Consider the following 57,671-nt stretch of genomic DNA (forward strand, 5'->3'; position numbering starts at 1 on the left):
TCGTGATATAGTCTTCGGCGAGAAGGTTGATCATGTTGTTACGCATGTTAACTAGGAAGCCACCAATTTGAACGATGGTTGCACAGAATAGAGGTAGTACAGCGTGGTAACCCACGTTCTTGATGAACTCCCAGCTTGTCCAATCAGGAATAGTACCTGGCGTGTAAGCATAGCCAGATGGGAACCATTTCAGGCCAATCGCAAAGGTAAACAGCGCTAACATTGCGATAACCATTTGTGGAATAGCTTGAATGATCAATGTGCCAGGCGTTACGAATGCATCGTACTTACTACCGCGCTTCCAGGCGGCAAAAATACCAAGGACAGAAGCGATGGAGAAAGAAAGTACAACCGCAGTACCAGCTAGAAATAGTGACCAGCCAAATGCACTACCTAGTAAAGAATTAACTGAAAGTGGGTAGAACTGGATTGAGGTGCCCAATTCCCAACTTAGAATGTTTTTAATGTACGAGAAGTACTGAATGTAAATTGGCCCATCAACGAAACCGAGCAGTTCTTTCATTGCTGCGATTCGTTCTGGAGTCACCTGTACTGAAGCATTAGCAAACATCATGGTAACTGGGTCACCAGGCATTGCTCGCGGAATAATAAAGTTTAACGTCGCTGCAACTAAGAGCGCGACAAGATAGAACGACAAACGTCTTAAAAAATAACCCATAACTCACACCTTACTCACCCAGATTTTTCCCTGTTTCTGGTTTCAGGTCGCTCCTAGCGAAATTTAGAGCGAAAAATCCCCTGACGACGAGCGCCACATATTGGTTTCGTTAACAAGGGATTTTTATAGGCGGCACACGGGATGTATGCCGCTTGAAATGAACTTCTACTTATTTAACTGGTTTTAGGTCCAGTACGTGAAGTAGACGCTCTGGGATACCTGCCCAAATGTTTGGACGGCCCTTAGGGTTTTCTTCGTTCCACCAACCAGTGAAGCGAGTTGTGTTGTATTGGTACATGTACGCGCCAGATAGCACAGGAATAGTTACTTGGTCCTGAGCAATGATCTTCTGAATGCCATGAGCGATCTCTAGCTGTTCTTGCTTATCTGCTGTCTTGTAGAAGCTGTTAAGAAGACCGTCTAGCTTATCGTTCTTGTAGAAGTGCATTGCAAAGCGAGGCATGCCGTCACCAGCTTGTAGCTTCGAGTTGTAGCCACTATCCCAGTACAAGTGTGGATCTGCACCGTGGAAGTAGTTGGTGTAAGCAACGTCGTAAGTACCTTCTAGCATTGCTTGGTTGTATACCGAGAAGTCCGGTGTACGAGCACGAGCTTTAATGCCCACTTCTGCTAGTTGCTCAACGGCTAGTTGTACTGTGTTGTTGAAGTCAGTCCAACCGTTTGGTGATTGAATTAGAAGCTCGAAAGACTTGCCAGATGGTGTATCCACAAAGCCATCTTTGTTTACATCTTTGAAGCCAGCTTTAGCTAGAAGCTTTTTCGCACCTTCCGCGTTGTATGTGTTGTAGCCTTTGTACTTGTTGTGCGTCTCTTCATCAGACCAAGCTTCGAATGCGTAGCCAAGGCCAGATGCGAAGTCGTTCACTGTACCGCCGCCGTAGAAAGCGATATCAATGATAGTTTGACGGTCTAGCGCCATAGAGAACGCACGACGGAAGTCAACGTTAGTTAGTGCTTCGTTTTTCGCAGCGTCTGGGTTTTTGAAGTTCACTACAAATGCTTGAGTACCCGCTGGTGGGTACCAGTAGTGGTGATTCGGACTTGCTGCAGCGTACGTACGGTCGATGTCTGGTACGAATGAAGACGTCCAGTCCATTTCTCCGTTAACGATTTTGCCCAAGAATTGGTCGTTGTTCGCGATTTGTGGCACACGCAGACAATCTACATCTAGGTTGTCAGCATCCCAATAATTCGGGTTCTCACACTGGATATATAGCTGCGGTGTGAAAGTGTCGATTTCAGTAAATGGACCACTGCCTACTGGATTTTCGTTTGTGAATGTTGCTGGATCTTTTACTTTGCTCCATACGTGCTTAGGTACGACGGGTACTTTCGCAATTTCGTAAGGAACGTTTGAGTTTGCTTCGCTTAGACGGAATTTAACTTGGTAGTCGTTAACTTTTTCTACGCCAGTCACCCAAGAGTTGATACCAGATTGGTCTAGCTCTGGCTTCTCTTTAACTAGGTTGAAAGAGTAAACAACATCATCAGCGGTAAACGCTTTGCCATCAGACCATTTTACGCCCTTACGGATATCGAAGGTTACGCTCATCAGGTCATCAGCCATGGTAAAGTTTTCTGCTAGACGAAATACAGGCGTATTACCGTGCATTTCGTTAAAAACAACGAGCGGCTCGTAAATAAAGTCGGTTGTTGTGTGCAGGTTAGTTGCACCCAAGAAAGGGTTAAAGTTACGAACGAAAGTTGTAAACTCTTTAGGGTGGATAGTCAGTTCACTGCGTTCAGCCGCAGTAGCTACCGATGCAAAACCTGTAGTAGCCGTTGCAATAATTGCTGTTGCTAGTGCTGTTTTTTTAATATTGGCAAGCATAGCTGTTCCTTACTATTTGCTTTCATTTCACTAAATGGAATTGAATGTCATCAATTGATAAACACTCTCTAAGACCTACCTCTTGTACATGCCTTACTCATTACAACATTGAGTTTCGCCAAGAGTGGCCTGTAGGCCTTAGGCAGGAGTAAGAAAACACCTTATCCATAAAATAATCAAACTTGATTCCCGTTAAAAACGTTAAAATCTCTGAGCTCTCCGTTATAAACGTTATTTTGGCTAATTTTAACCAGCATTGGGCCAAAAAATAAACGTTGATATGCGTCGCAGTTTATATCCTTGTTAATAATGAATGTTGGTGATTACTAACCTTTTGGTCCTTTTTAAATATACGTTTCTTGCTTGGTTTCTAGGTTCGGAGATCTCGCTCACATGCAGAAATGGTGTTAATTAATCAGCTAAAAATTAATCTGCCGTTCTGTTGTGATTAAGTTCGCAATCTCTATCAATAGTTCGTCAAAATCCGCTTGTTATCTGAAAAATGGCCTTTTTTATCGACAGTTTTCTTCCGTTTGTTGTCCTTTTTTTATTGTATGAATGAAGTTTTTCGGTTGCTCGAACTTACCTAGTTAAGACAAGTTAAATGGATAAGGTCGTACGTTTTGAAGACCAACAATAGATAGCGTTGTCTAACCAAATGTTCGTTATTGGAAATATGTTAACGGGGTAGGAAGAGGCGGTCTCTTTTATCTCTAGGAAGGGAATACTCGAATAACAAAAAAGCCCAGCATGCACGCTGGGCTAGTTTTTTGATAAATATTAGCTGGTCAATAGTCGCTGTAGTTTATCTCGTTGTGCTTCTATGTATGCTCTCTCGGGGCTCTGTTCTTTGCAGTGTTCGAGAATGAACTCTATCGAGCTTAGCACCGTTCTCCAACGTGGTGTTTTGGGTAATGTTTCTATACGCATGTATTTATCTAAAGTGCGTGTTTGCAAAGTACTACGGTCTAGATAAACGCGCCACAAGCCACTTTGCTCTGCAAATGCGAACTTACTTTCACCCGTTACAGATTCCCAATACTCTAAAGCATGTGTCATTGCGTCTACTAGAACTTCTCGCATAAGTTCTTGCTTGTCTTTTTTATTACCGAGCGCTTTGTCTGCAAGGCGCGTAAATTCTCCGCCAAGCTCTTTTAGCTTTTGTAATTGGTCTTTGTCACCATCAAATGCATAACTTGAAAGCACTTCTACGGCGGTTTCTAGATTATGTATGCGAGCGGCACTGGCTCCACCGCCGACATTAAAGATGTACATGATATCTAACCCTGAACCTTCAGGGAGCTTAAGAATGTCTGCTTCGATGTTCTGACGAATATCTTCAATATAGATATCAATCTTGCCACAGTAATGAGGTTGTTTGACGGTTAGATATTTAGGGGCAATCAGCTCATCAGCAGATGAGCGCTTTAGCTGTTCTAAGCTGCGCTTGAATAGCTTACAAGCAGCTTCGTTAGCAAAGCGAATACGCTTGTCTTCACGTAGACAGATGATAGCTTCAGGAGCCGATTCTAGCTGTTCCAACAGACGACCTTGAGTCTCAAGTAAGCTTGCTTCAACGACTGCTCGCTGTCTAAGTTCAGACTCTAGCACTTTGTTTTCCATATGGCGCATTTCTGCTTTACTTGCCGTTAAATGCGCTTGGATACGTGCCGCCAACTCTTGTTTATTAAATGGTTTCGATAAATAGTCGTTGGCTCCTGCTTCAAAACCTCTTACACGATCTTCTGTTTGACTGAGTGCGGTGAGCATAATGATTGGCAACTCGGCATGATCATAGGTTTCACGTAGTTCACTACAAACTTGGTAGCCGCTCATGCCTGGCATCATGATATCCAATAACAGAAGTTCCGGCTTCTCTTGCTCGACGAGCGCTAACGTTTCTGGCCCATCGGAGACGGTACGCACACGATAGCCCTCTAAACGTAAAAAGCTTTCAAGCACGCGTAAGTTTACTGGTTCATCGTCAGCAACATACAGTAACGGGCCGTCTGGGTTCTCTGGAAGTGATAAGTCTTCGCTGTTCTCTACATTAACTTCAGGAATTTGGAAGTGCCCGTGCGCAGCTAGAGTCTGGGTTGCTTGGATTTCTTCTTCACTGGCGAGCGGTAAAGTGAAACTGAAGGTAGTTCCGACCATTGGTTGGCTACTGACGTATAACGAGCCTCCCATTAATTCGATCAATTGCCGGCTAATGGAGAGCCCAAGCCCTGCACCTTGACGATAACGGCTCGCGTCTTGCCCTGCTTGGATAAGTGGTTCAAAAATATGCTCAAGTTGTTCTGCGGGAATTCCTTGTCCAGTATCCACGACTTGTACGCGTACATGATCATCTACCACATTAGCGGAGATAACAATTTTACCTTCTGAGGTGTATTTAATCGCATTGCCAATCAGGTTATATAGCACTTGTTCAAGGCGTTGCGGGTCAGCTGACACTGCTTTTAAATCCGCTGGGACTTGGTTGATGATGCGGATGGTTTTACTTCCAAGTAAATGGCTAGAAAGCTCTAAAACCAATCGTGTTGCACTGCCCAAACTCACTGCTGATTTCTGGATATCCATGCTTCCATAACGCATTTTATGATAATCCAACAAGTCATCGACTAGATTAGCGAGACGCTGACCACTTTTAATGATGATATCAAGCTGATATTTCTGGCTAGCGGGGATCGCGCCATTGGCGCCGGACGCTAAGGTTTCAGCAATCCCGACCATGCCGTGTAACGGTGTACGAAGTTCATGAGAAGTCGTGGCTAAGAATTCATCTTTTAATTTATCGGCCAATTGCAGTTCTTCATTCTGTTTTTGAATGATCTGTATGTTGCTTTCTAGTTCTTCATTTTGCTTCTTAATGGTTTGAATCTTCTCTCGAATAGAGCGTTGCATTCGTTCAAAGCTTAACGCAAGCCGACCAATTTCATCTTTACGAACAGTATTAAAAGACGTGTCATCAAGATCACCTGCAGAGACCTTTTCGGCAACCCAAGTCAATTTCAGCAACGGAGAAGTGATAAAGTTTGATAAATAGTGAGAAGCGATCACCACAAGGATAATGGCGATCAACATAGCGATAACGAATAGTTTTTCGAGTTGATGGATACGAGCGAAAGCTTCGTTTTCTGGTAACTGTACGACGAGCGCCCAAATCACACCACGAGTTTCAATCGGTGCATAAGCCGCGATGATCTCTTCACCTAAACCGTTTGTGTAAGTGCCGACACCAAATGCACCAGAGAGTGCTTTATCGATCACTTCTAAACTGTTCTTAATATCGTCTTGTTTCGTGTTAATTGTGCGAGGTTGGTGATCATTTCCAACCAGCAAGGTGTTAATTGATGACTCTCGGTTGGCGTCTGCGGCTAACTTAGTGATGCCATTATTTGGCAAGCGGAACATGGCATAGCTGTGTAGATAACCTTGCTGAACAATTGGTGCACCTAGCCAAGCGACTGATTTCCCCCCTTCCAGCTCGAAGTCAGACACAATCACAGGAGTGTAGTCTTCGTTTACTTTTCGACGTTCAGTCACATCATCGGCGAGACGCTTGAAAGTTTTGCCAAGTGCCGAGTCTTTGTAGGGGCCTGATAACAAGTTCGTTCCGTAGTTATCGTCTTTGTTGATCGAGTAGGTGACGTTACCATTGATGTCGACCAGCAAAATGTCATTAAAATCAGAGCGCTTGAGGAGCTCTAAGTAGGCCCAATGATAGCGTTTATGTAAAAGCCGGTAACGTTCACTTCCTACATAGTTGGATGACTCGGGTAACGTTGAGGTTTTGATTTGGTCTCCGCTGCCCTCGATGTAGCGCTGTTGGGCGTTTTTACGAGACTCTTCAATATCATTGCCTAAACGACTAAAAGCATTGACGAGACCGTAGAATCGGCCACCACTGGCGTAAGCCAACTCTGAGCGCACAAAGCCCATGACTTCGGTTTCTCGTGCCTCAAAGTAGTCGATGATTTGCTGCTGTTTTGTATCTCGAACAGACAGTAAGTGCGAGGTGCTTTGTTCTTGCAGATCTTTACTGTGGGACTGCAAGAAAAAGATCGCAGTAATGGTAAGAGGTGTGATACTGAGCACTAGAAATGCGGTCATCAGTGTACTCTGAAGGCGCTTAAATTTCTGTTTTTTGTAGAATTTAAACATGGATAAGATTACAACTCATAATGGGCAGTTCTAAAACATACTTCGCTGCCGAGGTTCTCGTTAAAAACGGATAAGATGTTCAACTAGATAGAATTAACAAAATTAACGAGTTTTTTTTCTTTGACAAGAAAGTTAGTTGTAAAGCGTGCAGGGTGACGCAGTTTTTCTTATGAGTGTTGAATTTATGAGAAAAAATCGCGCAGGTTTGTGCCCGCGCGGGGGAAGTTATGATTTTTTCGCGTAGTAGATAGAAAATTTATTGGTCTTATTTAGCGTCTCGCAATTATTAAACGCCCGCTCGATAATTGGTGGGTATTTTAAGAAACTATTCGCGACAATCACCATTTCGCCGTCTTTGGTTAAATATTGTGGTGCCTGACCCAACAAGGTTTCCGCTGCGTTGTAATTTGTGTCTAGACCACTGTGGAATGGCGGGTTGCTGACGATAAAGCGGTAGTCTTTTGCGGTATCCGAGTATATATCTGATGCAAATACGCGTCCGGATAAACCATTCGCTTCTAATGTGGCTTGGCTAGAAGTGATCGCATAAGCATTAATGTCACACATCTCAATCGCGATCTCTGGATTCGCTTTCGCCATAAACGCACCGAGTACACCTGCACCACAACCAAAGTCGAGCACTTTGCCCGACAGCTTAGGTAAGGCTTCAAGCAGCAATCGGCTACCTAAGTCGAACTCGCCATGGCTGAATACGCCAGGTAGGCTCTTAACCGCTAGCGACTGCTCACCGAGTGTAACAGTGTAAGACTTAAACCAATCTGCTTGGTTGAAAGGTTTTGGTTCATTGAGGCAATTACCCCAGTAAAATGAGCAGCGACGAGCAGAGTCGTACTTGTTCACAGGGCCGTATTCTTGGAACATCTTCTCGATGCTCTTGATGCCGGAGCGGTTTTCACCAACGATGACGATTTCGGTGTTAATGCCCAGTTTCGCCATCAACATCGCCAGCAAGTATTCTGCTTCGGCTTTTGCTTTTGGCCAGTATAAAAGGACCATGTCTGCTTTTGTTTCAACATCAAACACAGAGCCAAAATGACTTTTCACTTTGTCAGAGGTTTGAATTTGGCGGTAGTAGCTATAGTTGGAAGTAAACACTTCAACAGACTCACAATGAGCTACTAACTCAAGAGGAAATAGGTCTTCAACTTCACCAGCGACTAAAACGTGTTTTCCGTTGAAGTATTCAAGTTGGCGCTGAGCTATTTGGCTAGGAGCGATATAAGCAGACATAAATTTGGTTCATCAGAAATAATTTGGGGCAGATTTTCGCACAATCTGCCCCAAGCTTGAAGTGATTAAGCGGTGACTAGCTGTTGTCTTGTTGGTTAAGGAAGTCTTTGAATTCTTCCTCGTAGATATTAAACAGTACCATGGTCACGGCAAAAATAAGTGGGCCGTAGATAAGACCAATCAAACCAAACAGATGCAGACCACCCAGTAATGAGAAGAAAATCATAAGGGTATTCATGCCGGCGCTGCCTTGCATTAGCAACGGGCGCAATAGGTTATCTATAGAGCCAACGACAACTACACTCCACACCGTCAAAAAGATAGCCCAAGTCATATCGCCTGTTAAGAACAAGTACGCTGCTGCAGGAATCCAGATTAGCGCGGTTCCTACCACTGGAATGAATGATGCAAAGCCCATCATCGTTCCCCAAAATAGCCCAGGGAAGCCGGCGAGCCACATACCGATGCCGCCAGCCAAACCTTGAGCAATCGCCGTCATGAATGAGCCCATTACGGCTGATTTAGAAACTTGCTCTATCTCTGTCAATATTCGGTCTTCTTGGCTACGTGAAAGTGGCAGAATATGACGAATCGCAGAGATAATTTTGTCGTGGTCACGAAGCAGAAAAAACAACACAAACAGCATTAGGAAGAAGTTCATTAGGAAGTTGGTTGCGTCTCCTAAAATCTTTGCGCTAATAGCAACTAAGTTAGAGCCAAACGATGTGGCAAATTGCCCAATTTTCTCAGCGATGGCTTTGGGCTCGATTTTATCAAAAGGTAAGTACTCATTAACAATCGCTAAGCCTTTGATAACGAAAGGATGTTGGAATATATCTTGGATACCACCATTGGTAACCCAATTATATGTATTTTGTGAGAAAACAGAGCCTTGCTGAACAATGGCGGCAAACACAAATAAAAGCGGGATAACAATAATAAACGTCAAGACGACACATGACAGCAGTGCCGCCATATTGGGGTGCTTGGGAATTTTCTGCTCAAACCATTCGTGTATCGGAAACATGAGCAAAGAAATGATAAAAGCCATCACAATGGAATTGATATATGGCTCAACCAATAAGTAGCAAGCAAAAGCAGCGGCGAGTAAAGCAACCATTAGTACTCGGTGACTCGACGTTATTTTTACATTATTTGGCATGGTATTAGTCCAACTTACAGGTGACGTTTACGGTTTATGCCTTCAATGATGGCGTGTAACCTTTATTACTTTGCACTCTTAACTCTTTCAAGCTTATGACAATGCCGAATTAGAGCAGGGCGATGTACCTTGCTATAATGACTACAAATCAGTCGGTTATCAATCAAGAGATGAGCTATGGGTTGTTGCAACGGTGATAAAAAGTGTCAAACCGAGAAAAAAGCTAAGCGAATACCGTGGTTTGGCATTGTCGTTGGGGTATTAGCGATATTGGTTATTTTGAATTGGCAATAAAAAAGGACCGTTACGGTCCTTTTCTAAATGCGTTATCGCCGTTTTTAGCGATTATTTCGCTTCTTCTGCAAGAACAGCAAAACAGCGGTCAGCCGCTTCTAGTGTGGCATCAATCTCTTTTGAACCATGAGCGAGTGAAGTAAAGCTCGCTTCAAACGCAGATGGCGCAAGGTAGACACCGTGTTTTAGCATTAAGTGGAAGAAACGCTTGAAGCGTTCTACATCGCACTTCGTTACGTCTTCGTAGCAAGTTACTTTTTCTTGGTCAGTGAAGAAGAAGCCGAACATACCGCCCACTTGGTTAACAACTAGCGGAATACCGTGTTTTTCTGCTAGAGACTTAAAACCTTCAGCAAGTTGTTTCGTTTTAGAAGCTAGGCGCTTTTCGTTGCCTTCTTCTTTTAGAAGGTTCAAACATGCGTAGCCTGCTGCCATTGCGACAGGGTTACCGGAAAGGGTACCAGCTTGGTAAACTGGGCCTGTAGGTGCAACGTATTGCATCACTTCTTTACGGCCACCGAAAGCACCTACTGGCATACCGCCACCAATCACTTTACCCAGTGTCGTTAGGTCGGGTTTGATGTTGTAGTGTGCTTGCGCGCCGCCTAGAGCAACACGGAAGCCTGTCATTACTTCATCAAAAATTAGTAGCGCGCCCTCTTGATCACAGATTTCACGTAGCCCTTCGTGGAAGCCTTCCACTGGTGGAATACAGTTCATGTTGCCAGCTACTGGCTCAACGATGATACAAGCAATTTCGCCTTTGTTAGCAGCAAATAGCTCGCGTACAGAATCTAGGTCGTTGAATGTTGCTGTTAGCGTGTGCTTAGCAAAATCTGCAGGAACGCCAGGAGAGCTTGGTTGACCTAGTGTTAGTGCACCAGAACCTGCTTTTACTAGCAAGCTGTCAGCATGGCCGTGGTAACAACCTTCAAATTTCATGATCTTGTCGCGACCGGTGAAGCCACGTGCAAGGCGAATCGCGCTCATCGTAGCTTCAGTACCAGAACTTACCATGCGGATTTGCTCCATTGATGGAACAAGCTCAGAAACTAATTCTGCCATCGCGATTTCAAGTTCTGTTGGCGCACCGAAGCTAAGACCGCGTTGCGCTGCATCAATTACTGCCTCGCGGATAACCGCGTGGTTGTGGCCAAGAATCATTGGACCCCAAGAGCCAACGTAATCAATATACGCTTTACCATCGGCATCAAAAATCAGTGGACCGTCTGCTCGTTCGATAAATAGCGGAGAGCCGCCAACGCCGTTGAATGCACGAACTGGTGAATTGACACCGCCAGGGATGGTTTGCTGAGCTTTTTGATACAGCTCTGATGATTTGGTCATGGGGTTATCCTCTTTTGATTGCTCGGACCAAGTGGAGCGCATTGTACCTAGCTATAATCAAGTTAGAAACGTTTTGCTTAATTTATGTGTTGTTTCGCAGTGTAATCTTATATATCCGCATCTGTTATAAAGAATCGGCGGCGAATACTTGAACGAGTTTGTCAGGTATTGGATAATCGTCTCAATTAGCACAAATTTGACGTCTTGCTTCAGGCTTGACGCATTACACGAGTGAGAGAGGTCTTCGTGAGCGAAGTAAACGTACCATTATCTTTTTCTGACGCAGCAGCATCTCGCGTTAAAGCATTGATTGCTGAAGAAGAAAACCCAGCATTGAAACTGCGCGTATACATTACTGGCGGCGGCTGCAGCGGCTTCCAATACGGCTTTACTTTTGATGAAAATGTAAACGAAGGCGATACGACAATCGTAAACAGTGGTGTAACACTGGTTGTAGACCCTATGAGTCTGCAATATCTCGTTGGCGGTATTGTTGACTACACAGAAGGGTTGGAAGGAGCGCGCTTCTTCGTAAATAATCCAAATGCAACGACAACATGTGGTTGTGGTGCATCGTTCAGTGTGTAATTAACACCTAACAGGCAGCTAATGGCTGCCTGTGCTTTATGTAGAAGGATGTCACGTAAAGCGCACGCTCGCAGATATGCAGAGAAATAATAAAAAGGACTTTATATGTCTGGACTTTCTTTTGGACGCCGAATTGTCGAGCGCCCTTGGCTAGTATCTCTTATCCTCGTCTTACTTCTTGTTGCATGGCTAACCATCGGCCAACTCAAAGCACAAGATGATCATCCTAACTCTTCAACATCCACGAACACGACACCACTTGCAAAGGTGATGTTTGATACTTTTCTTGCCGAACCTACTAGTAAAACCATTGAATTGTATGGACGAACAGCGCCCAATCGTCAAGCGCGTCTTGGCGCTGAAGTTGCCGGTAAAATAGTCAGTCTTAACATAAAGAAAGGCCAAGCGGTCAAACAGGGACAAGTGATCGCAAACATCGATAAGCGCGACCTTGGCATTCAACTTAAACGAGCCCAGGCGATGCTGTTGGTTAAAGAAAAAGAGTTTAATGCAGCTAAATCGCTAAAAAGTCGAGGACTGCAAGGTGAGGTTGCATTTGCGACAGCGCAAGCAGCGTTGGTAGATGCACGTGCGAATTTGAGTAACGTGCAAACGGCTTTAAGAAATACTGAAGTTAAAGCGCCATTTGATGGCATCGTAGATCACCACTTTGTTGAGTTAGGTGATTTTGTCGGGATTGGCGACCCTATTGCGACGGTCATTGATTTGGATACTTTAGTGATTGAAGCCGATGTCAGTGAACGGCATATACAATACCTTAAGGAAGGCCTAGAAGCCGACGTAAGAACCATTAACCAACAGCATCATCAAGGTCGTGTGCGCTACATTGGACGTGTTTCTTCTGCTTCTACTAATACATTTCCAATTGAAATCGAAATTGATAATCAAGACGCAAGAATTCCTGCCGGTATGAGCGCAGAAGTACAGCTGCCGTTGAGTGAAGTGTTGGCAGTAAAGATTACGGCTGCCATGTTAGCACTAGATGAAGAAGGTAACTTAGGTGTCAAGACACTGCGTAATGAGCATGTTGAGTTTGTTCCAATTCAACTCGTTAAGGCCGAGGATGATGGTGTGTGGCTCTCTGGGTTAGGAGAGCGTGTAGACATTATCGTGCTGGGACAAGGTTTTGTGCGAGATGGTGATCAAGTACTGGCCAATAAAGTTGATGACGTAGTTATTGAAGCGGCTAATGAGCAGTAAGGAGCACCTATGTACACTCTGATTGATGCTGCGTTATCTCGTGCTCGCACTATGCTGACATTGTTGGTGATGATATTAATTGCAGGTGTCATTACTTACGTCACAATCCCCAAGGAATCGAGCCCTGATATTACCATTCCTATTATCTACGTTTCTGTTGGGCATCAAGGCATTTCTCCTGTCGATGCCGAGCGTTTATTGGTTCGTCCAATAGAGCAAGAGCTGCGTTCAATTGAAGGCGTAAAAGAGATGACCTCTGTGGCATCAGAAGGTCATGCTTCGGTGACGCTGGAATTTAGTGTCGGAGTGGATCTTGATAAAGCGATGGCAGATGTGCGTGATGCAGTTGATCTTGCGAAGCCAAAGTTACCAGAGGACAGTGATGAGCCGACGGTAAACGAAGTCACGTTTGCATCTGAAGAGCCTGTTTTGACCGTTGTGCTCTATGGCACCGTACCAGAGCGAACCATTGTTCAGATTGCCAGAACGTTACGTGATCGTTTGGAAAGTTTCCGTCAGGTTCTTGAGGTTGAAATCGCAGGAGATCGCGAAGACATCGTGGAGATAGTTGTCGATCCGCTATTGATGGAAAGCTACGGTCTCGATCAAGCGGACATCTATAATTTAATTGCCTTGAATAACCGAGTTGTGGCTGCGGGGTTTGTCGATACTGGGTATGGACGCTTTTCGGTAGAAGTCCCATCGGTTTTTGATTCACTGAAAGATGTGCTTGAACTACCGATCAAGGTGAATGGCAAAGAGGTGATCACTTTTGGCGATGTGGCGACAGTACGACGTGCATTTCGCGATCCTGAAAGTTTTGCTCGTTTAGATGGCGAATCTGCCATCGTTTTGGACGTAAAAAAACGGGCAGGGGAAAACATCATTGAAACGGTTGAGCTGGTAAAAGAAGTACTGGCTCTGGGACAGAAGCGCGCCGAGTGGCCCGACAATTTGCAAGTTAAATATACTTGGGATCAATCCGACGATGTCAAATTGATGCTCAGTGATCTACAAAACAATATCTTATCCGCAATTATCCTCGTAGTTATCGTCATTATTGCCATATTGGGGGTTAGGACCGCGCTTCTCGTGGGGATTTCTATTCCAGGATCGTTCTTGACTGGGTTGTTGGTGTTATCGGTATTTGGGCTGACGGTCAATATCGTCGTACTGTTTGCTTTAATTATGGCGGTAGGCATGTTGGTGGATGGTGCCATTGTGGTGACAGAGTTTGCAGATCGGCGCATGCAAGAAGGAACGCCACGTAAAGAAGCCTATCGAGATGCAGCAAAGCGAATGGCCTGGCCTATTACCGCATCCACAGCAACCACATTGGCTGCGTTTGCTCCGTTACTTTTCTGGCCAGACATCACTGGTGAGTTCATGAAGTACTTACCACTTACTTTAATTGCTACCTTGGCCGCTTCGCTGATGATGGCTTTATTGTTCGTTCCTGTCATCGGTGGGATCATTGGCAAGCCTCAAGTAGTCAATCAGAAAGCTCAGCGAGAAATGGTGGAGCTGCATAACGGCAACTTTGAAAAAGCGACAGGCATTACCAAGCTTTATTACCAGACTCTGTCGGTAGCGATTCGTCATCCATGGAAAGTCTTACTCAGCGCGATACTGCTAGCGGCAGGTGTCGGCTTCACTTACAACAAAGCTGGCTTGGGTGCAGAGTTTTTCCCTGAGGTGGACCCTGCCTTTTTTACCGTTAAAGTTCGTTCTTATGGTGACCTGTCTATTCACGAAAAAGATGTTGTTATGCGCGAAATCGAGAAGGTGATGCTCGGTCATGACGAGTTTGAAAGTGTCTACACGCGCACAGGATCGAGCGATAATGGGGACGAGATTGGCCAGATTCAAATAACGCCTGTGGATTGGCAGTATCGACGCAAAGTGAAAACCATTATTGAGGAACTAAAAGAGACGACAGACCGCTTTTATGGTGTTGAACTTGAGTATAAATTCCCGGACGCAGGACCGCCTGTCGAGCATGATCTCGTGATTGAAGTGTCATCACGAAATTTGAGTGTTAGTGCGTTAGATGAAGCAGCCAAAAAAGTACGACATTGGGCTGATGGTAATCCTGCACTGACCAACTTGAGTGATACCACTAATAAGGAAGGGATTGATTGGCAAATTGATATCCAGCGAGATGACGCCTCTCGCTTTGCAGCGGATGCTACTTTAGTCGGGAATACCGTCCAGTTTGTTACGAACGGCTTGAAAATAGGCGATTATTTGCCCGATGATGCGGATGAAGAAGTCGATATTTTGGTGCGCTATCCGCAAGATAAGCGCGACATAGGTCGATTTGATCAACTGAGAGTGAAAACGGCAGCTGGTCTGGTTCCGATTACGAATTTTGCTCAAATCAAACCAGATCATAAGCAAGACACTATTCGTCGGGTCGACGGTCATCGAGTTATCAATATTAAAGCGGATATGGTGGAAGGTTACAATTTGGCGCTTGAGTTACCTAAGATTGCCGCTGGAATGGAACAGCTCGACTTACCAGAAGGCATTGAATATAAGATTCGGGGTCAAAATGAAGAGCAGGAAAACTCATCAGCATTCTTGCAAAATGCTTTTATTGTCGCGCTTGGTGTGATGGCTTTGATTTTAATTACGCAGTTTAATAGCTTTTATCAAGCTTTCTTAATCCTTAGTGCAGTGCTGTTTTCTACCGTTGGTGTCTTCGCTGGGTTACTTATTTTCCAAAAGCCATTTGGCATCATTATGTCGGGAATTGGAGTGATTGCGTTGGCTGGTATCGTGGTAAACAACAATATTGTTTTAATCGATACTTATAATCAGATGCGTAAACGTGGCTTAGAAAAATCTGAGGCTATTTTGCGTACGGGTGTGCAGCGTTTAAGACCCGTTTTACTCACGACGGTGACCACCATATTAGGCTTATTGCCAATGGTGTTAGAAATGAACATCGACTTAGTTAATCAGAAAGTGGAGTTTGGCGCACCAAGCACTCAATGGTGGTCTCAGCTTGCGACCGCTGTCGCGGGTGGTTTGGCATTTGCGACTTTGCTAACGTTAGTTCTGACACCGTGTTTGCTTATGCTCGGGAGAGAGCATCACTCTGAACAGTAAGCTTTATCGTGATGATATCGACAAAACAAAAAGGGCAGCGAAGCTGCCCTTTTCAATACCTTGCCTTACTTCATTGCTAACAGTTTGCTGTAGCGTTCAAGCTTGTCCATGCTAACTTTCGCGTTTGCCATGAAAGTTTGTCTCGCTTTGCCTGTCAGGGATTTAGATTGTGGCAAATTCACCGTGCGTGGGTTTTTATGGACACCATTCACAAGGAACTCATAGTGCAAGTGGGGGCCTGTTACACGGCCAGTTCCGCCAAGCGTACCAATGGTTTGGCCTTGCTTAACGCGTTGACCAGCTCGTACAGTACGTTTGGTTAAGTGCAGGTACTTGGTAATGTAAGTATTACTATGTTTAATGAAAACGTAGTTACCATTAAATTTGTTGTAAGACGATTTTTGAACGACACCATCACCAGCCGCCCAAATCGGGGTGCCCACTGGTGCTGCATAGTCCGTGCCTCTATGAGGACGAACGCGTCCCGTCACTGGATGTAAGCGGCGTGGGTTGAAGTTAGACGAAACTCGACGGAAATCCAACGGCGCGCGTAAGAATGCTTTTTTCATTGCACGCCCATTTTCGTCGTAATACTTGCCACTTTTCTGATCCAATATTGCGGTAAAGGTATCGCCTTGGTTTTTAAAGATCGCAGCAATGATTTTTCCACGGCCGATTACTTCTCCTTCTACCACTTCCTCTTGGTAAAGTACTCGGAAGCTATCGTTTTTACGAATATCTAAAGCAAAGTCGATGTCCCAACCAAATATGCCAGCCAGTTCCATGATTTGGTTACCATTTAATCCAGAAGATATTCCTGCATTCCAAAAGTTTGATTTGATGGTGGCTTCTGCGTAGTTGTACTGGAAGTCGACTTCTTTCTTATCAACTTCAGAAACGTACTTGCCGTCTTTTAATGTGATACGAAAAGTCTCGAACGCGCTTAGTGTCCTTCTTAGCTGCACCAAGTCGTTATTTTCGTCAAAGCCAAATTGCAATCGGTCACCAGGTCGAAGCCGAGTTAACTGTTTTTCTACTTCTTTGTCTGATGACACCAGTTCATGTAATAGACGAGCAGAAAGCCCTACGCGACTAAATAAGATGGCAGCACTCTCGCCATTTTTTACCTTGTATGTCTCCCAGCGCAGCACGGCGGGAACCGCAGGCGATGAACTATTTAGTGCACTGAGTTCGAGGGAAACTGGCACAGGATAATGTTGACCAACTTTTAATCGGCTCTGCTGCGGGTCTAGGTCTTGCGGATCAGGTAAAAAGAAGAGCGCGAAGATAATCAACGCACTAAAAAAACCGATCAATACTTTGTGCAAGAGTGGAAGTCGGACAAAAATCGAATGCATGAGGTACTTGATTGCTAAATTAAACGGAAAAAGTGACAACTACCTAGTCTAACGTGTTTCAAAATGCATCGCTATTCAAGTAATATGTTCAGCTATTATATTTTTGCCAAATCTGTGGGAGTGAACAAGAATGGCGAGCATTGAAGCTGCACTAGCCGAGATTAAGCGCGGTGTTGAAGAGCTGATTCCAGAAGAAGAGTTAATCGCAAAACTAAAAGAAGACCGTCCTCTACGTATTAAATTGGGCGCTGATCCAACAGCACCTGACATTCACCTAGGCCATACGGTTATTTTCAATAAGCTTCGCTTGTTCCAAGAACTAGGTCATGAAGTGACGTTCCTAATCGGTGACTTCACTGCAATGGTTGGTGACCCAACAGGTAAAAACACAACTCGTCCACCGCTAAGTCGCGAAGACGTATTGCGTAACGCTGAAACGTACAAAGAGCAAGTGTTCAAAATTCTCGATCCTGCAAAGACTAAAATTCAGTTTAACTCTGAGTGGCTGTCTGAACTGGGCGCAGAAGGTATGATTCGCCTTGCGGCAAACCAAACCGTTGCTCGTATGCTAGAGCGTGACGACTTTAAAAAGCGTTACGCGGGTGGTCAGCCAATTGCTATTCATGAGTTCATGTACCCACTTCTACAAGGCTGGGACTCAGTAGCAATGGAAACGGATGTTGAATTAGGTGGTACAGACCAGAAGTTCAACCTTCTAATGGGTCGTGAACTGCAAAAGTCTCACGGTCAAAAACCTCAGGTTGTACTGATGATGCCGCTTCTAGTGGGCCTTGATGGCGAGAAGAAGATGTCTAAGTCAGCAAACAACTACATCGGTATCAGCGAAGCGCCAAGCGAAATGTTTGGTAAAATCATGTCTATTTCTGATGACCTAATGTGGAGCTACTACGAGCTGCTCTCTTTCCGTCCTCTGGAAGAGATTGCTCAATTCAAAGCTGATGTAGAAGCGGGCAAAAACCCTCGTGACATCAAAGTATTGCTAGCAAAAGAAATTATTGCTCGTTTCCACAGTGAAGCCGATGCCGATGCAGCAGAGCAAGAATTCGTAAACCGTTTTGCGAAGAACCAAATTCCTGATGAAATGCCAGAGTTTGACTTTGACGCAGGTCGCCCAGTGAGTAATCTGTTGAAAGAAGCAGGTTTATGTCCATCATCGTCAGATGCGATGCGCATGGTTAAGCAGGGCGCTGTGAAGATTGATGGTGAAAAAATTGCGGACAGCAAATTTGCTCCAGAAGCGGGTACTTACGTGTTCCAAGTAGGTAAACGTAAATTTGCTCGTATTACTATTCAGTAATCCATAATGACTGCAAATGAAAGCGTCCGAAGGGCGCTTTTTTTGTATGAAAATTTAGCAAAAACGGCAAAGTAAAACTTCCATACCTGATGAACTTTGCTACTATACTTGCGCTGCCAATAATGGCAGCGCTATCGGAGATTTACATGAACAATACCGACCATCCTCCCAGTCGTTGGGTGAGTAAGATTAAGGGAGCGAAATAACCCGCTTCGGTATTGGCGATCTCCGCCTTACCTAAGTGGTGAGGCATCTTTTCTAATTTTTTCTCGTTATTTCCTTCATACATTCTGAATAGACAGTGCATTCGCATTGGTTTTCTCTGTGCATCTTATTTGTTGTCTGACTTTTAGCGTGCGAGAGTGGCTTTTTCATGCTTTGTCGATGGTCGTTACCAATGCCAATCGGGAGATTCGCCATGACGGTAATGAACAACACTTTTATTGAAACAACACCAAACTTTTCTGAAGTAGAAATTGGTGCAGCTCGCAATGCATTCTTGCAGTATGAGCAAGAGCAACAAGTCCATTTGCTTACGGTTATGCCGATTGATGAGGCTGTAGGTATTTTACAGCATTGCTCTGTCGGCTATGTGAATAGTCTTATTGCTCAACTTGAGCAAGCAGGTCATGACAAACGCGCACGTCATTATGCTCACCAACTGGGTCTGCATATGTCTGAAGTTGATACACCCGATGGTTATTTATCAACTAGTGTTTTAGGGCATGTAAAACAGCGTATTGGATGGATCATTGCGCTGGCTCTTTTAGGGATAGTGTCAGGCTTGATCATCGCTCAGTATGAGGACACCCTTAGTCAGCTTGTTTTACTTGCAGTGTACATGCCAGTGATTGCAGCTGCTGGTGGTAACACAGGAACACAAGCAGCAACTTTGGTGATTCGTGCTCTTGCTACTGGAGAGTTAAAAAAACGCCAATGGTTAGAAGTTTTGTGGAAAGAGAGCCGAGTCGCTCTATTTATTGCGCTAGCAATCGCTATCGTGATGATTGGACGCATTATGTTATTTAGTGCAGGACAATCAACAGGAGGCTTTGAACTGACCGATATCGCTCTGGCAATAGCAGTTGCGCTGTTCATTCAAGTCACCATTTCTACAACATTGGGCGGGCTGTTGCCAATTATTGCACGAGCTTGCAAGTTGGACCCTGCCGTATTGGTGAGTCCAGTTCTTGCGTCTATCGTCGATATTTCAGGAATGTGGATTTACTTTAACGTGGTGAACTATTTCTTAGGTATTGCCTGACTAAAGTTCACAATGTCATTGTAAAAAAGCTGCTCAAAATGTGTAATCGGGGCGATGACAGGAGTGTTGTCGTCCCGTTTTTCTGGGAAGTAGTCTGAAACAAACTGAACAAAAATGGTGTTAGGTTGACCATTTTTATCCAAGCCATATCCAGCCATATTGTAAGTCCCGTAGATAGAGCCACTTTTCGCTATCAGCTGTCCTTTAATTGGAAGTTTTCGCATACTTTGTCGGTACTTTAATGTGCCGGATTCACCTGATTTCGGCATGATGGCAATCAATTTGAGTTCGTTTTCATGCTTCCAAATATAGCGCAGCATTTCAGCCATCTTGGTCGCGGAGATCCGGTTATTTCGCGAAAGTCCTGAGCCGTCTTCTAGGCGCGCATTACGAATATCAATACCAGTGTTGGCGAAAATGATCTGCTTGATCGCTTCTGTCCCGTTAGTAAAACTGCCTGGCTGAACGAAAAATTTAGCGCCAAGTGTTTTGGTTAATGTGTCGGCAATCAAGTTGTCAGAGTTTTTGAGCATATCTTCAAGAATGTCTGGTAAGGCCTTTGATTGATGCATTGCGATGAGCTTTCGCTGCTTTTCTGGCGCCGTACCGACCCTAATCTTTCCTGATACCCCAATGTTGAGCTCCTTGAGCAAAGTCGCCAACCTTTGACTGGTGTAACGCTCAGGGTCTTGAACCGCAAATTTCAGTGGCAATGGTTTGTCTCTTTCAACCAAGCACCCTGTTAGCTTGTAGTTGTTATCGGGATTTGCAACTAAACCTAAGTCACAATGACGACTTTTCTTAATGGTTTTAGAAACTGTTTCTACGGTACTTGTGACACGAATAGGTTGATGCTCTGGTACGTAGACCCGCGTTCCACCATCTTTTTGTGTATAGATAGAGGCTTGTACACAGTTGTTATTGAGTGTGATGGTCGATGCCGGAGCGCTGTAGCAAACTCCCAAGATATCCCACGGCCAGCCCACCGCACGGTTATAACCAGTGAATGCGCTGTTATCGAGCCATAGGTCACCGTTAATCCGTTTTAAGCCATTTTTCTTAGCTAGAGTGAGAAGTGATTTTAAGTCGTTGGTTTGGAGTGTTGGGTCGCCGACAAAGTAAATCACTGCATCTGAGTTCGACGTTTCCAGCTTGGTTCGAAACCGGAAATTATCACCCAGTTCTAGCTTTGCGGCTAATGCGGTGACGATTTTTAATGTACTCGCTGGTGGGAACAGTTGTTCGGTAGGATGAACACCGTCAAGCTCAGCATTTTCACTGAGTTTTTCCGCAACTAAACTGATGCGGGCGCCTTCAGGCAACACCTCTTGATGAGGGTACGCTTGTGAAAAAGCAGAAAGTAATGAAGAGAATATGAGCAAGGGCCAACGTAAACGCATAATGGTACTTTCTAAGGTGAGTTATGTGATTGAGTATACGCAAGTCCTTTCAATATGCTAGGTAACTAAAGAAATGCTTCAAATGTCTTCATGAATGAGACACGAGAGAAAGGCGCGCTGCTTAAAATGAAGTATAAAAAATGCCCGCTTAAAGCGGGCATTCGATATTCTAGTCAAAGACCGGAATTAGAAGTCGTAACGTAGACCTAGAGCTAGCTCGTCTTCAGCATCGATCTTAGTTGCAACTGTTTTGCTAGTGTCAGTTGAACCAAACTTGTCACCTGCATCAATCAGGTTGAAGTTGTAAGAAATGTAACCACGGAAGTTAGGCTTGAAGTAGTAAGAAGCATCAACAGCGAAGTTGTTTGCAGAAGTTTCGTTGTTAGTTTCTGCATTGTTGTATGATGTTGTAAATACTGTTTGGCCTAGAGTGTAAGCACCCGCTAGCTCGTAACCAGTGTAATCAACTGTGTTACTGTTGTTTGAATCTTCCATTTTCTCGCCGTCAGTGAATACACCAGCGAAGTAAAGATCAGACATTGTGTAAGATGCAGCTAGCATGTACTCGTTAGCTTTGTCTTGATCTGCGTAACCAGCACCTAGCTCAAGACCAGTGTCAGCTAGAGCGTAGATTGCAGATAGAGAGTAACCGTCTTGTTTGTTGTCGTAGTACTCACCAGTGTTTTTGTTTTCCATACGATCAGCGAAGCGGTAGCTTGCTTTTACGCTTAGGTTTTCAAACTGGCCTTTGTAAGCCATCATGTTGTCTGTACGGTCTGATACAGCTAGTTTGTCTGCTGCAGAGTTACCGTGGTAAGCCATGATATCTGTGAAGTCAGTGATAACGCCTAGTGCACCTTCAGTTTTACCGTATGCGAACTCACCGTAAGCACCGCCAAGACCAGCGTAAGCAAGACGAGTTTCTAGATCGCTCTTGTCGTCGCCGTCTACAGTACCGTTTTGAGCAGTCTCAAATTCACCTTCCCAGAAACCAACACCGTATAGGTTGTCATTGATTTCTTGTTTACCAAGGAAGTTTAGACGGATGCGAGATTTGTCTTGAGCGTCGCCATCTTTCATAGATAGACGTGCTTCAGCACGGCCGCCCATTTCTAGAGAAGTACCGTCTTGGTTGTAAAGTTCAGCTGCGTTTACGCCAGTTGCCATAGCTGCTGCAGATACAGAAAGAGCAATTAGAGTCTTTTTCATCTTATTTGTCCTAGTTAGCTGTCCATAATCATTGTTGTATGGGGGAGAGGTGATCTCTCACAAGTTGTTGGTCCAAAATTGGCTAATTGAGCGATATAGTTCGCACTTGTAAGCCATTGATCTAACAACTCGCTGGACATGTTTTACTGCTAAAGTTTCCGTATGAGTTAGTAAAATGATATAAATCCCAATGATGAACACTGTTCAATTGTGCGTTGTTTTTATTTAAATTACTGTTTTTGATTGAAATTATTGGCAATGACATTGGCCTGACATTGATTAGTTTTTATCTTTTTTGAGGTTTTTGGTGTAATGAACAGTGTTGTTTTTCAATAAATTGAGAAGGTGATTCGCCCTAGAGCCGCTCTAAAAGTGAGTTATATCATTATGCCGAAAAGGCATAGTCTTGCTGTCTTTCGAATTAAGATGATTTCGTCCGGGAGTTTGTTTACACTAAACGAAATACATCTTTAAGCGCACTACCCAGTCCTATGACAGGGTGGGCTTTTTTTGTCCAAAGACCCATTTGGGCTTGAGGTTATAAAATGGAAAAAGTTCCAATGACACTACGTGGCGAGCAAAAGCTACGTGCAGAACTCGATCGTCTACTTAAACTACGTCCTCAGATCTCAGAGGCAATTGCTGAAGCTCGTGAGCTAGGTGATTTAAAAGAGAATGCTGAATATCACGCCGCTCGTGAAGAGCAGGGCATTTGTGAAGCACAAATCCGTGACATTGAATACAAACTGTCAGTTGCTCAAGTTATTGATGTAACGAAGATGGAGAACACGGGTAAAGTTATTTTTGGTTCAACCGTAACCTTGATTGATATCGACACCGAAGAAGAAAAAACGTACCAAATCGTTGGTGATGACGAAGCCGATATCAAAGCAGGTCGCATTTCAGTGAGCTCACCTATTGCTCGTGGCCTGATTGGTAAGATGGAAGGCGATGAAGTTGCTATTCAAACTCCGGGTGGCGCGAAAGACTTCGAAATTGACCGAGTAGAATATATCTAAGTCGTTTGGAGTTGCATTATTACTCTGATAAAACGCAAAAAGGTCGCCTCAGGCGACCTTTTTTCTTCAGCAACGTAAGTAGAGTTACTTACGAGGGATTTCGATTTTACGCTCTTCAGACTGGCGGTATAGCACAAGCACTTTACCAATAGTCTGAACTTTTTCAGCGCCCGTCTCACGTACGATAGCGTCGATGATTAGCTGTTTTGTTTCACGATCTTCCGAAGCAACTTTTACTTTGATAAGTTCGTGATGGTTAAGAGCGATTTCAATTTCTGCTAGCACGGCTTCTGTAAGTCCATTTGCGCCCATTAGCACAACAGGTTTTAAACTGTGAGCTAGGCCTTTAAGGTGCTGCTTTTGTTTGGTGCTTAGGTTCATTACGCGGCCAATTTTCTTTAAAATAAGGGTTGAAAAAAGCTATTTTAACGCCATCTATTGCTGAAGACTATAATTTATTGAGTAATAGGTAGCGCCTATTAAAACAATAGCTCCAATTTGTGCCTTGTTGGGATTAAAATGAGTAAACAAAAACATTCGGCTAGTTCTGGTCGTTGGTTGAAAGAACACTTTGATGATAAATACGCGAATGAAGCCCGAAAAAAAGGCTACCGTTCACGTGCTTATTTCAAGATCGATGAGATTCAAACGAAAGATAAATTGTTAAAGCCTGGAATGACAGTCGTCGACTTGGGGGCTGCGCCGGGCGGATGGTCTCAATATGCTGCTAAGATAGTAGGGGACAGCGGTCAGATCATCGCGTGTGACTTGCTTCCTATGGACCCGATTGCTGGCGTTAGCTTTTTACAAGGCGACTTTCGTGATGATGCGGTATTGGAAGCTTTGCTAGAAAGGATCCAACCTTCCATGGTAGACGTAGTAATGTCTGATATGGCGCCTAACATCGCGGGAAACAATTCTGTTGATCAACCTCGCGCTATGTATTTAGTTGAATTAGCTTTAGATATGTGTCGACAAGTTCTAGCGCCTAATGGTAGCTTTGTCGTAAAGGTTTTCCAAGGGGAAGGCTTCGATCAGTATGTGAAAGAAGTCCGAGACATGTTTAAAGCCGTAAAAATTAGAAAACCAGACTCATCGCGAGCTCGCTCTCGAGAGGTCTTCGTCGTAGCCACTGGTTACAAAGGTTAACCATTTTGCTCTCTTGAGAGCGTGTTAACACTATAGCTACAGTTAATGAACTGTAGTACCCTACCTTTAATTACAATTAGTTATCGAGAGGCTTACACCTTGAGTGACATGGCAAAAAATTTAATTCTGTGGCTTGTTATCGCCGTCGTATTGATGTCGGTATTCCAGAGCTTTGGCCCTGGAGAAAGCAATGGCAGAACCGTGGATTACACCACGTTTGTACAGGAAGTTGGCCAAGGCCAGATTCAAGAAGCAACTTTTAAAGACGGTGAAATTAGCTTTGTTCGTCGTGGCGGCGGTGCCAAAATGGTCACTTACATGCCAGTGTATGACCAAAAGCTTCTAGATGACCTAATTAACCAAAACGTGAAAGTACAAGGCACGCCTCCAGAAGAGCAAAGCTTGCTTGGTACTATCTTCATCTCTTGGTTCCCAATGATCTTACTGATTGGTGTATGGATTTTCTTCATGCGTCAAATGCAAGGCGGCGGTGGTAAAGGCGCCATGTCTTTTGGTAAGAGTAAAGCTCGAATGATGAGCGAAGAACAAATCAAGACAACTTTTGCTGACGTTGCTGGTTGTGACGAAGCAAAAGAAGACGTGAAAGAACTGGTGGACTACCTACGCGATCCAAGCCGCTTCCAAAAACTGGGCGGTAAGATTCCAACGGGTGTTCTAATGGTTGGTCCTCCTGGTACGGGTAAAACGCTTCTAGCGAAAGCCATTGCCGGTGAGGCGAAAGTACCATTCTTTACTATCTCTGGTTCTGATTTCGTAGAAATGTTCGTTGGTGTTGGTGCATCTCGTGTGCGTGACATGTTTGAACAAGCAAAGAAAGCTGCACCTTGTATCATCTTTATCGATGAGATCGATGCGGTAGGTCGTCAACGTGGCGCAGGTGTTGGTGGTGGTCATGATGAACGTGAACAAACACTAAACCAAATGCTCGTTGAGATGGATGGTTTCGAAGGTAACGAAGGTATTATCGTTATCGCTGCGACTAACCGTCCGGACGTGCTAGACCCTGCGCTACTGCGTCCTGGTCGTTTTGACCGTCAAGTGGTAGTTGGTCTTCCAGATGTACGTGGCCGTGAACAGATCCTAAAAGTTCACATGCGTAAGGTCCCTCTAGCGGGTGATGTAGAGCCTTCTCTCATCGCACGTGGTACTCCAGGCTTCTCTGGTGCTGACCTAGCAAACTTAGTTAACGAAGCAGCCCTGTTTGCTGCGCGCGGTAACAAGCGCAACGTTTCTATGGTTGAGTTTGAACTGGCGAAAGACAAAATCATGATGGGTGCTGAGCGCCGTTCAATGGTGATGTCTGAGGAAGTGAAAGAGTCAACCGCATACCACGAAGCGGGTCACGCGATTGTTGGTCGCTTGGTTCCTGAACACGATCCAGTGTACAAAGTGTCTATCATTCCACGTGGTCGTGCGTTGGGTGTAACAATGTACCTTCCAGAGCAGGACCGCGTGAGTATGTCTCGCCAACACCTAGAATCAATGATTTCTAGCTTGTACGGTGGTCGTTTAGCAGAAGAACTTATCTACGGTGCTGACAAAGTATCAACCGGTGCTTCTAATGATATCGAGCGCGCAACAGATATTGCTCGTAAGATGGTTACTCAATGGGGTTTCTCTGAAAAGCTTGGCCCTCTGCTGTATGCAGAAGATGAAGGCGAAGTGTTCTTAGGGCGTAGTGTAACTCAGACTAAACATGTGTCTGACGATACAGCGAAGTTGATTGATGACGAAGTTCGTCAGATCATTGACCGCAACTACGATCGTGCGAAGAAGATTCTTCAAGAGAACATGGATATCATGCATGCGATGAAAGATGCGCTGATGAAGTATGAAACCATTGATGCTCGCCAGATTGATGACTTAATGGAGCGCAAAGCTGAAATTCGTGAGCCTGCGGGCTGGAGTGATAACTCAGCAAGCAAACCAGAAGACAGCGACAAGCCTCAAGCAAAGCAAGAAGTTAAAGAAGAAGCAACGGAGACTGCGAAAGATGCAGAACAGCCTAGCTCTTCTGAAACAACTTCTAACGAAGCGCCTGAAAAGAAAGACTCTGAATAAAGAGTATCGATAATATTAAACCCCGAGTTATCTCGGGGTTTTTGTGTTTATGATGATGATTACAGCAAATAACAAATCTTTGGACCTTTCGCGTCCACATGTCATGGCCATTCTAAATGTGACACCGGATTCCTTTTCGGATGGCGGTAAATACAACTCAATTGAACTTGCTCTTGCTCAAGTTGATAAAATGATAAAGGCTGGTGTAAGTATTGTTGATGTTGGTGGTGAATCAACAAGACCTGGTGCACCGGATGTGTCTTTGGAAGAAGAGCTTAGGCGTGTTGTCCCAGTAATCAAAGCCATTCGTGAAAAATATGATGTATGGATTTCCGTTGACACCAGTAAAGCAGAAGTGATGCGTCAAGCAATTGATGCTGGGGCTGATTTGATCAATGACATCCGCTCGCTGCAAGAGCCAGGTGCTCTGGAAGTCGCAGCAGAAGCAAACCTTCCAATTTGTCTGATGCATATGAAAGGTCAGCCTAGGACCATGCAAGTTGACCCTCATTATGATGATTTAATGGGGGACGTGTCGGCTTTTCTAGAAGAACGTATCGCGGCGTGTGAAGCAGCAGGGATTGATAAATCTCAACTGATTCTCGATCCTGGGTTTGGCTTTGGCAAAACAATCGAACACAATTATCATATGCTTGCTCATCTTGAAAAGTTTCATGAATTCGGCCTGCCTATTTTGGCTGGCATGTCTCGTAAATCCATGATCTTCAAACTGTTAGACAAGCCAGCGGCTGAGTGTACGAACGCAAGTGTCGTTTGTGCTACGATTGCCGCGATGAAAGGCGCGCAGATCATTCGCGTGCATGACTTTGAAGAGACAATCGAAGCGATGAAAGTTGTTGAGATGACGAAAAACAATATTTAAAAATAATAAAGGAAAGTTTATGTCGAATGAAAGACGTTACTTTGGTACTGACGGTGTGCGCGGTAAAGTAGGACAATACCCAATCACTCCAGACTTCGTACTTAAGCTTGGCTGGGCTGCTGGTCGTGTACTAGCGAAACAAGGCACAAAGAAAGTTATCATAGGTAAAGATACACGTATTTCAGGTTATATGCTTGAATCTGCACTAGAGGCTGGCCTTGCAGCTGCGGGACTTAAAGCAACATTTACTGGTCCCATGCCAACTCCAGCTGTGGCATATTTAACTCAGACTTTCCGTGCCGAGGCTGGTATTGTGATTTCTGCATCACATAACCCATATTACGACAACGGCATTAAATTCTTTTCTTCTGAGGGTACTAAGCTACCTGACGATATCGAATTGGCGATCGAAGCTGAGTTAGATAAAGAAATTGAATGTGTGGAGTCTGCTGAGCTTGGTAAAGCAACCCGCCTAAATGATGCAGCTGGTCGTTACATCGAATTCTGTAAGAGTACTTTCCCATCTGAGTTGAGCCTTGCGAACTTTAAGATCGTAGTAGACTGTGCGCACGGTGCAACGTACCACATCGCTCCAAATGTTTTCAAAGAACTTGGGGCAGAAGTTATCGCTATGGGCGTAGAGCCTAACGGCATCAACATTAATGAAAAAGTGGGCGCAACAGACGTACGAGCACTTCAACAGCGTGTTGTTGAAGAGCAAGCGCACCTTGGTCTCGCATTTGATGGTGATGGTGACCGCATCATTATGGTCGATCACCTAGGTAACAAAGTTGATGGTGACCAAATTGCTTATATCATCGCTCGTGATGCTCTTCGTCGTGGTGAGCTAAAGGGTGGTGTTGTTGGTACACTAATGACTAACTTGGGTATGGAAAATGGTTTAAAGCAGCTAGGCATTCCGTTTGTACGTGCCGCTGTTGGTGACCGTTATGTCATGGAGCAACTGCTAGAAAAAGGTTGGAAAATTGGTGCTGAAAACTCAGGCCATGTGATCTTATTAGATAAAGTCACAACCGGCGATGCGATTGTTGCTGCACTTCAAGTACTTGCTTCTGTAATTGGCAGCGATATGTCTTTATATGAACTATCGCAAGGAATGACACTATATCCTCAGGTTTTAGAAAATGTCCGTTTCTCAGGAGAAAGTAACCCTCTTGAAGCTACAGCTGTATTAAACGCTGTCGCTGAAGTAGAGGCGACACTTGGTGATAAAGGGCGTGTACTGCTGCGTAAGTCTGGCACTGAGCCTTTGATCCGCGTTATGGTGGAAGGCGAAGATGGTGAACTAGTTCAACACTCAGCATTGAAAATCGCTGAGGCTGTTAAAGCAAGTTGTTAATCATTGCGTTAAAGCATGTCTTGAATGAAAAGGGCATCTTTTGCCCTTTTTTTGAGCGCTTAACGCATTGGCATTGATTTTTTACTAATTTTCCCTTGTCAGCGTTACTGGCTTTCGCTAGTATTGCTCCGCCTCCCGTTAGGAGGTCGCTAGCCTTGTTCATAATGATTTATTCTTTTGAACGGCGCTGGCTCAACAATTTGGAACATAGGTGGAAAAAATGTTTTCAGTTCTACTTGTGATTTACCTGTTGGCAGCGCTTGGTGTGATTGGCCTTGTGTTGATTCAACAAGGTAAAGGCGCAGATATGGGAGCCTCGTTCGGTGCTGGTGCTTCAAACACAGTGTTTGGTGCTGGCGGCTCAGGTAATTTCTTAACCCGAACAACTGCTATTTTAGCAACCGTATTCTTTATCGTTAGCTTGTTACTTGGTCGTATGTCTACGCACCAGACTGAATCACAATGGGTAGACCCAACGTTAGGTCAACCAGTTGTTGAACAAGTTAAGGATGCAGCGAGTGAAGTTCCTGCCCCAGCGGGTGATGAAATTCCTCAATAAGCTGTAAGGTTTTGATGCCGAGATGGTGAAATTGGTAGACACGCTAGCATGAGGTGCTAGTGCCTTAGGTGTGAGGGTTCGAGTCCCTCTCTCGGCACCATGTATTTACAAACTTGTAAATCACTTGTTTGCGAGTATAATGCTCAGCAAGTCGGACGCGGGGTGGAGCAGCTTGGTAGCTCGTCGGGCTCATAACCCGAAGGTCGTCGGTTCAAATCCGGCCCCCGCAACCAATCTCTTTCTTTAAAAGGAAATCGTAGATTGGCAAGTTTGCGTAGTGCTAACCACACTACGAGTTAAGAAAAGCAATTGTTGGCTATTCTTAACGTATCAGGGTCCAGCAGCATAAAACCCCGACTATCGGGGTTTTTTGTTATCTGAGCTTTTTGAAATAGCTCAGATACTGCTTGGTTTTTTGATTGGGCTCTGAGCCCTTTTTTTGTTTCTGGAGTGGTTAAATGACTGGTTTAGAAAGACAACTTACTGAAATGCTTGACGCGCCAGTAGCGGCATCAGGTTATGAGTTAGTTGGATTAGAATTCATTCGTGCAGGCGCGCACTCAACGTTACGTATCTACATTGACCATGAAAATGGTATTAACGTAGACGACTGTGCAGAAGTTAGCCACCAAGTTAGTGCAGTTTTAGACGTTGAAGATCCAATTTCTGTTGCTTACAGCCTAGAAGTGTCTTCTCCAGGTTTAGAAAGACCACTTTTTAAAGCAGCACATTACGAGCAATTTATTGGTCACGAGGTCAGCATCGTATTGAAAATGGCTGTAGCAAACCGTCGTAAGTGGAAAGGTATTATCCACGGTGTTGATGGCGAAACAGTGACAATTACTGTAGACGGTCAGCAAGAAGAGTTTGCTCTAAGTAACATTTCCAAAGCTAACCTGATCCCTAAATTTTAGTTCCCTAAAAAAGTTTAAGCTTAGAGGCTAAATACAATGAGTAAAGAAATTTTAGCGGTAGCAGAAGCGGTATCGAACGAAAAAGCGGTACCTCGTGAGCGTATCTTTGAGGCTCTTGAGATTGCTCTAGCAACTTCTACAAAGAAAAAATACGAAATCGAAATCGACGTACGTGTTGCCATTGACCGTAAAACCGGTGAGTTTGTAACTTACCGCCGTTGGTTAGTTGTTGATGACGTTGAGAACCCTACAAAAGAGATCTCACTAGAAGCAGCGCAATACGAAGATGACTCAATCGAGCTTGGCGACTACGTAGAAGACGAAATCGAATCAGTAACGTTTGACCGTATTACGACTCAAACTGCTAAGCAAGTTATCGTACAAAAAGTTCGTGAAGCTGAGCGCGCACAAATCGTTGAACAGTTCATCGACAATGAAGGTGATCTAATCACTGGTGTCGTGAAAAAAGTAAACCGTGACACAATCGTGCTTGATCTTGGTAATAACGCTGAAGCGGTAATCCTGCGTGATGACCAACTTCCTCGTGAAAACTTCCGTCCAGGCGACCGTGTACGTGGCCTTCTTTACAAAGTCGCGCCTGAAGCACGTGGTTTCCAATTGTTCATCACTCGTTCTAAGCCAGAAATGTTGGCAGAACTGTTCCGTGTTGAAGTGCCTGAAATCGCAGAAGATATTATCGAGTTGAAAGGCGCGGCACGTGATCCTGGTTCTCGCGCTAAGATCGCTGTCAAAACAAATGACAAACGTATCGACCCTGTAGGTGCGTGTGTTGGTATGCGTGGTGCACGTGTACAAGCTGTTTCTGGCGAACTTGGTGGGGAGCGTATCGATATTGTGCTTTGGGATGATAACCCAGCTCAATTCGTTATCAACGCAATGGCGCCAGCTGATGTTGCTTCTATCATCGTTGATGAGGATGCACACTCAATGGACATCGCAGTTGAAGCTGACAACCTAGCGCAAGCTATCGGTCGTAACGGTCAAAACGTGCGTCTAGCATCTCAACTAACAGGTTGGGAACTGAATGTTATGACAGTTGCTGATCTTCAGAAGAAACACGCTGAAGAATCACAAGCATCTATTGAAAACTTCATGAAGTACCTAGATATTGAAGAAGACTTCGCTCAACTTCTTGTTGAAGAAGGTTTCTCAACGCTAGAAGAAATCGCATACGTGCCAGTTAACGAGCTACTAGAAATCGATGGTTTGAATGAAGAACTAATCGAAGAGCTTCGTGGACGTGCAAAAGATGCACTAACGACGATCGCACTAGCACAAGAAGAGTCTTTTGAAGGTCTAGAACCAGCTGAGGACCTACTTGCACTTGAAGGTCTTGAGCGTGAGATGGCATTTAAATTGGCAGCGAAAGGTGTAGCGACACTGGAAGATCTTGCTGACCAAGGTATTGACGATTTAGAAGGTATCGAAGGCCTGACCGAAGAACGTGCAGGTGAGCTAATTATGGCCGCACGTAACATCTGTTGGTTCGGCGAAGAAGCATAATTTTCGGCAAGGAGGAAGCGGCATGACACAATTAACAGTTAAAGCACTGAGTGATGAGATTGGTACGCCAGTCGACCGCTTGATTGAACAACTTGCTGACGCTGGCATTAAAAAGGCGAGCTCTGACAATGTTACTGATGAAGAGAAGCAGAAGCTTCTCTCTCATTTAAAGAAAGAACACGGTGATAAATCAGGTGATTCAGAGCCGACTCGCCTTACGCTTCAGCGTAAAACTCGTAGTACACTTAGTGTGAACGCGGGTGGTGGTAAGAGTAAGAATGTTCAGGTTGAGGTGCGCAAAAAACGTACATACGTGAAGCGCAGCACAATTGAAGATGAAGCGAAACGTGAAGCTGAAGAAGCAGCACAACGTGAAGCAGAAGAAGCAGCAAAACGTGCAGCAGAAGAAGCTGCAAAACGTGAAGCTGAAGAAGCTGCGAAACGTGAAGCTGAAGAAGCTGCAAAACGTGAAGCGGAAGAAAAAGCGAAACGTGAAGCTGAAGAAAAAGCGAAGCGAGACGTAGATACGAATGCACAACGTAATGCTGAAGAAAAAGCAAAGCGTGATGCTGAAGAGAAAATTAAGCAAGAAGCAGCGCGAAAAGAGGCCGACGAGCTTAAACGTCGTCAGGAAGAAGAAGCTAAGCGTAAGGCTGAAGAGGAAAGTCAGCGCAAGCTTGAAGAAGCTCGCGAATTGGCTGAAAAGAATAAAGAGCGTTGGTCTGCTGCAGAAGAGAAAAAGGGTGATATGGAAGATACAGATTACCATGTAACGACTTCACAATACGCACGTGAAGCCGAAGATGAAGCAGATCGCAAAGTAGAAGGCGGTCGTCGTAAGAAGAAAAAAGCAGCTTCGGGTAAAGACGACCAAGCTCGCGGTGGCCGTAACAACCAACGTGGCGGTAGAGGTCGTAAGGGCAAACTTGCTAAGCCGACTTCAATGCAGCACGGGTTTGATAAGTCAGCAACGGTTGCTAAGCAAGACGTTGTAATTGGCGAAACGATCGTTCTATCAGAACTTGCTAACAAGATGTCGGTTAAAGCGACAGAAGTTATCAAAGTAATGATGAAGATGGGCGCTATGGCGACTATCAACCAAGTGATCGACCAAGAAACAGCACAACTTGTTGCTGAAGAAATGGGCCATAAAGTAGTTCTTCGTAAAGAGAACGAACTGGAAGAAGCGGTACTATCTGACCGTGACACTAACGCGGAAGCAGTTCCACGTGCTCCAGTTGTTACTATCATGGGTCACGTTGACCACGGTAAAACGTCAACACTTGACTACATCCGTCGCACACACGTTGCTTCTGGCGAAGCGGGTGGTATTACTCAGCACATTGGTGCGTACCACGTTGAAACAGACAACGGCATGATCACGTTCCTTGATACTCCTGGACACGCAGCGTTTACTGCAATGCGTGCTCGTGGTGCTCAAGCGACAGATATCGTTGTTCTTGTAGTTGCAGCAGACGATGGCGTAATGCCACAAACAGTAGAAGCGATTCAGCACGCGAAAGCGGCAGGCGTTCCTCTAATTGTTGCTGTGAACAAGATCGATAAAGAAGACGCGAACCCAGATAACGTTAAGAACGAGCTTGCTCAATACGACGTTATTCCTGAAGAGTGGGGCGGTGAGAACATGTTCGTTCACATCTCTGCTAAACAGGGTACAAACATCGATGGTCTTCTAGAAGCAATCCTTCTTCAGTCTGAAGTTCTTGAACTTACAGCTGTAGCTGAGGGCATGGCATCTGGTGTTGTTGTTGAATCTCGCCTAGATAAAGGTCGTGGTCCAGTTGCAACAGTACTTGTTCAATCAGGTACACTAAACAAAGGCGACATCGTTCTTTGTGGTCAAGAATACGGCCGTGTTCGTGCAATGCGTGATGAGCTAGGTAAAGAAATTACTTCGGCTGGCCCATCTATCCCTGTAGAGATCCTAGGTCTTTCAGGTGTACCATCTTCAGGTGATGAAGCAACAGTAGTTCGTGACGAGCGTAAAGCGCGTGAAGTAGCTAACTACCGTGCTGGTAAGTTCCGTGAAGTGAAACTTGCTCGTCAGCAGAAATCTAAACTAGAGAACATGTTCTCTAACATGACTGCTGGTGAAGTTGCTGAACTTAACGTTGTACTTAAAGCAGACGTTCAAGGTTCTGTAGAAGCAATCGCTGACTCACTAGTTAAGCTATCTACTGACGAAGTTAAAGTGAACATCGTTGGTTCTGGTGTAGGTGGTATTACGGAAACTGACGTAGTACTAGCGGAAGCTTCAAACGCAATCATCCTTGGCTTTAACGTTCGTGCAGATGCTTCTGCTCGCCGTGCTGTTGAAGCCGCAGCTGTTGACTTACGTTACTACTCAATCATTTACCAATTGATTGATGAAGTGAAACAAGCAATGGGCGGTATGCTTGCTCCAGAATTCAAGCAAGAGATCATTGGTCTTGCTGAAGTTCGTGACGTGTTTAAGTCACCGAAACTGGGCGCTATCGCTGGTTGTATGGTTACAGAAGGTGTGATCAAGCGTAACAACCCAATCCGTGTACTACGTGATAACGTTGTTATTTACGAAGGTGAACTAGAGTCACTACGTCGTTTCAAAGATGACGTTCAAGAAGTTAAGAATGGCTACGAATGTGGTATCGGCGTTAAGAACTACAATGATGTTCGCGTTGGTGACCAAATTGAAGTCTTCGAAATCGTTGAAATTAAACGTACTCTAGACTAATTGACTAAAATTACTAATATTGTCTTTGAAAGATAAGTAGTAATTGGTTGTTGAATACACCATGGGGGGCTGGCTTTGACCAACCCCCCATTCTTTCTATATAAGAGTAAAGATATGTCAAAAGAATTTAGCCGCACGCAGCGCGTTGCACAGCAGCTGCAAAAAGAACTAGCGATGATCCTTCAACGTGAAGTTCGTGACTCTCGCCTTGGCATGGTGACGATCTCAGACGTAGAAGTCTCTCGTGACCTAGCTTACGCAAAAGTATTTGTGACCTTCCTATGTGTGGGTGAGCAAACACCTGAATCATGTCTAGCAGCGCTACGTGAGCACGAAGTGCACATTCGCATGATGTTAGGTAAGCGTATTCGTCTACGTTTAACGCCAGAAATCCGCTTCCACTATGACAATACGCTTGTTGAAGGTATGCGTATGTCTAACCTAGTGTCTGAAGTCGTTAGTTCAGACAAACAAAAGCAAAAAGATTCTGGTCGTGAGGACGAAGAATAATGGCTCGTCGTCGTAAAGGTCGTCCAATTAATGGCGTTATACTGTTGGACAAACCAACAGGTATCTCTTCCAATGATGCACTGCAAAAAGTAAAGCGAATCTACTTTGCAGAGAAAGCAGGCCACACTGGAGCCTTGGACCCATTAGCGACAGGCATGCTGCCAATTTGCTTGGGTGAAGCGACAAAATTTTCTCAGTTTCTTCTTGATTCTGATAAACGCTACCGCGTGATCGCAAAGCTGGGTGAACGTACCAATACGTCTGACTCGGATGGTGAAGTTGTAGAGACGCGTCCAGTCGATGTTACGTTAGACAAGCTAGAAGCGTGCATCGATCAGTTCCGTGGTGAATCTGATCAAGTGCCTTCCATGTTCTCTGCGTTGAAGTATCAAGGTAAACCCTTGTATGAATACGCTCGTAAAGGCATCGAAGTTCCGCGTGAATCTCGTAAGATCACGGTATATGAGATTGTTCTTCACCGTTTTGAAGGCGATGAAGTAGAGATGGAAGTGCACTGCTCTAAAGGTACCTATATTCGTACTATCGTTGATGATCTGGGCGAAATGTTAGGTTGTGGTGCGCACGTAACTATGCTTCGTCGTACTGGTGTTGCTAAATACCCTTACGAGAATATGGTAACACTTGAGCAACTAAATGAGTTGCTAGAGCAAGCTCACCGCGAGGAACGAGCGCCTCGAGAACTACTGGACCCACTGCTTTTGCCAATGGATACAGCGGTAGAAGACTTACCAGAAGTCAACTTGGTGCCTGAACTGGCGAATATGGTCCAACATGGGCAGCCCGTTCAAGTATTTGGTGCTCCGACTGAGGGCTCACTTCGCCTTACTATGGGTGAAGAACGCTTGTTTATTGGCGTTGGCGAAATGAACGAAGATGGCAAAATCGCTCCTAAGCGATTGGTCGTGTTCCGAGATGACGTTGCATCCAAGTAAATGATTGAAAATACCGACCTGAGTGTCGGTATTTTTATATTGCACGAGATAGGAAATTTCCCTATAATCCGCGCTTCGCGTAGCGGCTGAATCAGAGATTGGCTGCTACAACTTTAAACCTACTCTTATTAGGAGAGAATTATGTCTCTGAATGCAGAAACTAAAGCAGCAATCGTTGCAGAATACGCACAAGGCGAAGGCGACACTGGTTCACCAGAAGTTCAAGTAGCTCTACTTACAGCTTCTATCAACCACCTACAAGGTCACTTCAAAGCGCACAAAGGCGATCACCACAGCCGTCGTGGTCTTCTACGCATGGTTTCTCGTCGTCGTAAGCTTCTAGATTACCTAAAAGGTAAAAACCTAGCTCGCTACCAAGACCTAATCAAACGTCTAGGCCTACGTCGCTAATCAGCGACTGCATAGCAGTTTGTCTAAAAAGGGGCTTTATGCCCCTTTTTTGTTGCCTAAATTTAGCCAAATTAGACTTATGCCGTTATAATACTGGCGGCTAAACCTTGTAAGAGGTTTTCTCAAAAGCTCATAGCATTACAGTCAACCACGTCGACCAAAAGGTCGCGACTATTCAAAAGGAATTTCCGAGTTTCTTTTTACTAGTCGCGATTCGTAATGCCTTGAGTGTCAATTAACACATCTAAGATTTCTTTAAGCACTAAAGGAAGATTAGAAACAAGGAATAACAATGTTCGAAAAACCAGTTGTTAAAACGTTCCAGTACGGTAACCACACAGTTACTTTAGAAACTGGCGTTATTGCACGTCAAGCTACAGCAGCAGTTATGGTCACAATGGATGATACGTCTGTATTCGTATCTGTTGTAGGTAAAAAAGAAGCCGTTGCAGGTCAAGACTTCTTCCCACTAACGGTTAACTACCAAGAGCGTACTTACGCTGCGGGTAAAATCCCAGGCGGCTTCTTCAAACGTGAAGGTCGTCCTTCTGAAGGCGAAACGCTAACAGCTCGTCTAATCGACCGTCCAATCCGTCCGCTATTCCCAGACGCGTTTAAAAACGAAGTTCAGGTTATCGCGACAGTAATGTCTGTAAACCCAGATGTTCAGCCAGATATCGTTACAATGATCGGTACTTCTGCTGCTCTTGCTATCTCTGGCATTCCATTCAACGGCCCTATCGGTGCGGCGCGTGTTGGTCATATCGATGGTCAGCTTGTACTTAACCCTAGCCAAACTGAACTAGAAACTTCTAAGCTTGACCTTGTTGTTGCAGGTACAGAGTCAGCAGTACTGATGGTTGAGTCAGAAGCGGACAACCTAACTGAAGAAGAAATGCTAGCGGCGGTTGTTTATGGTCATGACCAACAACAAGTTGCTATTCAAGCTATCAACGAATTCAAAGCAGAAGTTGCAACTCCTGCTTGGGATTGGGTTGCTCCTGAAGAGAACACAGCGCTTAAAAATAAGATTGCTGATCTAGCAGAAGCTAAACTTGTTGAAGCTTACCAAATTACTGAGAAAATGGCTCGTTACGACCGCATCCATGAGATCGCTGCGGAAGTAAATGAAGTTCTTCTTGCTGAAGATCCTGAAGCAGATACAAAAGAAATCCACACTATCTTCCATGATCTAGAGAAGACAGTAGTACGTAGCCGTATTATTGCAGGTAACCCTCGTATCGATGGCCGTGAAAAAGACATGGTTCGTGCACTAGATGTACGTACTGGTGTTCTTCCTCGTACTCACGGTAGCGCGCTATTCACTCGTGGTGAAACTCAGGCGATCGTTACTGCAACGCTAGGTACTCAGCGTGATGCTCAAATCATCGATGAGCTAACTGGTGAGCGTAAAGATCACTTCCTACTGCACTACAACTTCCCTCCATACTGTGTAGGTGAAACTGGTTTTGTAGGTTCTCCTAAGCGTCGTGAAATCGGCCACGGTAAACTGGCGAAGCGCGGTATTGCTGCAGTAATGCCTTCTGTTGATGAGTTCCCATACACAGTACGTGTTGTATCGGAAATCACTGAATCTAACGGTTCATCTTCAATGGCTTCAGTATGTGGTACTTCTCTTGCGCTTATGGACGCAGGTGTACCAATCAAAGCATCTGTTGCTGGTATCGCAATGGGTCTTGTTAAAGAAGGTGATGATTTCGTTGTACTTTCTGACATCCTTGGCGATGAAGACCACCTAGGTGACATGGACTTTAAAGTAGCAGGTACTAACACTGGTATCACTGCACTTCAAATGGACATCAAGATCGAAGGCATCACTAAAGAAATCATGCAAATTGCGCTTAACCAAGCTCAAGGCGCACGTAAGCACATCCTATCTGTAATGGATGAAGCTATCTCTGGTGCTCGTGAAGACATCTCTGAATTTGCTCCGCGTATTCACACGATGAAGATCAGCGCTGAGAAGATCAAAGACGTTATCGGTAAAGGTGGTGCAGTTATCCGTGCTCTAACTGAAGAGACTGGTACAACTATCGAAATCGAAGACGACGGTACTATCAAGATTGCGGCAACTGAAGGCACTGCTGCGAAAGAAGCTATCCGCCGTATCGAAGAGATCACTGCTGAAGTGGAAGTGGGCCGTATCTACACAGGTAAAGTTGCACGTCTAGCTGACTTCGGTGCATTCGTAACGGTTCTTCCAGGCAAAGATGGTCTTGTACACATTTCTCAAATCGCAGAAAAACGCGTAGAGAAAGTGTCTGACTACCTAGCTGAAGGTCAAGAAGTTCAAGTTAAAGTTCTTGAAATCGACCGCCAAGGCCGTGTACGTCTAAGCATGAAAGAAGCGGTAGAAAAGCCAGCTGAAGAAGCTGCTGCTGAAGCACCGGCTGCTAAAGACGAGTAAGACAAAATGAGACTTTCAGCCTTTTATTAGATTAAGGGCCTGAAAGCATGTTATAAAAGGGGAGCATTTTCGCTCCCCTTTTTTGGTTTGTTTCGATGTATTAACCTCAAACGAGGTTATCGCCTATATTGCATTAAGAGAAACAAATCTTGAGCGGTCCAAACAGGAGTATCAATTAGTGAAATGGTTTCAAACCGCAATTTTATGTGTTGCTATCGCGCTGACCGGTTGTGCAAATACTTCTCAACAATCAGCACAAAAGTGGTTATATCCACCGATGGCGGTGCCACTTCAGCCTAGTGTTCAACAAGAAGTACAAATCGCGCGTCTATCGCAGTTGCTACAACGTCCCGACCTTAGTGATGAAGTGCGCGCTAAAATGCATTATGAGCGCGGTAGCTACTACGACAGCGTTGGTTTGCGTGATCTTGCCCGTTTGGACTTTAACCAGTCTTTGCAGTTGAATCCTGCTCAGCCGGACATCTTCAATCTTTTGGGAGTATACTTTACCCAAGTAGGAGAGTTTGATGCGGCATATGAAGCGTTTGACTCGACCATAGAGTTGGCTCCTGATAATACCTATGCTGAGCGCAACCGTGCGATTGCACTGTATTATGGTGGCCGAATCGATCTCGCTTTAGAAGATATGACCAAGCATTATCAAGAAATGCCAACGGATCCTTTTCGTTCATTATGGCTGTACATCATCGAAGCTGAGCAAAATCCAGAGCAAGCAAAAGCCAATCTTCGACAGCGTTATTTACGAGATCGTAGTGAAGAGTGGGGATGGGTTCTTGTTGCCATCATGCTACGAGACGTCTCGGACGAAGACGCGCTTAAAGCAATTATGGATGGAACGAGAGAGAATTATCGTCTAGCTGAACGATTGACGGAAACGTATTTCTACCTTGGAAAGCGTAATCAGCTTGAAGGTGATATCGCAAGTGCCATCTCACTTTATAAGCTCGCGATTTCGTTCAACGTTTACGATTATGTTGAGCATCGCTATTCTTTCTTGGAGCTGGCGCAAATTTACGATCAATTACAGCAAGATAGATTGGCCAAGTTAAAGGCTGCCAAGAAGCTGGAAATTGAATGATTTAGAGCCGCTCGATGAGAGCGGCTTTTTTTATGATTGAACTTGATGAGTGACTCATTTAAAATAGTTAGTCTTGCTAACTAAGTGGTGGTGGCTTTTATGGCATTAGAAGAAAGCTTGATTGATTTAGAGCGTTTTTGCGCCAAAGCTTGGCGTGTCTATGCCAAAGAAGATCCATTATCACATCTAAGCTTTAATGAGTTCGATTATTTACGTGTGATTCAGGTTTACCCTGAGGGTGTGCGAATAACCGATCTTGCAGAAGAGCTGCAAGTGACTAAGCCTTCCGCATCGACAATGGTTGTGCGTTTGGAAAAAAAGGGTTTGGTGAAACGCATCGCATGTAATGAGGATGCTCGTGCTAAGCGTGTGTTGCTTACGGAAGAAGTCGCAGAAAAAATGTCTTTGGAGCAGGTAGTGTACAAAGATATCTCTGACCAAATGATGCAACAATTAAATCAGCAAGAAGCTGAGCAGTTACAAGCTTTACTGAATAAAGCATTGAGTAATAAGTCATTTTAAACTAAACCAAAGGCCTCCGCTGTACGCATTAGCCTTTGGTGTTTCATTTTTCTTTTATTTAATTTAACCATTTAGTTAGTCTTGCTAATTAAATGGTTAGCTTTGCTAACTACTGGTGACAGTCATGCAAAACTCAATTTATAGACAGTTTTGGAAATATACGATTCCAACCGTCGCAGCAATGCTCGTGAACGGTTTGTATCAAATAGTTGATGGCATTTTTATTGGCCGTTATGTTGGCGCTGACGGATTAGCTGGGATCAATGTTGCGTGGCCTATTATCGGCTCGATCCTAGGTATAGGAATGATGATTGGGGTGGGGACTGGCGCGCTGACTTCGATCAAGCAAGGAGAGAACGATCATGAAGGCGCTAAGCGAATCCTAACGACCGGATTGACGTTGTTAGCGGCATTGATGCCGGTCGTTGCTACAATATTGTTCTTGTTTTCGGATGAATTTATTCGCTGGCAAGGTGCGGAAGGGCGAGTGTTTGAACTTGCGCTGCAATATTTGCATATTCTGATTGTCGCGTGCGTATTCACGTTGGGTTCTATCGCGGTTCCGTTTCTGTTACGCAATGACGACAGCCCGAACTTAGCAACGATTTTGATGGTCATCGGTGCCGTTATTAACATTGCATTAGACTACGTATTTATTGCTTGGTTGGAGTGGGAGTTAACCGGAGCCGCTATTGCCACTGCACTTGCACAATTAGTGGTCACTGTGCTCGGTATTGGTTACTTCTTTACTTCAAAAGCAACATTACGCCTTCGTATCAGCGACTTCAAAGTTCAGGTTGATGCTGCACCAAAGATTATCATGATAGGTACATCAAGTTTCTTTATGTACGCCTACGGCTCTGTGATGGTGGCACTGCACAACGCGTTATTTGCTCAATACGGAAGTGCAATGTTGATCGGAGCGTACGCGATTTTGGGGTACATCGTGACGGTTTACTATCTGATAGCCGAAGGAATTGCGAATGGTATGCAGCCTTTAGTGAGCTTCAACCACGGTGCACGTAATCAGGATAACATTAGAAAGTTATTAAAGGTCGCGATGGGGACATCTGTGCTTGGCGGGGTGGCGTTCGTTGTTTTGATGAACCTTTTCCCGTACGAACTGGTTGCGGTGTTTAATAATGCAGACCAACAGTTGATTGATAGCACGGTGATCGGGATTCGTTTACACATGTTTGCGTTGTTCTTAGATGGTTTTTTAGTTGTGGCGGCCGCGTACTATCAATCAGTAAACAAAGGCAGCAAAGCCATGTTTGTAACACTAGGCAACATGCTGGTCCAGTTGCCATTCTTATTCATTATGCCGAAGCTTTTCGGCGTGACAGGCATTTGGTTAGCTTTCCCATTGTCTAACATTGCATTGAGTTTGGTCGTGATCAGTATGTTGTGGCGAGATGTGAAAAAGCTGCTTAATGAGAGTTCTGTCGAACCAAGGGTGCAAGCCTGCTAACAAAAGCTAACAGATAAAAGCGAGGGTAGACCTCGCTTTTTTCTTTAAGGATTAAATGTTTTTTACTTCTAAGCCCGCTAGTTGATGCCAATAGCCATTGCATTGGCGGCTTTCGAGCTTTTCAGGATTATCGCCGTATTCGTTTGAGCGAAAACGCTCTAACTCTGAAAAAGTATCGATACCAAGAGGGTTTAATCGGATCACATCAACCAGTCCTTTCATACTTGGTAAGTCATTGATGAGGTTGTAGCAATACCCTGATTGTGTCTGAATGCCGTTAAGGTTAAAGACTTCTTGTCCTTCTTGGCTGCTGACCTGGATACCCGTAGGGTATTTGATACAGCAGGTTTCGCAATCGTCTTTCGCTCGGTTTTCAGCTCGGGCTGTGAAACAGCGAGCGGAATACGCTAAAGGCAAATAACCGTGGCTAAATACCTCAACTTCAAACTTGTTACGAATACCAAGCTCGTCACACTGAACCAAAGTATCGTTTAACCATTCGCGAGAGAGCTCGACAGGCATGCACCAACGCATCATACCTTGCTTCAAAAATAAGTTGAGCGTGTGTGCGTTATAAGTATTGATTGCAGGGCCAACGACGAAAGGCACTTTATGCTCTGATGCCAATTGAACAGCAGATACGTCATTTGCTTCAATCGCGAAGTCACCGTTGTCGATGTACTTCTTCATTATGTTTACTTCACTCGGAGCTTCTAGTAGTGCCATCGTTGATAGCACCACTTGCTTGCCAGATGCAGACAGCTCTTTTGCGATTTCAAGCCAATGCGAAGGCTTCATTTCTCGACGTTTTGAACATACGGTTTCCCCAAGATAGATGATGTCCGCGGATCTTGATTTCGCTTGTTCATAAAACGCTTCGATGTCTTGTTTTGGCCAGAAGTACAACAGCGGGCCAAGCGCGTATTTCATTGAATTATCCATCTTAACCTCTACTGCCATTTGCGGTGATAAGCACCAAGTGTGGTCTGCGTACCTTCAGACACGTTTGCCAATGCGGCATCCCAAGCCGCTTCGACTTGATAAGCTTCTGGGTTTGCTTGGTAACGGTCAATCGCGGCTCGCCATGTTCGAGTGACTTGTTCTACGTAAGCTGGGCTACGTTGGCGACCTTCAATTTTTACAGACGCCACATTTGCAGCAAATAGTTCTGGCAGCATAGAGAGGGTGTTCAAACTGGTTGGTTCTTCCAGTGCGTGGTAGCGTTTTTTCTCGCCTTCGATTTCTGCTTCGAAACGACCTTTACACAAGGTAGGGTAGCCCGCATTTTCACCGGCGCTGTAGCGATCGATCAAAATGTCGTTAAGGCGGGATTCCAGACCATTTTCTGTTTCTTGCCAGCGAACGTACTTAGCTGGAGAGCATGCTCCCACAGTGTTTGGAGACTCGCCTGTCATATATGACGATAGGTAGCAGCGACCTTCAGACATGATGCAAAGGCTACCAAAAGCAAAGACTTCTAACTCGACATCGCTAGTGATGTTGCGTGAAAGCTGTTTGACCTGATGAATCGATAAAACGCGAGGTAATACTACCCGTTTTACGTTGAAGTTTTGTTTGTAAAAATCAATGGCTGCGACGTTGGTCGCTGATGCTTGCACTGAAAGGTGTAGTTCCAGATCGGGATATTTGCGAGCCGCGTACTCCAGCACTGCAATGTCTGCAACAATCAGCGCGTCTACACCCAGTGCCGCTGCATTGTCTACTGCGTTCGTCCAGCGCTCGAAGCCATTGGGATGAGCGAAGGTATTCAACGCGACATGAATTTTTTTATTGCGGTCATGAACGTATTGCACCGCTTTTTCTAATTTCTTGCCGTTAAAGTTGAGGCCAGCAAAGTGACGGGCGTTGGTATCATCTTTGAAACCAATGTAGACGGCATCGGCACCGCAATCAATCGCAGTTTTTAACGCAGGCAGGTTACCCGCGGGACACAAGAGTTCCATATGCTCACAATCATTGAGAATAAAAAGGTGTCCGCATTTTATGAAGAATTATGAATAGCGAAATTGACCTAAGTTAGGTTTAGCTCAATAAAGTCGATATTTACCCCTTGCGAGTAAGGGTATCGGGTCGGGGTTAGTTCTTGTGACGACGATTCTGTACAAACAGCTCTTCAATTTCATGTTTTGGCTGCGGGCGATAAAAATGGAATCCTTGAATCGCATTACATTGAAGGTTAGAGAGCAAAGTAGCTTGCTGGTGGGTTTCCACCCCCTCGGCAACGACAGTTAAGTCGAGCGACTTACCCAGATTAATGATGTTTTCAATCACAGTGACTTGTTTCGGTAGTGTGTCGATATCATTAATAAAAGCGCGGTCGATTTTTAGCTCGTCAATAGGGAAACGCGCTAAGTAGGAAAGAGAAGAGTAGCCGGTACCAAAGTCATCGATAGAGAGAGCGAAGCCAAGCTTTTTAATCGCATTCAACATCTGCAGTGTATGTTCGCTATCACTCATCACGGCACTTTCGGTTAGCTCGAAGGTAATGCAGCTTGGATCAAGCTCGGTAGTGCGAAGCAGCTTTTCCATAAAGTCGATCAGCTGTGGGTTGCCAAATTGCTCGGGAGAGAGGTTGATGGCGACACGGCCTGGCAGTATGCCTTGTTGCTTCCAACGTTTTACCGTATTGAAAACATCACGCATCACGACACGTCCAAGGTGTTCGATTAACCCAGCGCGCTCGGCGACAGGAATGAATGAGCCAGGACTAATGTACCCTTCGACTGGATGCTTCCAACGAACGAGCGCTTCTGCGCCGTTGATACTGAAGTCTCGCGCGTTAACCTTAGGTTGATACCACACTTCCAAACCGTTCTGCTGCAATGCTTTTTGCAGTTCGATTTCAAGCCACAAACGCATACGCGCTTCTTTGTTCATTTGATCGTTAAATTTGATCAGACGATTTCTACCACGATCTTTGGCTTCATACATCGCAGTATCGGCATTTTGTAGTAGGATTCGTGCATCTTGTCCGTCTTCAGGGTATCGAACGCTACCAATTGAACAGGCAAGGCGTTTGCTGAAGTGGTGCAAGTCGAAAGGTTGGTTGATCAACGAGATAATGCGATCGGACAAAATTTCAGCCATGCGGGTATTTTCTGGCTCCGGCAGAATGACGCCAAACTCATCGCCACCCAAATGACCAATAATCGCTTGGTTTGGTAGTAACCGTTTAAGACGGGCCGATACCTCTTGAATCACTTTATCGCCAATATGGTGACCAAGTGAGTCATTAATGTTTTTGAAGTTATCGATATCCAAATAGAACACCAGAAGCGGTGTTTGCTTTTTGATCAGCTGTTCCAAACGTTTGGTGAAGCCAAAGCGGTTGTAGAGTTTGGTGAGCGAGTCAATGTGTATGTCTTCATTCGATGCAGAAGACAGGTTTTTGGGCGCATCATCAGCATCTTGGATTAGGATAATTTGAGATTCGCTACCTAATATCGCCGTGGAATCCGCGTGTAGCTGAACTTTCCGTTCAAAGCCGCATCTTGCACTGGTTAAGCAGACAAAAGGTTTGTCAGAAATTAATGTACTCAATCGATGACTAAATACCTTTTTACTGTTTTCATCGATGAATAAACGACTTAGCTCTTCGCCCAACAATTCATGAGGAGAGTTAAGTCCGAGAAGGCGCGCTGATGCGGGGTTCGCAGAGATGACAATATCATCTTCGATAAGCAGTAAGCCGTCTGGTAGCAGTTGTGTTAACTTCGCAAACTTACTTTCGGACTCTTCTAAGGAGCGAACGAGTATCTGCTTTTCTGAAGTATCGACAGCGTGAAAAACAACAAAGCGAATGTCGTTACCTTCAAAAACTGGCGAAAGACTAAAGTGAAGACTGGTTTCAAGGTCGGTTTCATCGAGCGTGATTTCGGCTTCGACATGTGCCCCTTTGAACGCGCGCTGATAGTATGGTGCAAGCTTCTTATAAAACTGTTCACCCAGCACTTGGCAATCGTTTAAGCCGACGATTTCCTCATGACTTAAACCTGCGATATCGCAGTAACGGTCACTTACCATTCGATAATTGTGTTTTTTATCAAGAATGGCAAAGAAGAAAGGGCTATTTGAGGTTAGCGTGGCAAACCAATGTTTTAATTGCTGGGAAGGCATTAGGGTATTACCGATCTCCAATGAGCCAGATTATTCGTCCGTGTATAAAAAGCGACACCCTGATAAGCCTGCGGCGGTCTACCACCAAGCTAAAGTGTTACCTGCCATTAAAGGGCTCGCGGTTTTAGCTGTGCAGTCGACAATCACATGGATACGCTCAGATAACTATAACTTTGAAAATACGGTTGTAAAAGTGTTTATCCACCTGTTCGCATCAATAATACACGTAAGTTCAAAAAAAGAAGCGTTAGTGAGCAATAAACCACCAATCTAAAATAAGCACTTTATTGATACATAACAGTAATCTCATCGCCACGATTGCTTAATATAAGCAACCTAATGACAAAGTAACGGATAATGAACGTGTTAAACAAGATTCGCAGTCAACTAGTAAAGAACGCAGCTAATATTTTGCGTTCTCCAGTCCAGTTATTACCACAGCCAATTCAGCAAAAAGCGTTGCTGGAAGGGCTAAAAATGGTGTTTAAAGAAGCCTTGGAAGATGGTGACTTTGAGTTCCTTGAAGACAAGTGGTTAAAAGTTGCGATTAAAGACTTGAACTTAGCATGGTACATCAGCTATCAAGACGAAAAATTGGTGGTAGCTGAAAAACCAGTTCAGGAAGATGTGAGTTTTAGTGGTAATCTAAACGACCTAGTACTGATTGCTGGTCGTAAAGAAGACCCTGACACACTGTTCTTCCAACGTCGCCTTTCAATTGAAGGTGATACTGAGCTTGGCTTAGAAGTGAAAAACTTAATGGACAGTGTCGACTTAGAGCAGTTACCGAAAGCAATGCAAGTCGCTTTGAATCAATTGGCTGATTTTGTTCAGAAAGGAGTTCAAGCGCCTGCACAACCAACCGGAGTAGCGAATGCTTATTCGAACTGAAGCCCCAGCGGACATTCTTACCATTGACCGCTTATTGAAACACGCCTTCCCGACGGAAGCTGAAGCTGAGCTTGTGATGCGTTTGCGCGAAAACAGCAAATTCACGCTTTCCTTAGTCGCGTGTACAGATGAGGGAGAGGTGATAGGCCATGCTTTATTTAGCCCTGTGACCTTAAATGGTGAAGATTTGTCATGGCAAGGGCTAGCGCCATTAGCTGTTCATGAAGATTACCGTCGCCAAGGCATCGCTGCAGAGTTGATCAAAGAAGGTTTTGATTCACTGCGTGATTTTGGCTACCCAGTGTGTGTGGTGTTGGGCGATCCTGATTATTACGCGCGCCAGGGTTTTCAATCATGCGACGAGATGGGCTTTGAATGTGCTTGGGATGTCCCTAAAGGTGCATTTCGAGTCGCAGAGTTGGTCGAAGGTCAATGTGCTGGACGCTCCGGACGCATAGACTATGCGCCAGAGTTCTCTGAACTGTAAATGAAAGAAGCCCACGACTAAGTGGGCTTCTTTCTTATTCACTGAAAACTGAGATAGGGAGGTTAGGATGACTGGTTACTTTTCTTTTTGCCCCAGACCTCTATTTTCGCTTTTTTACTTACCCCTAGCAGGCTAAGTTTTGTGCTTCCCCAGCTACTGTAAGTCATTTCAATCCGTTTTAGCTTGGCTTCTTTTGTACCTGGAAGGCTCCAGGCACGAGTCGACAATCCGCTTGTTAGTACGCCCATAGAGGAAAGCTTTTTCTCACTACCATCTGTCATGACGACTTTTAAACCATTAATGTCTACCGTTCCTTGCACACATTTTAGTTTTATTTTACTGAAGCTTCGGTTTCGGAATAGGCTATTTGGTGTCACGGTATCTGTTTCTGTATGAAAGTTAACGGTTTTCGTTGCAATCAGCTCCCACTCATCGCTGTTATTAGCAAAAACACTCACGCTGGTGGCGGCTACCAGTGTGCAAAGTAGTAGCGTATTTAAGAATTTCATAATGTACCTCATATGTCATACCCAATGTGTGGCCGTTGGCAAAACGCTATGTTCAGGAATATCCAAACCATCTCATTGTGTTCAGGTGTTCCTTGAAGTCCTTTAGGTATAATCGCGATAATTTGATAGGATTGCCCTCGTTCAAATAGGTGACGGAAAATGTCAATTAACGAGAAACAGTATTTACGTGAAATGGGGATCAGCACATGGGAGCTGGTACACCCTGAAAGACTGGAAGGCTATCAATCGCCATTATTGGATTTGCAAAGTTCATGTAAACTCCTATTGGTATCGCCAATATGTCCAGAAAACGAGACGGCATTGATGTTTGAGCGCGTATTAAAAAGCATTAAGCTCACGCTTGATGATGCGCTACACCTAGAGCCTGAGCGCTTATCCATGCTGGGTGAACATCAGCTAGAGTGGGTGTGGTTTGCAGGCTGTGAGGCTGATCAAAGCATCAAGGCAAAGCACCTGGTCTCGCCACTATTACAAGATATTGATGGTAATAACGAACAGCGCCGCGCATTGTGGCAACAAATCTGTTCGTACTCTTAACGGAGCTAATGCGTGACAATTGAAATTACGCCGATGCGTGCAGAGCACCTCGACCAAGTTTGGCAAATCGAGCAGCAAGCACATTCTCACCCTTGGGCCGAATCTTTGGTTCGTGACTTATCCAGTCGCGGTGCTTGCCATCATGTGATGCTGGAAGGCTCTCAAGTGGTTGGTTACTTCTATGGACAGAATATTGTTGGAGAAGTGACACTATTAAATATTGCAGTAGCGCCTTCTCAACAGGGCAGAGGGCTAGGGCAAAAATTGCTGGACGCGTTTATTGAATACTGTGAACAAGCCAAAGCAGAGAGTGCTTGGTTAGAAGTGCGTGAAAGTAATCACCCAGCTATCCATATTTATGAGCAAGCAGGTTTTAATGAAGTGGACCGTCGTTACAACTATTACCCAGCTAAATCGGGAAATGGTAAGGAAGACGCCATTATCATGAGTTACTTATTTTTGAGTTAGTTTTAGGCCGTTACTAATTACCTCATCAACACTTATGCTTTAAATGCGTATCCGGATTCGAGGCTTTTGAATATGTAATAATAATTTTTTGAATTTTTACATCTCTTTGTGTGGAGCTGGCTTTCCCTTGTTAGTTGCAGGTAAAGGCTGGTGAGCCGAGTAAATTCAGTTCATGTCTTTCCAGTTTGCTAGCACAGCGATAATAAGCGAGAATACCGCACAATATCGAATAGTAGATATGCTTGCCTATTTTGTGAGCATGAAAGTAATTTAGAAGATTAACTAATGTCAAATCCCCTTTTTTTAGGCGAAGTGTCTAAGCGCAGAACGTTCGCTATTATTTCTCACCCGGATGCGGGTAAAACCACCATTACTGAAAAAGTACTGTTATTCGGAAACGCGATCCAAAAAGCAGGTACGGTTAAAGGTCGTGGTAACGCACAGCACGCAAAATCAGACTGGATGGAAATGGAAAAGGAACGTGGTATCTCGGTTACTACTTCTGTAATGCAGTTCCCTTACAACGATTGTCTGGTAAACCTACTTGATACGCCTGGACACGAAGACTTCTCGGAAGATACTTACCGTACTCTAACGGCAGTTGACTCATGTCTGATGGTTATCGATGCGGCGAAAGGTGTCGAGGATCGTACACGTAAGCTGATGGAAGTAACGCGTCTGCGTGACACGCCAATCGTAACCTTCATGAACAAACTTGACCGTGACGTTCGTGATCCAATGGAAGTATTGGACGAGGTAGAAAACGAGTTGGGCATGATGTGTGCGCCAATTACATGGCCAATCGGCTGTGGTAAAGAATTTAAAGGTGTGTACCACATTCACCGTGATGAAACGATTTTATACGAATCAGGTCACGGTCATGAGATTCAAGAAGTTCGAATCATCAAAGGTCTCGATAACCCAGAGCTTGATGAAAAAGTTGGTGCAGGCCTTGCGGAAAGTGTTCGAGAAGAGCTTGAGCTTGTTATGGGTGCTTGCCCTGAGTTTGATTTGGAAATGTTCTTAACAGGTGACCTGACGCCAGTTTACTTCGGTACTGCATTAGGTAACTTTGGTGTGGATCATATGCTAGACGGTCTAACTGAATGGGCTCCAGCGCCGAAAACTCGTCAAGCGGTTGAACGTGAAGTTGAAGCGACTGAAGAGAAGTTCTCTGGTTTCGTATTTAAGATCCAAGCGAATATGGACCCAAAACACCGCGACCGTATCGCATTCATGCGTATTGTATCGGGCACTTACACGCAAGGTATGAAGATGAACCACGTTCGTCTTGGCAAGCAAGTGAGTATCTCTGATGCAGTAACCTTTATGGCTGGTGACCGTGCACGTGCAGAACACGCTTACGCCGGTGACATCATTGGTCTACACAACCACGGCACTATTCAGATTGGTGATACCTTTACGCAAGGTGAATCACTGAAGTTCTCTGGTATTCCGAACTTCGCTCCGGAACTATTCCGTCGTATTCGCCTGAAAGATCCATTAAAGCAGAAGCAGCTTCTCAAAGGTTTGGTTCAGCTATCAGAAGAAGGTGCGGTACAGGTATTCCGTCCTCTACAGAACAACGATCTGATCGTTGGTGCCGTTGGTGTACTTCAGTTTGATGTTGTTGTGGCTCGTTTGAAATCTGAGTATAACGTTGAAGCGATTTATGAAGGCATTAACGTTGCAACTGCTCGTTGGGTTGAGTGTGGTGATGCGAAGAAACTGGATGAGTTCCAACGCAAGAATCAAGCGAACTTAGCATTGGATGGTGGTGATAACCTAACGTATATCGCTCCAACAATGGTTAACTTAAACTTGGCGAAAGAGCGTTTCCCTGACGTTGATTTCCGTGCGACGCGTGAGCACTAATTTGCGCGGTTAGGGTAAGCCTTAACGCAAACTAGATTTTAAAACGCCCTTGGCTATAAACTTAGCCAAGGGCGTTTTTATATAAGGATAAGATATGAATTGGTTTAAACGTGGGCTAAAGCGTTACGACAACTGGTGTAAAGAGATGGGGTTAACTCCCGATCAGAAACGCAGTTGTGTCCCATATCGAAAAGACCCAGCCCATCAAACTGAAGAGAAGAGTGAAGCCCAACCATCCTCTGATTTTCTGCCCGCAGATACAGATAAAAAGCGTCAAGATGAAGCTCTTTGATACGCACTGCCACTTTGATTTTGATGTGTTTCAAGATGACTTTGCGCATCAACTTGAGCTTGCTCAAACGCAAGGCGTCGCAAGAATTTTGATTCCTTCCGTCGGTCCGCAAAACTGGGCTCGTATTCAAACTTTGGCAGAGCAACATGCCAATTTGTATTATGCGCTCGGCTTTCATCCGTATTTTCTTGAAGATAACGTTGAGCAGCACCTTACAGAGCTAGAAGGCTATCTAAATCAAAAAGTACCACAGTGCGTAGCAATAGGAGAGTGTGGTTTAGATTTTGCCATTGATGTTTATCCACAGTTGCAAGAAAAGATACTTGAAGTTCAATTTGAGCTGGCTAGACGCTTCGAACTCCCAGTTATTTTACATAGCCGAAAAGCGCACAATCGCCTCATTCAAATGGTGAAAGCGGCGAATCTCCCTAGAGGTGGTGTGCTACACGCTTTTTCTGGGAGTTATCAGCAAGCCATGGAGTGGGTCAAATTAGGTTTTTTTATCGGTGTAGGAGGAACGATTACCTACCCAAGAGCCAAGAAAACACGCGACGCAATTCAAAAATTACCACTCGAAAACCTAGTAATCGAAACAGACGCACCAGATATGCCTATACTTGGATATCAAGGGGAGTCAAATCACCCAGCCAAACTCATTCACGTCTTTAATGAGCTCGTAGAGTTGCATAACGGCCGAAAGCAATCGATTGCCTCTCAACTGTGGAAAAATAGCAATTTTGCTTTCTCGATATGTGAATAAAATCTAAAGATGTGGTTTGAAATCGAAAACGTTTTCCTGCTTATTGTGAATTAACTCACAAAGCTGGTTGAATCAATCATGAATCTTATAGGAAAGTGTGAGGCTGGCATTACTTTAATTGATTCTGCATGAGTATAATTGCCCCCGCTTTATAGCTCCATTTTGTAACACGCCAATAAATAACTTATAAGGAAGTCATAAACTATGAGCCTGTTTATGAGCCTAATCGGTATGGTAGTGCTTCTTGCGATTGCAGTGGCATTTTCTAACAACCGAAAAGCTATCAACTTTAGAACTGTGGGTGGCGCATTCGCTATCCAATTCGCATTAGGTGCATTTGTTCTGTATGTACCTTGGGGCCGTGATCTACTAAACGGTTTCTCTTCAGGTGTTTCTAACGTTATCAACTACGGTAACGATGGTTCATCATTCCTGTTCGGTGGTCTTGTTTCTGACAAGATGTTCGAAGTATTCGGCGGCGGCGGTTTCATCTTCGCATTCCGTGTTCTTCCTACACTGATCTTCTTCTCTGCACTGATTTCAGTTCTTTACTACATTGGCGTTATGCAATGGGTTATCAAGATTCTTGGTGGCGCACTACAAAAAGCGCTAGGCACTTCTCGTGCGGAATCAATGTCAGCTGCAGCTAACATTTTCGTAGGTCAAACTGAGGCACCTCTAGTTGTTCGCCCATTCGTTCCAAAAATGACTCAATCAGAGCTATTCGCGGTAATGTGTGGTGGTCTAGCTTCTGTTGCTGGTGGTGTACTAGCAGGTTACGCATCTATGGGTGTTCCACTAGAGTACCTAGTTGCGGCATCATTCATGGCAGCACCAGGTGGTCTACTGTTCGCTAAAATCCTTCACCCAGAGACTGACCAGCCTCACGAAAGTATCGAAGAAGCGATGGACGGCGGTGACGACAAACCAGTTAACGTAATCGACGCAGCTGCGGGCGGTGCGGCTTCTGGTCTACAACTTGCGCTTAACGTAGGTGCAATGCTAATCGCATTCGTTGGTCTAATCGCGCTAATCAACGGTATGCTAGGTGGCATCGGTGGTTGGTTCGGCATGCCAGAACTAACACTAGAGCTAATCCTAGGTTACGCGTTCTCTCCATTAGCATTCCTAATCGGTGTTCCATGGGCAGAAGCTGTAACAGCTGGTTCATTCATCGGTCAGAAAATCGTAGTGAACGAATTCGTTGCTTACTTGAACTTCACACCATATCTAGGTGAAAACGCTCAAGTAATCGCGGCAACTGGTGAAGTAATGTCTGAGAAGACAACAGCTATCATCTCATTCGCACTATGTGGTTTCGCGAACCTTTCTTCTATCGCGATTCTACTTGGTGGTCTAGGTAGCCTTGCACCAAACCGTCGTAGTGACATCGCTCGCATGGGTGTTAAAGCAGTTCTTGCAGGTACGTTGTCTAACCTTATGGCAGCGACAATTGCAGGCTTCTGCTTAAGCCTTGCAGCACTATAATTAGAATCGGTTCTTAATATATAGACGCCGTTTTACATCATGCCCTGTAGCAAGAGATTGCTGCGGGGCATTTTTCGTTTTTCGGGCTCCAAAATTTCATCGGGTGTTTGCCTTAGTCGAGGTATTACGCAGTCAATGGAATAGGGGCTAGGAAATTTTGAGATACAAACCGTTTGCGCTCTATTTGGTGCTACAGTTTTGCGGTGAAACTCTATAATGTATTAATCACAGGATAGTGGTTAAGCTTGATTCTTAATCACGTAATGAATATTACATAATCGATGGGCAAATGAATTGCCCTGCAATATCAGATCTAATAGGCGTTTTGCTTTGTGATGTGATATTAAAGACACCGCAATCATAGATTGTTGTGCCATAGGCCAAACTGGTACTGTGCGGTGACAAGGATAGCAATTGGCATATGATAAATTTTCGCTGTATATGCCGAGTCTTCAGGGAACCAAGTCCGTTCATTAATAGACTGTTTAGCCATTTACTCACATTGTCTCGACTTGTTGATTATAGTTAAAGACGTGATGTAAGGCTGAGTAGTGAATTTTTTGAATATTGATCGGAGATAGAAATGAGCGATTTAAAAGCAGCAGCGCTACGTGCACTTAAACTTATGGACCTAACTACGTTGAATGACGATGACACTGATGCAAAAGTGATCTCACTATGTCATGACGCGAAAACAGCAGTAGGCAACACAGCTGCAATTTGTATTTACCCTCGCTTTATTCCTATTGCTAAGAAGACACTTCGTGAGCAAGGTACGCCAGAGGTTCGTATTGCAACAGTAACGAACTTCCCACATGGTAACGACGACATTGAAATCGCAGTTGCTGAAACAAAAGCGGCGGTTGCTTACGGTGCAGACGAAGTTGACGTAGTTTTTCCTTACCGCGCGCTAATGGCGGGTGATGAGAAAGTAGGCTTCGAACTAGTTAAGCAATGTAAAGAAGCTTGTGGTGACATTCTTCTTAAAGTGATCATCGAAACAGGTGAACTAAAAGAAGAAGCACTAATCAAGAAAGCATCTCAAATCTGTATTGAAGCAGGTGCTGACTTCATTAAAACTTCAACTGGTAAAGTGCCAGTAAACGCAACACCAGAATACGCTCGCATGATGCTTGAAGTTATTCGCGACATGGGTGTTGCAGAAACTGTTGGTTTCAAACCAGCAGGTGGTGTGCGCACTGCTGAAGACGCAGCAGCATACCTAGCAATGGCTGACGAAATCCTAGGTGACAACTGGGTTGATGCTCGTCACTACCGTTTTGGTGCGTCTAGCCTGCTAACCAACCTACTAAATACATTAGAAGTATCGGACGACGTCGCTGATCCAACAGCGTACTAATTCCAATAATACGTCTGAACGGTAGCACCTAAACGGGTGCTACCAAACCTCTTCTATCCTACTACAACCATGGCTCAAAAGAGCTTGGGAGGCACTAATGTATTTACCACAAGAAATCATTCGTAAAAAACGTGACGGTGAAGTACTTACCGCAGACGAAATCAACTTCTTTATTCAAGGCGTAGCGAACAACACGGTATCTGAAGGTCAGATTGCGGCGTTTGCTATGACGATTTTCTTTAATGAAATGACCATGGATGAGCGCATCGCCTTAACGTGTGCAATGCGTGATTCGGGCATGGTTATCGACTGGAGCCACATGAACTTCGGTGGTCCAATTGTCGACAAACACTCAACCGGTGGTGTGGGTGACGTAACTTCTTTAATGCTTGGCCCAATGGTGGCAGCGTGTGGCGGTTTCGTACCTATGATCTCTGGCCGCGGTCTTGGTCATACAGGCGGTACGCTGGATAAACTTGAATCTATCCCTGGTTACAACATTACGCCGAGCAACGATGTTTTTGGTCAAGTAACCAAAGACGCTGGTGTGGCGATCATCGGTCAAACTGGTGACCTTGCTCCTGCGGATAAGCGTGTTTACGCTACTCGTGATATTACCGCAACGGTAGACAATATCTCCCTGATTACGGCGTCGATCCTTTCTAAGAAACTGGCGGCGGGTCTGGAATCGCTAGTGATGGACGTAAAAGTGGGTTCAGGTGCATTTATGCCAACTTACGAAGCGTCTGAAGAGCTAGCAAAATCAATCGTTGCGGTAGCAAACGGTGCTGGCACTAAGACTACGGCAATTCTTACGGACATGAACCAAGTATTGGCGTCTTCAGCGGGTAACGCAGTAGAAGTTCGTGAAGCGGTTCGTTTCTTAACAGGTGAATACCGTAACCCTCGTCTACTTGAAGTGACCATGGCTTCATGTGCTGAAATGTTAGTACTTGGCAAGCTTGCTGAGAACACAGAAGACGCACGCGCAAAACTGATGGAAGTGCTGGATAACGGCAAAGCGGCTGAGTGCTTCGGCAAGATGGTTGCTGGCTTAGGCGGCCCTGCGGACTTCGTAGAAAACTACAACAACTACTTAGAAAAAGCAGAAATCATCAAGCCAGTTTACGCAACAGAAACGGGCATTGTCTCTGCAATGGATACACGTGCTATCGGCATGGCTGTGGTTGCTATGGGTGGTGGTCGTCGTGTTGCTACTGATGAAATCGACTACGCAGTTGGTTTCGACGAGTTCATCCGCCTAGGTGAGGTCGCAGACAGTGATAAACCTCTTGCGGTCATCCACGCTCGCACTGAAGAGCAATGGGAAGAAGCGGCAAAAGCACTGCGCAGTGCAATCAAAGTAGGTGGTGAATACACACCAACTCCAGAGGTTTACCGCCAAATTCGTGCAGAAGATATCTAATAGAACAAGCAATTACACAAGGCCTACTCAACCATAATAAAAAGCCGAGTGGGCCTAAGGAACGAGCAATGAAAAGAGCATTTATTTTAGTACTAGACTCATTCGGTATCGGTGCAACTGCCGACGCTAAAGAATTTGGTGATGTAGGTTCAGACACACTAGGTCACATCGCTGACCAATGTGAAAAAGGCTTAGCAGATAACGACAATCGCCAAGGTGCACTTCGCCTTCCAAATCTATCGAAACTTGGTTTGGCAATGGCGCATAAAGAATCGACAGGTCGCTTCGCACCTGGACTAGACGCAGACGCTGAAATCATTGGTGCATACGGTCATGCAGCAGAGCTTTCTTCAGGTAAAGACACGCCGTCTGGTCACTGGGAAATCGCAGGTGTTCCTGTTCTGTTTGACTGGGGTTACTTCACTGACAAAGCAAACAGCTTCCCGAAAGAACTGACTGACCGCATTCTTGAGCGTGCAGGTCTTGACGGTTTCCTAGGTAACTGCCACGCATCTGGTACTCAAGTTCTTGACGATCTTGGTGAAGAGCACATGAAGACTGGCAAACCAATCTTCTACACCTCTGCGGACTCTGTATTCCAAATCGCATGTCACGAAGAGACTTTCGGTCTAGACCGTCTACTAGAGCTTTGCCAAATCGCACGTGAAGAGCTAGAAGATTACAACATTGGTCGTGTTATCGCGCGTCCATTTGTTGGTGCTGGTAAAGGTCAATTTGAGCGTACAGGTAATCGTCGTGATCTTTCTGTTGAGCCACCATCAGCAACGGTTCTACAGAAACTTGTTGAAGAGAAGCAAGGCAACGTGGTTTCTATTGGTAAGATTGCTGATATCTACGCAAACTGCGGCATCACTAAGAAAGTGAAAGCGACAGGTATCCCTGCATTGTTCGAAGCAACGCTAGAGCAAATCAAAGAAGCGGGCGACAACACGATCGTATTCACTAACTTTGTAGACTTCGACTCAGCTTACGGTCACCGTCGTGACGTAGCGGGTTACGCAGCGGCACTTGAGTACTTCGATGGTCGCATCAATGAAGTGCTAGAGATGATGAAAGAAGACGATGTGCTTATCCTAACGGCTGACCACGGTTGTGACCCAACATGGCCAGGCACTGACCATACTCGTGAGCACATCCCAGTATTGGTTTATGGTCAAAAAGTACCAGCTGGTTCTCTTGGCCGCCGCGAAACATTCGCAGATATCGGTCAAACATTGGCAAGTTACTTCGGTACTTCTCCAATGGATTACGGTAAGAACTTCCTATAATTAGTTAGGTTTTTGAAAACTAGGAGCTTGATTGCTCCTAGTTTTATGTTTGCAGTATGTAAATGCTGCTTGTCGGAAATGAGAATACTCTGGCTTATATCGCCTTAAGCGCGGAGCGCTAGAGAAAGGTTAAGGAAAAGAAAATGGCAACTCCACATATCAATGCTGAAATGGGTGCATTTGCAGACGTCGTACTGATGCCTGGTGATCCACTACGTGCAAAATACATCGCAGAGACTTTCCTTGAAGATGTCGTTCAAGTGTGTGACGTTCGTAATATGTTTGGTTA

48 protein-coding genes and 2 tRNA genes (2 of these 50 cut by a window edge) are annotated in these 57,671 nt (G+C 44.8%); 35 read left to right on the forward strand and 15 right to left on the reverse strand.

The genetic code is table 11. From position 1 onward, the window contains the following. The 6 genes from R7127_RS03935 to hemL all read right to left on the reverse strand — a co-directional run. A protein-coding gene (locus R7127_RS03935; RefSeq protein WP_005380038.1) for an ABC transporter permease crosses the window boundary here: on the reverse strand, nucleotides 1-679 show its 5' portion. It extends 308 nt beyond the left edge of the window; the window shows 679 of its 987 coding nt (coding positions 1-679); its start codon is at nucleotides 677-679; its stop codon lies beyond the left edge, outside the window. A gap of 169 nt (nucleotides 680-848) precedes the next feature. After that, the gene (locus R7127_RS03940) at nucleotides 849-2,531 is read right to left on the reverse strand and encodes an ABC transporter substrate-binding protein (protein WP_005380037.1); all 1,683 of its coding nucleotides are present in this window, start codon (nucleotides 2,529-2,531) and stop codon (nucleotides 849-851) included. A 780-nt stretch (nucleotides 2,532-3,311) separates the two neighbouring features. Then, the gene (locus tag R7127_RS03945; RefSeq protein ID WP_005380036.1) at nucleotides 3,312-6,698 is read right to left on the reverse strand and encodes a response regulator; all 3,387 of its coding nucleotides are present in this window, start codon (nucleotides 6,696-6,698) and stop codon (nucleotides 3,312-3,314) included. Nucleotides 6,699-6,923: 225 nt separating this feature from the next. After that, the gene (rsmC, locus tag R7127_RS03950; protein WP_033905578.1) at nucleotides 6,924-7,949 is read right to left on the reverse strand and encodes a 16S rRNA (guanine(1207)-N(2))-methyltransferase RsmC; all 1,026 of its coding nucleotides are present in this window, start codon (nucleotides 7,947-7,949) and stop codon (nucleotides 6,924-6,926) included. Between the two features lie 76 nt (nucleotides 7,950-8,025). Further along, nucleotides 8,026-9,111, reverse strand: coding sequence for an AI-2E family transporter (locus tag R7127_RS03955; RefSeq protein WP_005386541.1), 1,086 nt, complete (start codon nucleotides 9,109-9,111; stop codon nucleotides 8,026-8,028). A gap of 345 nt (nucleotides 9,112-9,456) precedes the next feature. Further along, the gene (gene hemL, locus R7127_RS03960) at nucleotides 9,457-10,752 is read right to left on the reverse strand and encodes a glutamate-1-semialdehyde 2,1-aminomutase (protein WP_005380032.1); all 1,296 of its coding nucleotides are present in this window, start codon (nucleotides 10,750-10,752) and stop codon (nucleotides 9,457-9,459) included. 246 nt (nucleotides 10,753-10,998) lie between these two features. Here hemL and erpA point away from each other — a divergent pair, with 246 nt between their 5' ends. The 3 genes from erpA to vmeK all read left to right on the forward strand — a co-directional run bounded on the left by erpA (nucleotide 10,999) and on the right by vmeK (nucleotide 15,675). Then, nucleotides 10,999-11,340, forward strand: a complete 342-nt coding sequence (erpA, locus tag R7127_RS03965) for an iron-sulfur cluster insertion protein ErpA (RefSeq protein ID WP_005380031.1) — start codon at nucleotides 10,999-11,001, stop codon at nucleotides 11,338-11,340. Nucleotides 11,341-11,445: 105 nt separating this feature from the next. Continuing rightward, nucleotides 11,446-12,561 carry an efflux RND transporter periplasmic adaptor subunit gene (locus tag R7127_RS03970; RefSeq protein ID WP_005380030.1) on the forward strand — a complete coding sequence of 372 codons (1,116 nt, stop codon included), beginning with the start codon at nucleotides 11,446-11,448 and terminating at the stop codon, nucleotides 12,559-12,561. Nucleotides 12,562-12,570: 9 nt separating this feature from the next. Next, on the forward strand, nucleotides 12,571-15,675 hold the full coding sequence (gene vmeK / locus R7127_RS03975; protein ID WP_318148298.1) for a multidrug efflux RND transporter permease subunit VmeK: 3,105 nt from the start codon (nucleotides 12,571-12,573) through the stop codon (nucleotides 15,673-15,675). Nucleotides 15,676-15,740: 65 nt separating this feature from the next. Here the strand turns inward: vmeK and R7127_RS03980 are convergent, their stop codons facing one another. Then, complete coding sequence (locus R7127_RS03980) at nucleotides 15,741-17,033, reverse strand: peptidoglycan DD-metalloendopeptidase family protein (protein ID WP_033905576.1); 1,293 nt, start codon at nucleotides 17,031-17,033, stop codon at nucleotides 15,741-15,743. Nucleotides 17,034-17,163: 130 nt separating this feature from the next. On the opposite strand from R7127_RS03980, the gene tyrS reads away from it, so the two are divergent. Further along, on the forward strand, nucleotides 17,164-18,351 hold the full coding sequence (gene tyrS, locus R7127_RS03985) for a tyrosine--tRNA ligase (RefSeq protein WP_017820416.1): 1,188 nt from the start codon (nucleotides 17,164-17,166) through the stop codon (nucleotides 18,349-18,351). A 418-nt stretch (nucleotides 18,352-18,769) separates the two neighbouring features. Further along, complete coding sequence (locus R7127_RS03990; protein WP_005380062.1) at nucleotides 18,770-19,615, forward strand: magnesium transporter; 846 nt, start codon at nucleotides 18,770-18,772, stop codon at nucleotides 19,613-19,615. On the opposite strand, the gene dacB is transcribed toward R7127_RS03990, so the two are convergent. Further along, nucleotides 19,594-21,015 (reverse strand): serine-type D-Ala-D-Ala carboxypeptidase, encoded by a 1,422-nt coding sequence (gene dacB / locus R7127_RS03995; protein WP_017820417.1) that lies wholly within the window; start codon nucleotides 21,013-21,015, stop codon nucleotides 19,594-19,596. The two genes, R7127_RS03990 and dacB, sit on opposite strands and share 22 nt — an antisense overlap. A gap of 186 nt (nucleotides 21,016-21,201) precedes the next feature. After that, nucleotides 21,202-22,224 carry a porin gene (locus R7127_RS04000; protein ID WP_005380064.1) on the reverse strand — a complete coding sequence of 341 codons (1,023 nt, stop codon included), beginning with the start codon at nucleotides 22,222-22,224 and terminating at the stop codon, nucleotides 21,202-21,204. Between the two features lie 545 nt (nucleotides 22,225-22,769). On the opposite strand from R7127_RS04000, the gene greA reads away from it, so the two are divergent. Continuing rightward, the gene (gene greA / locus R7127_RS04005; RefSeq protein ID WP_005380065.1) at nucleotides 22,770-23,243 is read left to right on the forward strand and encodes a transcription elongation factor GreA; all 474 of its coding nucleotides are present in this window, start codon (nucleotides 22,770-22,772) and stop codon (nucleotides 23,241-23,243) included. Nucleotides 23,244-23,327: 84 nt separating this feature from the next. Here greA and yhbY read toward each other — a convergent pair whose 3' ends face one another. Next, a complete protein-coding gene (gene yhbY, locus R7127_RS04010; protein WP_005380066.1) occupies nucleotides 23,328-23,624 on the reverse strand; it encodes a ribosome assembly RNA-binding protein YhbY in 297 nt (98 codons plus the stop codon). Between the two features lie 138 nt (nucleotides 23,625-23,762). Here yhbY and rlmE point away from each other — a divergent pair, with 138 nt between their 5' ends. The 17 genes from rlmE to R7127_RS04095 all read left to right on the forward strand — a co-directional run bounded on the left by rlmE (nucleotide 23,763) and on the right by R7127_RS04095 (nucleotide 41,842). Continuing rightward, complete coding sequence (gene rlmE / locus R7127_RS04015; RefSeq protein ID WP_005388985.1) at nucleotides 23,763-24,392, forward strand: 23S rRNA (uridine(2552)-2'-O)-methyltransferase RlmE; 630 nt, start codon at nucleotides 23,763-23,765, stop codon at nucleotides 24,390-24,392. Between the two features lie 108 nt (nucleotides 24,393-24,500). Continuing rightward, nucleotides 24,501-26,474: an ATP-dependent zinc metalloprotease FtsH gene (ftsH, locus tag R7127_RS04020; protein ID WP_017635895.1), complete on the forward strand. Its 1,974-nt coding sequence runs from the start codon at nucleotides 24,501-24,503 to the stop codon at nucleotides 26,472-26,474. A 52-nt stretch (nucleotides 26,475-26,526) separates the two neighbouring features. Continuing rightward, nucleotides 26,527-27,357: a dihydropteroate synthase gene (folP, locus tag R7127_RS04025; RefSeq protein WP_017820419.1), complete on the forward strand. Its 831-nt coding sequence runs from the start codon at nucleotides 26,527-26,529 to the stop codon at nucleotides 27,355-27,357. 19 nt (nucleotides 27,358-27,376) lie between these two features. Continuing rightward, the gene (gene glmM / locus R7127_RS04030) at nucleotides 27,377-28,717 is read left to right on the forward strand and encodes a phosphoglucosamine mutase (protein ID WP_005388992.1); all 1,341 of its coding nucleotides are present in this window, start codon (nucleotides 27,377-27,379) and stop codon (nucleotides 28,715-28,717) included. A 220-nt stretch (nucleotides 28,718-28,937) separates the two neighbouring features. Continuing rightward, nucleotides 28,938-29,276, forward strand: coding sequence for a preprotein translocase subunit SecG (secG, locus tag R7127_RS04035; protein WP_005380080.1), 339 nt, complete (start codon nucleotides 28,938-28,940; stop codon nucleotides 29,274-29,276). Between the two features lie 16 nt (nucleotides 29,277-29,292). Further along, a tRNA-Leu gene (locus R7127_RS04040) sits at nucleotides 29,293-29,376 on the forward strand. A gap of 56 nt (nucleotides 29,377-29,432) precedes the next feature. Then, nucleotides 29,433-29,509, forward strand: a tRNA-Met gene (locus R7127_RS04045). A gap of 225 nt (nucleotides 29,510-29,734) precedes the next feature. Further along, nucleotides 29,735-30,190 (forward strand): ribosome maturation factor RimP, encoded by a 456-nt coding sequence (rimP, locus tag R7127_RS04050; protein WP_005386424.1) that lies wholly within the window; start codon nucleotides 29,735-29,737, stop codon nucleotides 30,188-30,190. Nucleotides 30,191-30,226: 36 nt separating this feature from the next. Continuing rightward, nucleotides 30,227-31,714, forward strand: a complete 1,488-nt coding sequence (nusA, locus tag R7127_RS04055) for a transcription termination factor NusA (RefSeq protein WP_005380084.1) — start codon at nucleotides 30,227-30,229, stop codon at nucleotides 31,712-31,714. A gap of 22 nt (nucleotides 31,715-31,736) precedes the next feature. Continuing rightward, nucleotides 31,737-34,448 (forward strand): translation initiation factor IF-2, encoded by a 2,712-nt coding sequence (gene infB, locus R7127_RS04060; protein ID WP_005380086.1) that lies wholly within the window; start codon nucleotides 31,737-31,739, stop codon nucleotides 34,446-34,448. 114 nt (nucleotides 34,449-34,562) lie between these two features. Beyond that, a complete protein-coding gene (gene rbfA / locus R7127_RS04065) occupies nucleotides 34,563-34,958 on the forward strand; it encodes a 30S ribosome-binding factor RbfA (protein WP_005380087.1) in 396 nt (131 codons plus the stop codon). Next, on the forward strand, nucleotides 34,958-35,911 hold the full coding sequence (gene truB / locus R7127_RS04070) for a tRNA pseudouridine(55) synthase TruB (RefSeq protein WP_005380088.1): 954 nt from the start codon (nucleotides 34,958-34,960) through the stop codon (nucleotides 35,909-35,911). Before rbfA ends, truB begins: the two co-directional genes overlap by 1 nt. Nucleotides 35,912-36,052: 141 nt before the next feature. Next, on the forward strand, nucleotides 36,053-36,322 hold the full coding sequence (gene rpsO / locus R7127_RS04075) for a 30S ribosomal protein S15 (protein ID WP_005380094.1): 270 nt from the start codon (nucleotides 36,053-36,055) through the stop codon (nucleotides 36,320-36,322). Between the two features lie 292 nt (nucleotides 36,323-36,614). Beyond that, nucleotides 36,615-38,750: a polyribonucleotide nucleotidyltransferase gene (gene pnp, locus R7127_RS04080; protein ID WP_005380098.1), complete on the forward strand. Its 2,136-nt coding sequence runs from the start codon at nucleotides 36,615-36,617 to the stop codon at nucleotides 38,748-38,750. A gap of 178 nt (nucleotides 38,751-38,928) precedes the next feature. Next, the gene (gene nlpI, locus R7127_RS04085) at nucleotides 38,929-39,849 is read left to right on the forward strand and encodes a lipoprotein NlpI (protein ID WP_172563504.1); all 921 of its coding nucleotides are present in this window, start codon (nucleotides 38,929-38,931) and stop codon (nucleotides 39,847-39,849) included. Between the two features lie 99 nt (nucleotides 39,850-39,948). Continuing rightward, nucleotides 39,949-40,371, forward strand: coding sequence for a MarR family winged helix-turn-helix transcriptional regulator (locus R7127_RS04090; protein ID WP_005380103.1), 423 nt, complete (start codon nucleotides 39,949-39,951; stop codon nucleotides 40,369-40,371). A gap of 124 nt (nucleotides 40,372-40,495) precedes the next feature. Then, on the forward strand, nucleotides 40,496-41,842 hold the full coding sequence (locus R7127_RS04095) for an MATE family efflux transporter (protein ID WP_005386425.1): 1,347 nt from the start codon (nucleotides 40,496-40,498) through the stop codon (nucleotides 41,840-41,842). Between the two features lie 51 nt (nucleotides 41,843-41,893). On the opposite strand, the gene R7127_RS04100 is transcribed toward R7127_RS04095, so the two are convergent. From R7127_RS04100 to R7127_RS04110, 3 genes are all read right to left on the reverse strand, one after another. Beyond that, complete coding sequence (locus R7127_RS04100; RefSeq protein WP_262584484.1) at nucleotides 41,894-42,772, reverse strand: U32 family peptidase; 879 nt, start codon at nucleotides 42,770-42,772, stop codon at nucleotides 41,894-41,896. A 20-nt stretch (nucleotides 42,773-42,792) separates the two neighbouring features. After that, entirely contained in the window at nucleotides 42,793-43,806 is a 1,014-nt protein-coding gene (locus R7127_RS04105) for a ubiquinone anaerobic biosynthesis protein UbiU (protein WP_005386427.1), read from the reverse strand. Nucleotides 43,807-43,939: 133 nt separating this feature from the next. Beyond that, entirely contained in the window at nucleotides 43,940-45,979 is a 2,040-nt protein-coding gene (locus tag R7127_RS04110) for a bifunctional diguanylate cyclase/phosphodiesterase (RefSeq protein WP_005380112.1), read from the reverse strand. Between the two features lie 363 nt (nucleotides 45,980-46,342). Between R7127_RS04110 and R7127_RS04115 the strand changes: the two genes are divergently transcribed. After that, nucleotides 46,343-46,870: a ubiquinone anaerobic biosynthesis accessory factor UbiT gene (locus R7127_RS04115; protein ID WP_005394645.1), complete on the forward strand. Its 528-nt coding sequence runs from the start codon at nucleotides 46,343-46,345 to the stop codon at nucleotides 46,868-46,870. Next, entirely contained in the window at nucleotides 46,854-47,357 is a 504-nt protein-coding gene (locus R7127_RS04120; protein ID WP_005380119.1) for a GNAT family N-acetyltransferase, read from the forward strand. The genes R7127_RS04115 and R7127_RS04120 overlap by 17 nt, the downstream gene beginning before the upstream one ends. A 62-nt stretch (nucleotides 47,358-47,419) precedes the next feature. Here R7127_RS04120 and R7127_RS04125 read toward each other — a convergent pair whose 3' ends face one another. After that, nucleotides 47,420-47,866 carry a hypothetical protein gene (locus R7127_RS04125; protein ID WP_064376539.1) on the reverse strand — a complete coding sequence of 149 codons (447 nt, stop codon included), beginning with the start codon at nucleotides 47,864-47,866 and terminating at the stop codon, nucleotides 47,420-47,422. A gap of 159 nt (nucleotides 47,867-48,025) precedes the next feature. Here R7127_RS04125 and R7127_RS04130 point away from each other — a divergent pair, with 159 nt between their 5' ends. The 6 genes from R7127_RS04130 (at nucleotide 48,026) to R7127_RS04155 (ending at nucleotide 53,307) form a co-directional block, all read left to right on the forward strand. Then, a complete protein-coding gene (locus R7127_RS04130) occupies nucleotides 48,026-48,424 on the forward strand; it encodes a DNA polymerase III subunit psi (protein ID WP_064376540.1) in 399 nt (132 codons plus the stop codon). A 12-nt stretch (nucleotides 48,425-48,436) separates the two neighbouring features. After that, nucleotides 48,437-48,892 (forward strand): ribosomal protein S18-alanine N-acetyltransferase, encoded by a 456-nt coding sequence (gene rimI, locus R7127_RS04135; protein WP_005380122.1) that lies wholly within the window; start codon nucleotides 48,437-48,439, stop codon nucleotides 48,890-48,892. Nucleotides 48,893-49,177: 285 nt separating this feature from the next. Further along, nucleotides 49,178-50,767 carry a peptide chain release factor 3 gene (prfC, locus tag R7127_RS04140; protein ID WP_005380123.1) on the forward strand — a complete coding sequence of 530 codons (1,590 nt, stop codon included), beginning with the start codon at nucleotides 49,178-49,180 and terminating at the stop codon, nucleotides 50,765-50,767. A gap of 94 nt (nucleotides 50,768-50,861) precedes the next feature. Continuing rightward, nucleotides 50,862-51,059: a DUF5363 family protein gene (locus R7127_RS04145; RefSeq protein ID WP_005380125.1), complete on the forward strand. Its 198-nt coding sequence runs from the start codon at nucleotides 50,862-50,864 to the stop codon at nucleotides 51,057-51,059. After that, on the forward strand, nucleotides 51,046-51,819 hold the full coding sequence (locus R7127_RS04150) for a TatD family hydrolase (protein WP_172563505.1): 774 nt from the start codon (nucleotides 51,046-51,048) through the stop codon (nucleotides 51,817-51,819). Before R7127_RS04145 ends, R7127_RS04150 begins: the two co-directional genes overlap by 14 nt. Nucleotides 51,820-52,023: 204 nt before the next feature. After that, nucleotides 52,024-53,307: a NupC/NupG family nucleoside CNT transporter gene (locus R7127_RS04155; protein ID WP_005380131.1), complete on the forward strand. Its 1,284-nt coding sequence runs from the start codon at nucleotides 52,024-52,026 to the stop codon at nucleotides 53,305-53,307. Nucleotides 53,308-53,665: 358 nt separating this feature from the next. On the opposite strand, the gene R7127_RS04160 is transcribed toward R7127_RS04155, so the two are convergent. Further along, the gene (locus R7127_RS04160; RefSeq protein ID WP_005391675.1) at nucleotides 53,666-53,800 is read right to left on the reverse strand and encodes a hypothetical protein; all 135 of its coding nucleotides are present in this window, start codon (nucleotides 53,798-53,800) and stop codon (nucleotides 53,666-53,668) included. A gap of 90 nt (nucleotides 53,801-53,890) precedes the next feature. Between R7127_RS04160 and deoC the strand changes: the two genes are divergently transcribed. The 4 genes from deoC to deoD all read left to right on the forward strand — a co-directional run. Continuing rightward, nucleotides 53,891-54,667 (forward strand): deoxyribose-phosphate aldolase, encoded by a 777-nt coding sequence (gene deoC, locus R7127_RS04165; protein ID WP_005380133.1) that lies wholly within the window; start codon nucleotides 53,891-53,893, stop codon nucleotides 54,665-54,667. Between the two features lie 97 nt (nucleotides 54,668-54,764). Beyond that, the gene (gene deoA / locus R7127_RS04170; protein WP_064376470.1) at nucleotides 54,765-56,093 is read left to right on the forward strand and encodes a thymidine phosphorylase; all 1,329 of its coding nucleotides are present in this window, start codon (nucleotides 54,765-54,767) and stop codon (nucleotides 56,091-56,093) included. A gap of 68 nt (nucleotides 56,094-56,161) precedes the next feature. After that, nucleotides 56,162-57,382 (forward strand): phosphopentomutase, encoded by a 1,221-nt coding sequence (locus tag R7127_RS04175; protein WP_053349841.1) that lies wholly within the window; start codon nucleotides 56,162-56,164, stop codon nucleotides 57,380-57,382. A 143-nt stretch (nucleotides 57,383-57,525) separates the two neighbouring features. Next, a protein-coding gene (gene deoD / locus R7127_RS04180) for a purine-nucleoside phosphorylase (protein ID WP_005380140.1) crosses the window boundary here: on the forward strand, nucleotides 57,526-57,671 show its 5' portion. Its footprint extends 574 nt past the window's final position; 146 of the gene's 720 nt are visible here — the first part of the coding sequence; its start codon is at nucleotides 57,526-57,528; its stop codon lies beyond the right edge, outside the window.

It is taken from the genome of Vibrio sp. 1159 (genome assembly GCF_033340395.1).
In the GTDB taxonomy this organism is placed as follows: Bacteria; Pseudomonadota; Gammaproteobacteria; order Enterobacterales; family Vibrionaceae; genus Vibrio; species Vibrio alginolyticus.

What these genes read in the sequence shown, in the direction of transcription:
- nusA (WP_005380084.1), top strand. Translation starts at nt 30,227, where the DNA reads ATGAGTAAAGAAATTTTAGCGGTAGCAGAAGCGGTATCGAACGAAAAA.
- R7127_RS03955 (WP_005386541.1), bottom strand. Translation starts at nt 9,111, where the DNA reads ATGCCAAATAATGTAAAAATAACGTCGAGTCACCGAGTACTAATGGTT.
- R7127_RS04105 (WP_005386427.1), bottom strand. Translation starts at nt 43,806, where the DNA reads ATGGAACTCTTGTGTCCCGCGGGTAACCTGCCTGCGTTAAAAACTGCG.
- glmM (WP_005388992.1), top strand. Translation starts at nt 27,377, where the DNA reads ATGTCGAATGAAAGACGTTACTTTGGTACTGACGGTGTGCGCGGTAAA.
- R7127_RS04110 (WP_005380112.1), bottom strand. Translation starts at nt 45,979, where the DNA reads ATGCCTTCCCAGCAATTAAAACATTGGTTTGCCACGCTAACCTCAAAT.
- ftsH (WP_017635895.1), top strand. Translation starts at nt 24,501, where the DNA reads ATGGCAAAAAATTTAATTCTGTGGCTTGTTATCGCCGTCGTATTGATG.
- R7127_RS03970 (WP_005380030.1), top strand. Translation starts at nt 11,446, where the DNA reads ATGTCTGGACTTTCTTTTGGACGCCGAATTGTCGAGCGCCCTTGGCTA.
- yhbY (WP_005380066.1), bottom strand. Translation starts at nt 23,624, where the DNA reads ATGAACCTAAGCACCAAACAAAAGCAGCACCTTAAAGGCCTAGCTCAC.
- R7127_RS03940 (WP_005380037.1), bottom strand. Translation starts at nt 2,531, where the DNA reads ATGCTTGCCAATATTAAAAAAACAGCACTAGCAACAGCAATTATTGCA.
- R7127_RS03980 (WP_033905576.1), bottom strand. Translation starts at nt 17,033, where the DNA reads ATGCATTCGATTTTTGTCCGACTTCCACTCTTGCACAAAGTATTGATC.
- truB (WP_005380088.1), top strand. Translation starts at nt 34,958, where the DNA reads ATGGCTCGTCGTCGTAAAGGTCGTCCAATTAATGGCGTTATACTGTTG.
- R7127_RS04145 (WP_005380125.1), top strand. Translation starts at nt 50,862, where the DNA reads ATGAATTGGTTTAAACGTGGGCTAAAGCGTTACGACAACTGGTGTAAA.
- R7127_RS04155 (WP_005380131.1), top strand. Translation starts at nt 52,024, where the DNA reads ATGAGCCTGTTTATGAGCCTAATCGGTATGGTAGTGCTTCTTGCGATT.
- R7127_RS04000 (WP_005380064.1), bottom strand. Translation starts at nt 22,224, where the DNA reads ATGAAAAAGACTCTAATTGCTCTTTCTGTATCTGCAGCAGCTATGGCA.
- pnp (WP_005380098.1), top strand. Translation starts at nt 36,615, where the DNA reads ATGTTCGAAAAACCAGTTGTTAAAACGTTCCAGTACGGTAACCACACA.
- rsmC (WP_033905578.1), bottom strand. Translation starts at nt 7,949, where the DNA reads ATGTCTGCTTATATCGCTCCTAGCCAAATAGCTCAGCGCCAACTTGAA.
- rlmE (WP_005388985.1), top strand. Translation starts at nt 23,763, where the DNA reads ATGAGTAAACAAAAACATTCGGCTAGTTCTGGTCGTTGGTTGAAAGAA.
- tyrS (WP_017820416.1), top strand. Translation starts at nt 17,164, where the DNA reads ATGGCGAGCATTGAAGCTGCACTAGCCGAGATTAAGCGCGGTGTTGAA.
- R7127_RS04175 (WP_053349841.1), top strand. Translation starts at nt 56,162, where the DNA reads ATGAAAAGAGCATTTATTTTAGTACTAGACTCATTCGGTATCGGTGCA.
- R7127_RS04095 (WP_005386425.1), top strand. Translation starts at nt 40,496, where the DNA reads ATGCAAAACTCAATTTATAGACAGTTTTGGAAATATACGATTCCAACC.
- R7127_RS04160 (WP_005391675.1), bottom strand. Translation starts at nt 53,800, where the DNA reads ATGGCTAAACAGTCTATTAATGAACGGACTTGGTTCCCTGAAGACTCG.
- R7127_RS04100 (WP_262584484.1), bottom strand. Translation starts at nt 42,772, where the DNA reads ATGAAATACGCGCTTGGCCCGCTGTTGTACTTCTGGCCAAAACAAGAC.
- greA (WP_005380065.1), top strand. Translation starts at nt 22,770, where the DNA reads ATGGAAAAAGTTCCAATGACACTACGTGGCGAGCAAAAGCTACGTGCA.
- R7127_RS03990 (WP_005380062.1), top strand. Translation starts at nt 18,770, where the DNA reads ATGACGGTAATGAACAACACTTTTATTGAAACAACACCAAACTTTTCT.
- deoA (WP_064376470.1), top strand. Translation starts at nt 54,765, where the DNA reads ATGTATTTACCACAAGAAATCATTCGTAAAAAACGTGACGGTGAAGTA.
- prfC (WP_005380123.1), top strand. Translation starts at nt 49,178, where the DNA reads ATGTCAAATCCCCTTTTTTTAGGCGAAGTGTCTAAGCGCAGAACGTTC.
- secG (WP_005380080.1), top strand. Translation starts at nt 28,938, where the DNA reads ATGTTTTCAGTTCTACTTGTGATTTACCTGTTGGCAGCGCTTGGTGTG.
- R7127_RS04090 (WP_005380103.1), top strand. Translation starts at nt 39,949, where the DNA reads ATGGCATTAGAAGAAAGCTTGATTGATTTAGAGCGTTTTTGCGCCAAA.
- rimP (WP_005386424.1), top strand. Translation starts at nt 29,735, where the DNA reads ATGACTGGTTTAGAAAGACAACTTACTGAAATGCTTGACGCGCCAGTA.
- deoC (WP_005380133.1), top strand. Translation starts at nt 53,891, where the DNA reads ATGAGCGATTTAAAAGCAGCAGCGCTACGTGCACTTAAACTTATGGAC.
- vmeK (WP_318148298.1), top strand. Translation starts at nt 12,571, where the DNA reads ATGTACACTCTGATTGATGCTGCGTTATCTCGTGCTCGCACTATGCTG.
- rbfA (WP_005380087.1), top strand. Translation starts at nt 34,563, where the DNA reads ATGTCAAAAGAATTTAGCCGCACGCAGCGCGTTGCACAGCAGCTGCAA.
- infB (WP_005380086.1), top strand. Translation starts at nt 31,737, where the DNA reads ATGACACAATTAACAGTTAAAGCACTGAGTGATGAGATTGGTACGCCA.
- folP (WP_017820419.1), top strand. Translation starts at nt 26,527, where the DNA reads ATGATGATTACAGCAAATAACAAATCTTTGGACCTTTCGCGTCCACAT.
- rpsO (WP_005380094.1), top strand. Translation starts at nt 36,053, where the DNA reads ATGTCTCTGAATGCAGAAACTAAAGCAGCAATCGTTGCAGAATACGCA.
- hemL (WP_005380032.1), bottom strand. Translation starts at nt 10,752, where the DNA reads ATGACCAAATCATCAGAGCTGTATCAAAAAGCTCAGCAAACCATCCCT.
- R7127_RS03945 (WP_005380036.1), bottom strand. Translation starts at nt 6,698, where the DNA reads ATGTTTAAATTCTACAAAAAACAGAAATTTAAGCGCCTTCAGAGTACA.
- R7127_RS04130 (WP_064376540.1), top strand. Translation starts at nt 48,026, where the DNA reads ATGTCAATTAACGAGAAACAGTATTTACGTGAAATGGGGATCAGCACA.
- R7127_RS04120 (WP_005380119.1), top strand. Translation starts at nt 46,854, where the DNA reads ATGCTTATTCGAACTGAAGCCCCAGCGGACATTCTTACCATTGACCGC.
- R7127_RS04125 (WP_064376539.1), bottom strand. Translation starts at nt 47,866, where the DNA reads ATGAAATTCTTAAATACGCTACTACTTTGCACACTGGTAGCCGCCACC.
- R7127_RS04150 (WP_172563505.1), top strand. Translation starts at nt 51,046, where the DNA reads ATGAAGCTCTTTGATACGCACTGCCACTTTGATTTTGATGTGTTTCAA.
- dacB (WP_017820417.1), bottom strand. Translation starts at nt 21,015, where the DNA reads ATGCGTTTACGTTGGCCCTTGCTCATATTCTCTTCATTACTTTCTGCT.